Annotated in this window: 52 protein-coding genes and 1 pseudogene (1 of these 53 running past the window's edge); 10 read left to right on the forward strand and 43 right to left on the reverse strand. The window is 41.1% G+C overall.

Annotated elements, in window-relative coordinates; translation table 11 throughout:
• The 19 genes and pseudogenes from AC27FN_RS05735 to AC27FN_RS05825 all read right to left on the reverse strand — a co-directional run.
• Positions 1-166, reverse strand: a 166-nt coding sequence (locus AC27FN_RS05735) for a KUP/HAK/KT family potassium transporter (protein ID WP_487167303.1), incomplete at its 3' end; no start/stop codon positions are given.
• 165 nt (positions 167-331) lie between these two features.
• The gene (locus tag AC27FN_RS05740; RefSeq protein WP_487167065.1) at positions 332-1033 is read right to left on the reverse strand and encodes a response regulator transcription factor; all 702 of its coding nucleotides are present in this window, start codon (positions 1031-1033) and stop codon (positions 332-334) included.
• Entirely contained in the window at positions 1023-3707 is a 2685-nt protein-coding gene (locus tag AC27FN_RS05745) for a sensor histidine kinase (protein WP_153629968.1), read from the reverse strand. Before AC27FN_RS05745 ends, AC27FN_RS05740 begins: the two co-directional genes overlap by 11 nt.
• Before the next feature lie 216 nt (positions 3708-3923).
• Positions 3924-4523 (reverse strand): potassium-transporting ATPase subunit KdpC, encoded by a 600-nt coding sequence (gene kdpC, locus AC27FN_RS05750; RefSeq protein WP_033098912.1) that lies wholly within the window; start codon positions 4521-4523, stop codon positions 3924-3926.
• 18 nt (positions 4524-4541) lie between these two features.
• The gene (kdpB, locus tag AC27FN_RS05755) at positions 4542-6623 is read right to left on the reverse strand and encodes a potassium-transporting ATPase subunit KdpB (protein ID WP_072557539.1); all 2082 of its coding nucleotides are present in this window, start codon (positions 6621-6623) and stop codon (positions 4542-4544) included.
• 48 nt (positions 6624-6671) lie between these two features.
• Positions 6672-8444, reverse strand: coding sequence for a potassium-transporting ATPase subunit KdpA (kdpA, locus tag AC27FN_RS05760; protein ID WP_260252465.1), 1773 nt, complete (start codon positions 8442-8444; stop codon positions 6672-6674).
• Between the two features lie 114 nt (positions 8445-8558).
• Complete coding sequence (locus AC27FN_RS05765) at positions 8559-8822, reverse strand: hypothetical protein (protein WP_016511100.1); 264 nt, start codon at positions 8820-8822, stop codon at positions 8559-8561.
• Between the two features lie 776 nt (positions 8823-9598).
• Positions 9599-10315: a nitroreductase family protein gene (locus AC27FN_RS05770; protein ID WP_003572070.1), complete on the reverse strand. Its 717-nt coding sequence runs from the start codon at positions 10313-10315 to the stop codon at positions 9599-9601.
• Positions 10316-10523: 208 nt separating this feature from the next.
• The gene (locus AC27FN_RS05775) at positions 10524-11408 is read right to left on the reverse strand and encodes an IS3 family transposase (protein ID WP_487167304.1); all 885 of its coding nucleotides are present in this window, start codon (positions 11406-11408) and stop codon (positions 10524-10526) included.
• Between the two features lie 5 nt (positions 11409-11413).
• Positions 11414-11665 carry an IS3 family transposase gene (locus tag AC27FN_RS05780; RefSeq protein ID WP_002816285.1) on the reverse strand — a complete coding sequence of 84 codons (252 nt, stop codon included), beginning with the start codon at positions 11663-11665 and terminating at the stop codon, positions 11414-11416.
• A gap of 95 nt (positions 11666-11760) precedes the next feature.
• Positions 11761-12156, reverse strand: coding sequence for a recombinase family protein (locus tag AC27FN_RS05785; RefSeq protein WP_487167066.1), 396 nt, complete (start codon positions 12154-12156; stop codon positions 11761-11763).
• 311 nt (positions 12157-12467) lie between these two features.
• Entirely contained in the window at positions 12468-12896 is a 429-nt protein-coding gene (locus AC27FN_RS05790) for a hypothetical protein (RefSeq protein WP_487167067.1), read from the reverse strand.
• A gap of 9 nt (positions 12897-12905) precedes the next feature.
• A pseudogene (locus AC27FN_RS05795) lies at positions 12906-13385 on the reverse strand (FRG domain-containing protein); the annotation flags it as partial.
• Positions 13386-13771: 386 nt separating this feature from the next.
• Positions 13772-14638, reverse strand: a complete 867-nt coding sequence (locus AC27FN_RS05800) for a hypothetical protein (protein WP_487167068.1) — start codon at positions 14636-14638, stop codon at positions 13772-13774.
• Positions 14639-14718: 80 nt separating this feature from the next.
• Positions 14719-15708 (reverse strand): hypothetical protein, encoded by a 990-nt coding sequence (locus tag AC27FN_RS05805; protein ID WP_487167069.1) that lies wholly within the window; start codon positions 15706-15708, stop codon positions 14719-14721.
• Positions 15709-16568: 860 nt separating this feature from the next.
• Positions 16569-17891, reverse strand: a complete 1323-nt coding sequence (locus AC27FN_RS05810; RefSeq protein WP_487167070.1) for a tyrosine-type recombinase/integrase — start codon at positions 17889-17891, stop codon at positions 16569-16571.
• Positions 17892-18253: 362 nt separating this feature from the next.
• Positions 18254-18679, reverse strand: a complete 426-nt coding sequence (locus AC27FN_RS05815; RefSeq protein ID WP_487167071.1) for a hypothetical protein — start codon at positions 18677-18679, stop codon at positions 18254-18256.
• 129 nt (positions 18680-18808) lie between these two features.
• Positions 18809-19003 (reverse strand): hypothetical protein, encoded by a 195-nt coding sequence (locus tag AC27FN_RS05820; protein WP_487167072.1) that lies wholly within the window; start codon positions 19001-19003, stop codon positions 18809-18811.
• 213 nt (positions 19004-19216) lie between these two features.
• Positions 19217-19813 carry a recombinase family protein gene (locus AC27FN_RS05825; protein WP_487167073.1) on the reverse strand — a complete coding sequence of 199 codons (597 nt, stop codon included), beginning with the start codon at positions 19811-19813 and terminating at the stop codon, positions 19217-19219.
• Positions 19814-21868: 2055 nt separating this feature from the next.
• Here AC27FN_RS05825 and AC27FN_RS05830 point away from each other — a divergent pair.
• The 6 genes from AC27FN_RS05830 (at position 21869) to AC27FN_RS05855 (ending at position 26527) form a co-directional block, all read left to right on the forward strand.
• The gene (locus AC27FN_RS05830; protein WP_487167074.1) at positions 21869-22636 is read left to right on the forward strand and encodes a hypothetical protein; all 768 of its coding nucleotides are present in this window, start codon (positions 21869-21871) and stop codon (positions 22634-22636) included.
• Between the two features lie 221 nt (positions 22637-22857).
• Complete coding sequence (locus tag AC27FN_RS05835; protein WP_487167075.1) at positions 22858-23430, forward strand: stage II sporulation protein M; 573 nt, start codon at positions 22858-22860, stop codon at positions 23428-23430.
• A 34-nt stretch (positions 23431-23464) separates the two neighbouring features.
• Complete coding sequence (locus tag AC27FN_RS05840; protein ID WP_487167076.1) at positions 23465-24232, forward strand: CPBP family glutamic-type intramembrane protease; 768 nt, start codon at positions 23465-23467, stop codon at positions 24230-24232.
• A 119-nt stretch (positions 24233-24351) separates the two neighbouring features.
• Positions 24352-24735, forward strand: a complete 384-nt coding sequence (locus tag AC27FN_RS05845) for a DUF805 domain-containing protein (protein WP_487167077.1) — start codon at positions 24352-24354, stop codon at positions 24733-24735.
• A 455-nt stretch (positions 24736-25190) separates the two neighbouring features.
• Positions 25191-25724 (forward strand): stage II sporulation protein M, encoded by a 534-nt coding sequence (locus tag AC27FN_RS05850; protein ID WP_487167078.1) that lies wholly within the window; start codon positions 25191-25193, stop codon positions 25722-25724.
• 35 nt (positions 25725-25759) lie between these two features.
• Positions 25760-26527 carry a CPBP family glutamic-type intramembrane protease gene (locus tag AC27FN_RS05855; RefSeq protein ID WP_487167079.1) on the forward strand — a complete coding sequence of 256 codons (768 nt, stop codon included), beginning with the start codon at positions 25760-25762 and terminating at the stop codon, positions 26525-26527.
• Positions 26528-26989: 462 nt separating this feature from the next.
• Here AC27FN_RS05855 and AC27FN_RS05860 read toward each other — a convergent pair whose 3' ends face one another.
• Positions 26990-27196 (reverse strand): hypothetical protein, encoded by a 207-nt coding sequence (locus AC27FN_RS05860; RefSeq protein ID WP_487167080.1) that lies wholly within the window; start codon positions 27194-27196, stop codon positions 26990-26992.
• Between the two features lie 1466 nt (positions 27197-28662).
• Positions 28663-30165 carry a nicotinate phosphoribosyltransferase gene (locus AC27FN_RS05865; protein WP_487167081.1) on the reverse strand — a complete coding sequence of 501 codons (1503 nt, stop codon included), beginning with the start codon at positions 30163-30165 and terminating at the stop codon, positions 28663-28665.
• An 863-nt stretch (positions 30166-31028) separates the two neighbouring features.
• Between AC27FN_RS05865 and AC27FN_RS05870 the strand changes: the two genes are divergently transcribed.
• Complete coding sequence (locus AC27FN_RS05870; protein WP_487167082.1) at positions 31029-33302, forward strand: ATP-binding cassette domain-containing protein; 2274 nt, start codon at positions 31029-31031, stop codon at positions 33300-33302.
• A gap of 266 nt (positions 33303-33568) precedes the next feature.
• On the opposite strand, the gene AC27FN_RS05875 is transcribed toward AC27FN_RS05870, so the two are convergent.
• From AC27FN_RS05875 to AC27FN_RS05885, 3 genes are all read right to left on the reverse strand, one after another.
• On the reverse strand, positions 33569-34000 hold the full coding sequence (locus AC27FN_RS05875) for a VOC family protein (protein WP_487167083.1): 432 nt from the start codon (positions 33998-34000) through the stop codon (positions 33569-33571).
• Positions 34001-34244: 244 nt separating this feature from the next.
• Complete coding sequence (locus tag AC27FN_RS05880; protein ID WP_487167084.1) at positions 34245-36815, reverse strand: KxYKxGKxW signal peptide domain-containing protein; 2571 nt, start codon at positions 36813-36815, stop codon at positions 34245-34247.
• A 163-nt stretch (positions 36816-36978) separates the two neighbouring features.
• Positions 36979-37569, reverse strand: a complete 591-nt coding sequence (locus tag AC27FN_RS05885) for a hypothetical protein (RefSeq protein ID WP_487167085.1) — start codon at positions 37567-37569, stop codon at positions 36979-36981.
• Between the two features lie 216 nt (positions 37570-37785).
• Between AC27FN_RS05885 and AC27FN_RS05890 the strand changes: the two genes are divergently transcribed.
• Positions 37786-38694: a LysR family transcriptional regulator gene (locus tag AC27FN_RS05890; protein WP_487167086.1), complete on the forward strand. Its 909-nt coding sequence runs from the start codon at positions 37786-37788 to the stop codon at positions 38692-38694.
• A gap of 86 nt (positions 38695-38780) precedes the next feature.
• Here the strand turns inward: AC27FN_RS05890 and ccpA are convergent, their stop codons facing one another.
• Positions 38781-39782, reverse strand: coding sequence for a catabolite control protein A (ccpA, locus tag AC27FN_RS05895; protein ID WP_487167087.1), 1002 nt, complete (start codon positions 39780-39782; stop codon positions 38781-38783).
• Between the two features lie 201 nt (positions 39783-39983).
• Here ccpA and AC27FN_RS05900 point away from each other — a divergent pair, with 201 nt between their 5' ends.
• Positions 39984-41090, forward strand: a complete 1107-nt coding sequence (locus AC27FN_RS05900; RefSeq protein WP_487167088.1) for a M24 family metallopeptidase — start codon at positions 39984-39986, stop codon at positions 41088-41090.
• A gap of 123 nt (positions 41091-41213) precedes the next feature.
• Here AC27FN_RS05900 and AC27FN_RS05905 read toward each other — a convergent pair whose 3' ends face one another.
• The 6 genes from AC27FN_RS05905 to racE form a co-directional block, all read right to left on the reverse strand.
• Entirely contained in the window at positions 41214-41747 is a 534-nt protein-coding gene (locus AC27FN_RS05905) for a hypothetical protein (protein ID WP_487167089.1), read from the reverse strand.
• 48 nt (positions 41748-41795) lie between these two features.
• Entirely contained in the window at positions 41796-42218 is a 423-nt protein-coding gene (locus AC27FN_RS05910; protein WP_487167090.1) for a DUF948 domain-containing protein, read from the reverse strand.
• A 103-nt stretch (positions 42219-42321) separates the two neighbouring features.
• Positions 42322-43173 carry an aldo/keto reductase gene (locus AC27FN_RS05915; RefSeq protein ID WP_487167091.1) on the reverse strand — a complete coding sequence of 284 codons (852 nt, stop codon included), beginning with the start codon at positions 43171-43173 and terminating at the stop codon, positions 42322-42324.
• Positions 43170-43700, reverse strand: a complete 531-nt coding sequence (locus tag AC27FN_RS05920) for a metallophosphoesterase (protein WP_487167092.1) — start codon at positions 43698-43700, stop codon at positions 43170-43172. The genes AC27FN_RS05915 and AC27FN_RS05920 overlap by 4 nt, the downstream gene beginning before the upstream one ends.
• Positions 43700-44302, reverse strand: coding sequence for an XTP/dITP diphosphatase (locus tag AC27FN_RS05925; RefSeq protein WP_487167093.1), 603 nt, complete (start codon positions 44300-44302; stop codon positions 43700-43702). The genes AC27FN_RS05920 and AC27FN_RS05925 overlap by 1 nt, the downstream gene beginning before the upstream one ends.
• Before the next feature lie 93 nt (positions 44303-44395).
• Entirely contained in the window at positions 44396-45220 is an 825-nt protein-coding gene (gene racE / locus AC27FN_RS05930) for a glutamate racemase (RefSeq protein WP_487167094.1), read from the reverse strand.
• Between the two features lie 214 nt (positions 45221-45434).
• Here racE and AC27FN_RS05935 point away from each other — a divergent pair, with 214 nt between their 5' ends.
• Positions 45435-45947: a DUF2507 domain-containing protein gene (locus tag AC27FN_RS05935; RefSeq protein WP_487167095.1), complete on the forward strand. Its 513-nt coding sequence runs from the start codon at positions 45435-45437 to the stop codon at positions 45945-45947.
• A 66-nt stretch (positions 45948-46013) separates the two neighbouring features.
• Here the strand turns inward: AC27FN_RS05935 and dltD are convergent, their stop codons facing one another.
• The 12 genes from dltD to alaS all read right to left on the reverse strand — a co-directional run.
• Positions 46014-47288 (reverse strand): D-alanyl-lipoteichoic acid biosynthesis protein DltD, encoded by a 1275-nt coding sequence (gene dltD / locus AC27FN_RS05940; protein ID WP_487167096.1) that lies wholly within the window; start codon positions 47286-47288, stop codon positions 46014-46016.
• Between the two features lie 2 nt (positions 47289-47290).
• Positions 47291-47527 carry a D-alanine--poly(phosphoribitol) ligase subunit DltC gene (dltC, locus tag AC27FN_RS05945; RefSeq protein WP_407883568.1) on the reverse strand — a complete coding sequence of 79 codons (237 nt, stop codon included), beginning with the start codon at positions 47525-47527 and terminating at the stop codon, positions 47291-47293.
• Between the two features lie 37 nt (positions 47528-47564).
• Complete coding sequence (gene dltB, locus AC27FN_RS05950; protein WP_487167097.1) at positions 47565-48767, reverse strand: D-alanyl-lipoteichoic acid biosynthesis protein DltB; 1203 nt, start codon at positions 48765-48767, stop codon at positions 47565-47567.
• Positions 48764-50293 (reverse strand): D-alanine--poly(phosphoribitol) ligase subunit DltA, encoded by a 1530-nt coding sequence (dltA, locus tag AC27FN_RS05955; protein WP_487167098.1) that lies wholly within the window; start codon positions 50291-50293, stop codon positions 48764-48766. The genes dltB and dltA overlap by 4 nt, the downstream gene beginning before the upstream one ends.
• Before the next feature lie 24 nt (positions 50294-50317).
• Complete coding sequence (locus tag AC27FN_RS05960; protein WP_487167099.1) at positions 50318-50464, reverse strand: teichoic acid D-Ala incorporation-associated protein DltX; 147 nt, start codon at positions 50462-50464, stop codon at positions 50318-50320.
• 190 nt (positions 50465-50654) lie between these two features.
• The gene (trxA, locus tag AC27FN_RS05965) at positions 50655-50972 is read right to left on the reverse strand and encodes a thioredoxin (protein ID WP_487167100.1); all 318 of its coding nucleotides are present in this window, start codon (positions 50970-50972) and stop codon (positions 50655-50657) included.
• A 155-nt stretch (positions 50973-51127) separates the two neighbouring features.
• Complete coding sequence (locus tag AC27FN_RS05970) at positions 51128-53497, reverse strand: endonuclease MutS2 (RefSeq protein WP_487167101.1); 2370 nt, start codon at positions 53495-53497, stop codon at positions 51128-51130.
• A gap of 22 nt (positions 53498-53519) precedes the next feature.
• The gene (locus tag AC27FN_RS05975; protein WP_487167102.1) at positions 53520-54092 is read right to left on the reverse strand and encodes a CvpA family protein; all 573 of its coding nucleotides are present in this window, start codon (positions 54090-54092) and stop codon (positions 53520-53522) included.
• A gap of 53 nt (positions 54093-54145) precedes the next feature.
• Positions 54146-54445, reverse strand: coding sequence for a DUF1292 domain-containing protein (locus AC27FN_RS05980; protein WP_487167103.1), 300 nt, complete (start codon positions 54443-54445; stop codon positions 54146-54148).
• A 32-nt stretch (positions 54446-54477) separates the two neighbouring features.
• Positions 54478-54915 carry a Holliday junction resolvase RuvX gene (gene ruvX, locus AC27FN_RS05985; protein WP_487167104.1) on the reverse strand — a complete coding sequence of 146 codons (438 nt, stop codon included), beginning with the start codon at positions 54913-54915 and terminating at the stop codon, positions 54478-54480.
• The gene (locus tag AC27FN_RS05990; protein WP_487167105.1) at positions 54912-55178 is read right to left on the reverse strand and encodes an IreB family regulatory phosphoprotein; all 267 of its coding nucleotides are present in this window, start codon (positions 55176-55178) and stop codon (positions 54912-54914) included. Before AC27FN_RS05990 ends, ruvX begins: the two co-directional genes overlap by 4 nt.
• 457 nt (positions 55179-55635) lie before the next feature.
• Positions 55636-57671, reverse strand: partial view of an alanine--tRNA ligase gene (alaS, locus tag AC27FN_RS05995; RefSeq protein WP_487167106.1) — the 3' portion only. It continues 619 nt past the right edge of the window; the window shows 2036 of its 2655 coding nt (coding positions 620-2655); its start codon lies beyond the right edge, outside the window — the gene reads right to left on this strand; the stop codon is at positions 55636-55638.

Genomic DNA, 57671 nt, shown 5'->3' on the forward strand with positions numbered 1-57671 from the left:
GATTTATTTGAGCTGTGGAAGGTAAACGCGGTTCTGAATGTCTCTTAAAATCTGTCTCAAATATTGACTTCAATCCATACAATGGTGAAGTGCCAATATCACCGTACACAATTCCTAAAGTAACAAGTGCCCCCGCAAAAGAAACACGTTCTAGTTGCTTATTCATATTTGCTTGCCCCCAACGCTAATTATTGAAATATAGCACTGCAAAATAGTAAGCCTAAACACGAAGAAAAGCAACTATGCCATATACATCATAATGAAATCACTTTAAAGAAGCTCATAATTTACGATATACTGATTGAAACCATAAATTATGGGCCTTCTATTCTTAACTATCTAGTTGAACCATCTGATAACCGACTCCAATATGTGTTTTAATATACTGATTTTGAGTATTAACTTCAATCTTTTTTCGCAAAGTTGCAATGGTCACTCGAAGAGAAGATGTATCTTCAACCGATTCTGTCCCCCAGACCTCTTTCAACAGATAGCGATGTGTCAACACGCGGGAAGTGTTTTCAGCAAGAATAATCAAAACCTTATATTCGATTGGTGTTAAATGGATTTCATTTTGGTTTACTTTGACCGTTTGTGAATCAAAGTTGATAGTCAATTCTCCATTACAATAATTATTAATATTGGTTTTTCCGTTGTTATATATTATGTTAGTCCTTCTCAAGGAAACACGAATTCTAGCCAGTAATTCATCAATAGAAAAGGGTTTTGTTAAATAATCATCAGCACCCAAATCTAGAGCCTGCACTTTGTCGGCGTCCTCATCACGTGCTGAAATAACAATAATAGGTATATTATTGTTGGCAGCTCGTATTTGCTTAATAATGTCCATCCCATCCATATCGGGTAACATTAAATCAAGTAAAAGTACATCTGGTTGAAAAATTGGAATAAATTGGAGCGTTTTATTGCCATTTCTAGCTATGCCATACTTATAATCTGCGGATCTTAATGTCATTTGTATTAATCGAGCTACTTCTGGATCATCTTCGACAATAAAAATTCTATTTTTCATTTTTTTTGCTCCAAATAGGTAAAGTAAAGTAAAAACATACGCCGTTATTTAAATTTTTAGCCCAAATATTACCATCATAAGCTTCAATAATAGATTTACACAATGATAAGCCAATTCCAAGCCCTCTTTGAGCCCTTAATGGTTGCTTTTGTTTGCCAGTGTAAAACAGTCCAAATAGGTGAGCCAGATCACCATTAGTTAATTTTGGTCCGTTATTTGAAATCTCAAATTGGACTTGATTGGTATTCTTTTGAAAAATTCTAATCGAAATTTTGGTTTTTTCCGGTGTGTGTTGAATAGCATTGTTAACTATATTAATAATGACTTGGGTAATTAAGTGTGCGTCAGCCATGACCATTAATAATGGATCAGACAAGTTAACGGTAATCTTATGATCTTCAAATCCTGGGCTAAGATGTTGCAAAGATTCTTGAATAATATCATCAATTAACTCTGGAGAATGACGTACTTGAAGACTACTCTCTAAACGAGTCATTGCCAATAGATTCTCCACTAGACTAATTAACCATGAAGAGTCATTAAATATTGATTCATATAATGTATACTTCTCAACATCACTAAGCTTATTTCCTTCTCGTTTCAATATATCTGCACTACCAGAAATATTTGTTAACGGTGTTCGTAAATCATGGGAGATTCCTCGTAGCAAGTTAGCCCTGAGTTTTTCCTGATGCGATTTAATTTCAGCTTTTCTTTTTTCATTTAGGATTCTCATCCTTGATAAGGCTTGACCACATTCATCCAATATCGAAATAATTAAATTACGATCAAATATTTCCAAAGATCGTTTTGAATTTATTGCTAAGCCTATAACCGCAACAACTGATGAAGGGGAATTTCCAAAAATAGGTAAATATAAACACTTTGCTTGTGGTAAAGTATTAGTAGTTAATCCAGCTTCTTGACCATTCTTGAATGCCCAGGTTGCAATGGCTTTCTCGTTATCACTGGAAAACTCATAAAAAGAGCTCTGGCTTTGGTTTAACAGATAAATTTTAGGTTGCAGTAACTTAGAATCCTGGCATTCATAAAAGACCATTGTAGCACTATAAATTTTTTGTAGTTGTTGAACAGTCGTGTCAATAATATCGGTTGATAATTTGGCTTGTTGCAATTTACGAATAGTTTCCAACAGCACCTCTGTTTGGTAGACACGGTTAGAGTTATATTGAACTTGGTGCTTCAATTTTAGTGTCCAATAATTACTGATTATTGAAACTAGTAGCATTAAAAAAAATGTCAACAAGTAAACTGGACTACTACTAAGAGAAAAATAGGGTTTGGTAAAAAATAAATTGAAACTAATTACTGCTAAAAAAGCTGATAAGAATCCATATACTTGATCTTTTAGGTTAATTGCGCAGAGCATGATCCCTAACATATAAACCAAAACGACATTTACCAATGGTACTTGTGCAAATATTAATAGTTCTCCAACCACTGTGCTTCCCAAAATAATACTTGAAATCATTAGCATATTTTTAGCCATGCGCTTAGAGCCAGACTTACTAAGTGAACCTTTAAAATGGGTTAAAAATGTACCATTTAAATGTTGGACTTGATTCAAATTAGTTTTAGCACTATTAATTACATACTCATCAACTTCTGGTAACAGATATCCTATTTGATACACAAGTGTAGATCGTGTTTGCCATATTTTTTTATAAGGACTAGCCCCAAGTACAATTTTGGTTACGCTGCTTTCTTTGGCATACTCTGTAATTTGCAGAGCTGGGTTCTCACCCTGCAATTTAATAACCTTTGCACCTAGTTGATGGGCAAGGCTAATGTTATTATTTAAGTTTTCCTCCCATTTATTAAACTGATTGTTCTTAACATAAACCGCAATGAAGTCACTATTAAAAGCTTGAGCCATTTGTGCAGCAGAACGAATGACACGTTCATTACTCTTAGATCCGGATAAACAGACTAGTAGCCGATCAGTACCTACCTTTGAGTTGGTAGCCAATCTTAAAGTCATTTTCCTCAATGCAAGTTCTCTTAACGTAGTAAGATTTTCAGATTTAAAAAAATTAGCTAATGCTTGCCTTATATGATTTCTAGCATATATTTTTCCAATTTTAAGTCTATTGATCAGATCATTGGGTTCGATATCAATTAACTTGACCTGATTTGCCATATCAAATATATAATCTGGTACTCGTTCTTGAATATCAACGTTTAATTGTTCAAAAATTATATCGTGCAGGCTTTCTAGATGTTGAACATTTAGCGTTGTATAAACATTGATACCAGCAGTAAGTAATTCCTGAATGTCTTGATAACGTTTCAAATGGCGACTTTTTTTCGTATTTGTATGTGCTAACTCATCAACTAAAATTGTCTGTGGATGTCGTTCCAGTGCACCATCGAGATTGAATTCTTGAAGATACATTCCCTTATAGGATTCTTTTTTTACAGGGATTGATTCTAACCCCCTAGCAAGATTGCGTGTATCTGCCCTGCCATGATCCTCAAGGTATCCAATAATGACATCCTGGCCCTCCTGCTTCAAGTCCTGTGCTTCTGCTAGCATAGAATAAGTTTTGCCAACACCAGCGGCATAACCAAAGAAAATCTTTAATTTCCCCCTGCCTGAAGTTTCAAGATTTGCATCTTTTAAGTACCTACTTGCACGTTCATTTTGATTCATCTAGTTATCCCTCCAAATAGAATACAAGAATATCCTTGGTAAGTATACTATCGTTCTAACTAAATTTACCCAAAAATAAAGTCTTGTCTTTTATAATCTTCAAATCAAGATCTTTATAGGCTCTATTACATATGACACAAAACCCCTAAATGATTATCACATATGGTAATCATTTAGGGGCTTAACCCGCGACTTATCTCAGCTAAGCTTCAAAAGTTATTTTGATAGTTTATCCAAGGCCAGATTAGTTTCTAGCACGTTAACCCGAGGTTCACCAAGAATTCCCAGAGTGCGAGTTTTGGTATTTTGGTCAATCACTCGTTGAATTTTTTGAACACTGACATGCCGAGCCTTAGCAATTCTCTTAACCTGATATTTAGCAGCAGTTGGTGATATTTCCGGATCTAAGCCACTTCCTGAATTAGTTACTAGGTCAATGGGAACATGTCGATAAGTGGCATTGGGATTCAATCTTTTTATTGTCTTTTCTTTATCAATAATCTCCTTTTGATAACTTTTATCGTTAGGGCTCATTTGTGAGGCCACAGAGTACATAATATTTTTATTGTTTTTTTGTCCTGTTATATCGCCAACAGTAATATCCATCTGTCTACCCCACAGGTATTTTTTGCTTGTGAATGGTTGTGCAATTAGTGCTGATCCCCTTACTGTTTGATCAGATCTAACTAAACTGCCATTTGCTTGTGAGGTAAAAAAGGTTTGCCCAATTGCACTAACAATTAAGGTATAGATACCACAAATAATCGTTATGACAATTACTGCCAAAATTGACTTACCTAATGTCTTAACTACCATTATTGTCTTTCTCCCTTCTCATAGAATCTGTAGTATGAGTGCAATGATCAAGTCGATCAACTTAATTCCAATGAATGGAACAACTATCCCACCAAGCCCATAAACTAGCAAATTATGCCGCAGTAACTGACTAGCTGGAACTTCTCGGTAACGTACTCCCTTGAGTGCCAGGGGAATTAAGGCGACAATAATTAGTGCGTTAAAAATCAATGCTGACAGGATTGCACTTGTTGGACTATACAAATGCATAATGTTAAGCACATTTAACTTGGGATATAATCCTACAAACATAGCCGGAATGATAGCAAAATACTTAGCAATGTCGTTTGCAATTGAAAAAGTGGTTAAGCTTCCTCGAGTCATTAATAATTGTTTACCAATTTGGACAATTTTAATTAATTTAGTTGGTGAAGAATCTAGATCAACCATATTACCAGCCTCTTTTGCAGCCTGTGTACCCGTGTTCATAGCTACAGCAACGTCGGCCTGAGCCAAGGCAGGAGCGTCATTAGTTCCATCGCCAGTCATGGCAACTAAATGTCCCTTATTTTGATATTCGCGAATGGTTTTCATTTTACTTTCTGGAGTAGCCTGAGATAGAAAACTATCAACCCCAGCTTCAGCAGCAATGGCAGCAGCGGTTACTGGATTATCGCCAGTAATCATGATTGTCTTTATGCCCATCTTCCTTAGATCAGCAAATTTTTCCTTAACGCCGGGTTTTATGATATCTTTCAAGTAGATAACACCAAGAATAACACCATTCTTGCATACTACTAAAGGTGTCCCTCCCTGTTCAGCAATTCTCTTAACTGCTATTTGGCATTCTTCGCTGTATTTATTTTTTTTTGTCAGGACATATTGTTTGATATTCTCCGAAGCACCTTTACGAATTTCATCTCCAGCAAAATTAACACCACTCATTTTAGTTTGTGCTGAAAATGGAATAAACTTAGCCTGATTTGCTTCTAAGTTCTGTTCTCTAAGGCTATATTTTTCTTTTGCTAATACAACAATTGATCTTCCTTCCGGCGTCTCATCAGCTAAGGATGAAAGCTGTGCCGCAATTGCTAATTCTTTTTCTGAATGGCCATCGACTGGAATAAATGCTGAGGCACGTCGATTGCCTAATGTTATTGTCCCAGTTTTGTCCAGGAGTAATACATCGGTATCGCCAGCAGCCTCAATGGCCCGACCACTCATTGCTAAAACATTAGCTTGATTCAATCTACTCATGCCAGCAATACCGATAGCTGAAAGAAGTGCTCCAATGGTTGTCGGGGCTAAACAAACCAGTAATGCAATTAACCATACAATAGACATTGGATTTCTCATATCAAGTATCTGAGATGATAACTGAGAATACGTGTATAATGCCGCCACTACCAACACAAATATGATAGACAATGCAACTAAAAAAATTTCTAGTGCAATTTCATTAGGCGTTTTTTTACGGTTAGCACCTTCTACCATTCCAATCATTTTGTCCAAAAAACTAGCACCTTGTTCTTGTGTTACCTTGATGACCAAATGATCTGATAAAACAGTAGTACCACCGGTAACAGCAGAGCGATCTCCGCCAGCTTCTCGTATTACCGGCGCAGATTCACCGGTAATTGCACTCTCGTCAACAGAAGCAGCTCCTTCGACAACTTCACCATCTGCTGCAATGGTTTCCCCAGCTTCAGCAAGGAATAGATCACCTTTATTTAAGTTTTCTCCACTAACTTTTTCAATATTTGATAAATCGCCAACTTTATTTAACCTTTTTGCCATTACTGCACGTTTTGATTTTTTCAACTCTGCCGCTTGAGCTTTACCGCGCCCTTCAGCGACAGCCTCTGAAAAGTTTGCAAACAGGCAAGTAATCCAAAGAATTACAGCTACTGTAAAGATAAAACCACTACTTACAATTCTGTCTGAGATGCCCAAAAACGATAAAATAAATAAGATAGTCGTTGCAATTGCTGATACATAAACTAGAAACATCACTGGATTTTTAATTTGTAGGTTAGGCTTTAACTTAAGAAAAGTTTCTTTAAGTGCCGCTCCTAACATTTTTCGGTTAAACATTTGATTTTTCTCTATTTTTTCATTCATAGTCAGACCCACCTTACTAATTTTAGAAACGCATAATGTAAAATCATATTAATGTGTCAAGAAGTCCGCTATTGGTCCTAATGATAGTGCTGGAAAGAAACTAAGCACGCCAATGATTAATACAACGATTATTAACATAAAAACAAAGGTTGGACTTGTAGTTGATAATGTTCCCGAACTACTAGCAACAATTTTATGCTGTCCCATTTTACCAGCAATTGCCATTATAGCGATAATAGGGAGAAAACGAGAAATGATCATCGCAACAGCTAATAAAACATTGAAAATAATGGTATTACCATTGAACCCTCCAAAGCTGGAACCATTATTTGCCCCTGCTGATGAAAAAGCATATAAAAATTCAGAGAATCCATGTGCTCCACTATTATTAAGACTAGTTAAAGTACTCTTTAACATTGCTGGAATAGCACTGCAAGTTAAAATTGCAATTGGCGTTGATAGGCAAGCGATAACAGCCATACGCATTTCGTAAGGCCCAATTTTTTTACCTAAATATTCTGGTGTACGTCCTACCATTAGCCCAGCAATAAAAACTGTTAGGATGATAAATCCAAGCATGCCGTACAATCCAGATCCTACACCACCAAAAACAACCTCGCCTAATTGCATTAAAGCCATGGGCATTAATCCGCCCAGAGAACTAAAACTATCTAATGTTGCATTCGTTGCGCCTGTAGATGTTGCAGTAGTAACAATACTCCAGACAGCTGATCCAGGAATACCAATTCTAGTTTCTTTGCCTTCCATAGCCAAATTACCAATATGAGCTAAAGTGGACCCATGTTGTTCAACAATTCCTTCAAATATTAACGCAACTACAAACATAATTGCCATAGCTGAGAAGATTGCCCAACCTTCCTTACGCCGCTTTAAAGATTCACCAAAGCTAAAACATAGCGCCATGGGCAGAAGAAGCATTGCCGTTGTTTCAATAAAGTTTGTAAAAGGTGTTGGATTTTCATATGGATGGGCAGAGTTAGCACCTAAGACCCCCCCACCATTAGTCCCCAATAACTTAATTGATACCTGGGAAGCTTGTGGGAATAACGGTAAGGTTTCTTTAGTTATAATTTTTGCCCCATCAATTTTATGATTTTTAATCCTAACTGTATTTTTTTTGACGTTAATTTCAGCCCCATAAATCGCCTGGTTATGTTTATCAACGGCAACAGGTTGTACCAAGGTAGCAGTTTTATAACCACCAGTTGTTTGAGGAACACCACCTGCCATGAGCATAATAGACATAAACAAACTAAGCGGGATTAAAAGATATAGAAAGATCCTGGTCAAGTCTCGCCAAAAGTTTCCAATTGCTTTTGCTTCTGTACGTTGGATACCTCTAATTAATGCAAAAAGAACCGCAATTCCAACAGCCGCAGAGGAAAAGTTTTGAACAGTTAAACCAATCGTCTGAGAAAAATTAGAAAGAGCCATTTCCCCAGAATATGATTGCCAATTAGTGTTGGTTACAAAACTAACAGCAGTATTAAACGCTAATGACCAAGAAAGCCCCGAAAAATGTTCTGGATTCCCAGGTAAATAATTTTGGAATTTCAAAATACTAAACAAAACTAAAAAACTAACTAAAGAAAACATTAAAATACTTAGTAAGTAAGTTTTCCAACTCATCTCGCGATTAGACACACGAAAAAATTTATATATTTTGTTTTCAATTGGTCGGATAATTCTGCTCATAAAATTGTTCTGATCATTAATAATATGGCTGATATACTTGCCTAATGGAATGGCTAATAATAATGGAACAATGATATATGGTAAATATTGAGCCCATGTTGGCATACTATGATTCTCCTTTCACTAGAACATAAATTAGATAAGCTAATAAAAAGATTGTTAAGATCGTTCCTAAGACCAAAACCATTTGTCTCACTTCCAATTAATTTTTTAATTTAATCAAGGGTGCTCCATCACGTTAATGCGTTGTTTCCAAAATTTTCTAACACTAATAGGAACTTTGTCTGAGAATCCGTAGTCAAATTTAAGATGCTGAGCAGTATCGAAAAAATAAAAAATTGTAACATCTGCTATGAAAAGGTCTCCTGAAGTACTTTTAATGTAGCCTCCCATCTTTTTTTTAATATCATTATCAATTAAACAAATTATTTTTTCTCGACTATACTGGTCCGAATAATCTTTGTAATAATAATTATCAATCATTTTGAACATCTCCAAAACATATTCAAATCAACCAAAGATATAGTATCTGAAAAGGTGTTAAAATGGTGTTAATATTTAAAATTTCATGTTAATGTTTTGTTAAAAGCATATATTTAATTTGTCTAATCTCATAATAAAAATTTTGACCGATAGTAAATCAATGGTTAATCAGACTAGCAGCAATAAAAAAGGTAGGAAAGAATTATGCGCCATTCTTTCCTACCTTCTATTAGCTTTATACTGTTATGATAATGATTGCGGTCTACACAATTAAACCACTGTCATTCATAAGTATATTTCCACCTTATGTTGCTTAACCTATCCATAATAGTTTATCGAAGAATTTCACTGCCAATCTAAACGTTGCTCTTGGGAAATCAAGAGAGCGTTACGAATCTAGTCTCAACGTTTCCTTTTCTAACAGTCCTAATGCACGTCTATAACTCCTAGTGTAGTGTAAAAGTGCAAATGAATATTAGGGTATACCCTAGTGGCTAAAAGCAAATAAACTTGGCATTATGAAAGAAGGTCCCCTATGCAACCCACAATCGGTAGTATCCTCAAACAGCAACGGCAGTCGCAAAAGTTGTCGCAAGTCCAGCCAACGTTTGATCAACTCAATGATAACCCCGACCACCACAGGCCGACAACGACTGTGAATAGATCCTTCAACAAAGACAACACCCCCTTTGGAGGCAGCTGCCTAGAGATGATTGTCGCATGACACTTGACAAGACACAAATTAAAATTAAAAGATGAATCGATTTATTATCCTGTTATTTCAAACAGAACCCTTGTTGATGCAAGGCATCGAGTAGTTCGCTGCGCTTTTTCGGCGTATGGGCGGCACCGTTAGCTAACAAATGGGAGAAGGTTTCTTCGCGCTGATTGGTATCGCGGGTCGCATAGTAATGCTGAATCACGTGGTCGTAATCTGTTAGTTGTGTTTTCCAGTCGTCAGGTAAGTGATAAGTATTGTCGAAGCTCATTAAGCTTTGCGGCATGCGCGGCTTGAAGTTTGGTTTTTGATCGGGATAGCCGACAATCACGCCACAAATCGGGAAGGTGAGGTTCGGTAGGTGAAGCAGGGAGATCAATTGTTTTGGATCATTGAGGATACTGCCTAAAATCACGGTTCCTAACCCTTGATTTTCAGCGGCATCGACGAGGTTTTCTGCCGCCAATAAAGTATCCGATGCGGCTTGGATAAATTTATCCGTTGAGCTGAGTTGGTTAGGGTGGTCGGCGCATAGGTCTGCGCGGTATTGATCCGCCACGAAAATCAATAATTCACCATTGCCATCGACATAAGTTTGGTGGCTGATGGCGGCGATTTGTGAACGCAGTGCGGAATCGGTGATATGAATAATGCTAAAAGATTGCAAGAAATGTGAGGTTGCAGTATGTTGGGCCACAGTGATCAGGCGGTTCAAGCATTGCGGGTCAACTTGTTGCGTGGAAAATTTGCGAATGGTTCGATGATCTAAAAACATGTAATCGCCTCCAAAATAATTATAGTCGAAGTTTTAGCTAATGTAAGGAAAGAATTCGTGGTCTTGCAATACCGTCGTCAGCAAGGTGGATTGAAGTCAATATTTGAGACAGGTTTTAAGAGACATTCAGAACCGCGTTTACCTTCCACAGCTCAAATAAATCATTAATCGTGATTAATAACTTATTTGAACCATAGAAAGCATTAAATCAGGCGGCCATTTGGCTCGTAAGTGTTGCGATTTCAACTTGTAAGGGGGTCTGGTAGCCCAGTGAACTATGAATTCTCTTCCTATTGTAGAAAGCATGCACATATTCAAAAAGGACAGCAGCGGCAGTTTCATAATTCTCAAAGACCGGCACTGGATAAACACATTCCTTTTTGAGGGAAGCATGAAAAGATTCCATTGGTGCATTATCGTATGGACACCCCTTACGGCTGTAAGAATGGCGGATATGTAGTTCTGTTAACCGTTGGTTGTAATCATCGCTGGTGTACTGTGATCCTAAGTCTGTGTGGATAATCAGGTCCCCAGTAATGGTTCGATTTTTAACCGCGCTTTCCAGGGTCTTTAAGACTAAATCAGTAGCCATCTTTTTTGAGAATGAATAGCCGATAATTCGTCGTGAGTGCAGATCCATGATGGTTGATAAGTAACACCAGCCATTACGCTTCGTTTGAATATAGGTCATATCAGCGGTCCATTTTTGATTTAAACCAGTGGTCGAGAAATCCTGCTTAAGCAAGTTGGGACGCTGTTCAACCTTGGTTTTGGAAGCCGCTTTCCATTTATTGACGGTAACGGAGTGGATATCCAGTTCCTTCATGAGCCGGGAAATCCGTCTTGGGCTGCACCGACGCTGCAGTGGTTGAAGTTCCAGATTCAATTCATGGTGGATCTTCATAACGCCGTATCGCTGCTTGAATTCCGCAAAGATCCGCAGAATCCGTTGTTTTAAGTCCACATCTTCGGCCCGGCGTTTTGAAGGCTTTGGGGATCGATAACGATAATACTGAGCTCTGGAAACACCGAGGATTCGGCACATCTTAGTTACCTGGTGGTGATGGCTTTCTTGGTGAATGTAATCAAAAATATTGGTTACTTCTGCGCAAGGAAGCCCAGGGCTTTTTTTAGGATTTCGTTCTCCTCAGACAGGGAAGCCAGCCGCTTTTCCATCGCTTTAATTTCGTCTGGCGATTTACCGGATTGAGTTTTGGCTTGGCCCTGGATCCACTTATGAACGGTTGAATAGCCAATGCCATATTCTCTGGCCAGTTGGGCGGCTGATTCGCCTTGTTTATATAGGTTGATGATGTTTTGTTTGAATTCTTTGTCGTAACGAGTTGGCATGTAAAAATTCCTTCCTTTTGAGAGACGATTTATTCATTATACGCTCTCTTAAAAGTTGTCTCAGGAATCAGCTTACATCCACTTAGCCAGCTTAACTACTGGCATTTTAGACGTGTGGTCTCATTTTGGTCTCTCACTTTTACCATTTTAAAGTTTCGATCAATCAACTCGCCTACTGCCCCAAAAATGTACCAAGCTTTTCGAGCGTGCTCATTTTGGTCTCTCTTTGCTAAACAAAGTACAAAAATCCCGATAATTCTAGTTTTTAGCCAAAAAACAAAAACTGCCACCAACTTAATGGTAGCAGCACTTTTCGCGATTTTTAATGGAATTAATTTACCTCGGAGCCCCTCTTCTTTGCGACCTGAAATCTGTTCCTGATACACTTTTGCAGGATGGTATTCCTCAGCAGCTTTCAATTGAAACTCAAGCCCTAAATCCTGTCTGTTTGTACTAGTCCGGATGTATGCTATTACCTTGTTAAACATCATCTATTCTCTTCTGTAGTTGATAGTACTGAGTTTAATAGTTTGTCAGTATCATTGGCTTTCATGCGTAACGTTTCTCATCAAACTTTATACAAGTTAGTTTGTCGTCAATGTCATCAAGTTCGGCGGTCATGAGTCAATGATGAAAACGTTATACATCTGAAGGCCACCGTTATAGTATGTCCCGTCGCTTTTGGTTACATCATCCTTATTATCATCTAAAAACTACTTCTCTATTGTTCATAACCCCAATTACCTATGCACTTAAAAAGCATTCCACAAAAAAAGACTGCTAGACAGCAGCCCTTTAAAAATCAGTTTATTTCGCTGTACATATTATTCACATTTTTTGCCTGACTATTAATATCTGGGTAAATAGTAGACGCATTTATTCCTAGAAGATTAAGCTCTTCTAACATCTGTCGCTTAAATTCATTAGCTATCTTTATTCGAACCGGTCTTTTATTCCATGAAAGCCGGCTCATCCTAATTTGCTTAGAGCTCTCCATTCTAATGTTTTCAATAAGACTTTTCTGGGGAGCCTTCAAGTTAACCTGATAACCATCAAGTCCGAATAAAATAAATGCCCCACTTTGCCGAATAATACGCTCATCAAGTTGAGAAGCTCTAACAAAAGTAGCCCCAAAAAGATCATCACTTTTTATTATTTCAGCAAAATCGGTAACTTGAAGACTAATCAGGTGATATAGTCTGCCAATCGCGTCATCCGTTTCCGGGTCCAAACCGCCATACTATATCAAACATTGTCTATTATCATGATTTAAAACAAGGCCTTTAGGTATTTGGGATAATAGAACTTTATCATGAAACCTCATCTGTGCTAATGCAGATTTAATTAAGACAGTATCACTATCCATATACTTAATATCCGTACTTTTTTCGCTATCCTCTTCATTACTTTTGTGAATCGGCGTATAGACATATACATATCCGTCATCACTTGATCCTTGAGTAGTATCTTGCTGAGAAGAATCCACATCCGTTAAGGAAAAATAAAGTGCAACCAACGCATTTGTTGAAATATTCATTACCCGTGTGTGTAACCCATGATGCTGCATTATTGCCAACTGATTAATTGGTTCCTTTACATTCGAAAGCTTTTCGCCAACAACACTCAGAATACGCTTATACATTTTATCCTTGTTAATCACGTTTTGTTCCACTCTGAATAACGATGGAATCGCCAACTTGTGAAACTTAGATTCTCCACGAAAAAAACACCGTTTTGAATTAACTCCGTATAGAAATCGTTATCGCCACCTAAAGTTTTGTATTCCGGAGCTTCTAAATATGGAGAATTTAACTCACTCAATGAAGAGCCTAACGAGTAATAATTATTCAGTAACAAAGTAACTGCCTGAATATAATCAGAGACACTTTGTATTGGTCTAGTAAAACTTTTTTTGTTTTCAAACTCAAATTCATAATTGCCACGAAGACCATATCACACTTGTGCCAATATGTTTTCACCTGTGTCATCAGTTTCTTTAAATAATTTCGTCATTTACATAAAGCCCTCATTTTCAGCGTTTAAAATGTGTCGATTCTTTATCCTAGTTTGCAAAAGTAAAATGTCCTTGGTTAAAAATCCCCCGTTTTATAAACTTTCAAAGCGAAATGAACCATTTTTAAGCAAATATAAATTCGGATATTCTCTATTGCTTGAAAATTTAACCCTACAAATAAATACAGCAATGTAATCGTCTTGAACATCCCTGACCTTTACGTCTTGACTACTCATAATCGGAAAATTCAAATCGGCAAACACCGGCTCATTCTTTTCTGATGTACTAAATTCCTTAAACCATTTAACACCTGAAAGTCCAGCCTGAATTGATTGATAAAATAGAACAGGCTTTTCATTTTTTTTAGGACTATACGGACGAACTTTTGATAAAGACAATGAACATGTACCATAGAAAACTACAATTTGGCCGTCTAATTCTTTGAAATCTTTTTTGTTAATAAAAGTCCGTAATGACAGCTTTCTGACAGTTTTTCTTTCACGATGGTTTACCGTAATGATTTCAGCTGGTTCATCGTCTTCCCTTGTTTCAGCATCGTCGTTGGAAACCAGGGTTGGTTGTTGGTCCGCAAACCCCTTTCTAAGCTGTCGTATACTTGATTCTAATTTGCTCTCAATCTGTTTGTCATTCAGGTTTGAATAATAACTTGTTGATTCCTCGCCAGTAGCCTTCGGTAGATTATAATAGCAACCCTCCGCATGCGGACTATTCTTATTTCGTGAAAAGAAAACAAGATCATTTACGCTGTGCTTCAAAGCCAGCCTTGCAACACTACATCCGGGGCACATGAATTTATCACTAAAACAAGACAACTCTTTTTTATGGTTCTTAAAATATGCTGCTATGTCCACAGTAGCAGCAGTACCATCTAGCAGTTGATGACACTCGTTTGGCAAATCAACTTCACAATATACAAAATCATACTTAGTTTCACTCATTATCTTCTCCTGTCAATGTTTTTAAACAATTTATTCAAGCAGTTTCATAGGAACCTAGGGTGATTTTATTTATGCGGCGCTCATACTCGAATAACTGGGCTAACTGCCGCCAACACATCCGACCCATAAAGTTTCTCGTAATCAGATTCATGCTCAATAGCAATCTGTCCTAGGATTTCAGCATTTTCGGCATTTCCTGCCCATAAACCATAAATATCAGCAAATCCTGACACCTCTGAAAAAGGTTGATTAAGTTTATCCTTAAGCTTAACCAAGTCTTCTCGCGTATTTCCAAATATAAACTGGTTAGCAACCATAGCAAGTGAGTTGTTAGTACGTTCAACATTCTGCTTTGTATCATGAATAACGTTAATGCTCACTGAACCTTTTAACGGATCATATTTTCTACGCTTTAATAGTGAGTTCCGCTCATAATCTTCTTCACGAGTTAGAAAATTAAATACCAAAAGCATGCTATTAGAAATCGGGATTAGTACTCCTTGCGGTTTTCCATTTGGACCAGTAATGGTAAACCCATGGTTGTTATTTACATACTCAGTACCTTGTGGAGCATGAACAATATGCATGTCAGAGTATAGCAACAATGGTCGTATGCGCTGGATTTCCATAAGCCTTGCCTCGTTTAAATTATCCTGGGTGTTATACGTTGAGTCTTTGCCAAGAATTCTCTCCATTCGCATACCAAAGTTTTTATCAAACGAGTCACTACGTACGAGTATTTGCGTACAAAGTTCAATACACATGCAAAAATCAATATAGGGTACCCGGGCTTTACCATTTGTGTTTCTAGTTTTGGTAAAACTTTGAAACCAGTTTACAAAACCATGCTCTGGGATTGTCCAAAGCTTATCGATTTCATACTTGTCTAACGTATCATTGGCCACATCAGTATCCTTACCTAAGGTAAAGTGGTCATTAGCATAGAAAAAAGATTCAGCGGTTTGACTCAGACAGTCTTCTGTACCTATTCTCAATACCTGAACTAACCGTTTTCTTGGACGTATTTCGGTACTCTGGGCAGAGAACTGCCCTATGATTTCTGCAGGCAAGATATGCTGCCTCTTGGTTGACGTATACTCCATAACTGCTATCGCTTCCTTAACAGCCTTTGATGGCCTAATTTATCATCAAAAGATAATTACGATTCTTACTATCCACCACTGGTTAGTTCCTAGGCTACTAGCATTTTATTAGCTTGTCACCACATTTTTATCCAATAATGGAACGCTCAAATAATTTCTTTAATTGTTACTGCAAATTTGCAACATTTTATTTCACGTGTCCAGACGTTTTTTAACCATCTGGGAGAAAATAAGGTTTAACTTAATCTCCCAACTCCTTAGCCACAATGTACTGATAGTCCTTTCAAAGGGACCTTTAAAAAGCGCTCTTATGCTCGTTTAGGTCTCTACTCAGACTAGTTATCAGAATTCACTTTCGAGTCAGACTTACTGCAGAACCCTATAACAACACTACGTATGGTGCTCTACCTGCGCTCACTGCCCTCTTTTAAGGTACTGTTCAAAAACATTTACAAAAATGGTCAAAAAAAGAGGGCTGCCACTCACTTACAGTGACAACCCTTTACATAGATTCATCTATGTATCTAACAAAGTCTGTACATGCCAATTCACATTTTGGCATGCTCTTTGATTAATTAGTTTTTTATTGGTCAAAATAGCCTTAGCGACTATACCACCAGTAGCGCGTAGCTTCAATTATTTCACATGGTTTTTGAAACTCACTAGAACATGATTGGTCGATTACTTGGTTCAATTTTAAAAACTCGATTTGGTCTCACTCAGCTTAACCTTATAAGATAGCTTAGCATCAGTTAATTATGTTCCTAAAGCCGGCTTATCTTTGAATCAAAAAAAATAGCGGCACAATGTGCACCGCTACCTTACTACTATGAAGCTTGATCATCTTCTAAATCCACATCTTCAGTTTCTAAGTTATCAATAAGTTGAGTCATTTTACTGCTTAAAGATCGAACATGTTTGTCGTCACTAGACAAATAATACCGCTTAGTTACAGAAATATTTTTGTGGCCAGCCAAGGTGGCAACGTCAAAAATCGATAGTCCAACTTCGTTAGCCCATAGTGAGATCCCAGTCGACCGCAATTTTTGAATTGGATAACTCTTTTTTAAACGCCCAGCTTTTACCAATTGATCGTTTACCAAATTCCACCAACGCCAAAATGTCTTACCCTCGTACGGCTTACCTTTTTTATCACAAAAAATAATGTCAAAGTCTTTTCCACCGGAATGCCATAGTTTATGACAAGCGGTCTTTTTAAAATCACATAATTGCTCACTTAATCCTTTACCCAACGGCACCTTTCTCCACGTTCCATTTTTAGTCATAGGGTTAACGGTTAAAAATGAAGTGCCGGCATCCGTTTCGTCCGAGATGATAGTTCGGCGAATCCAAAGATACCAATTACCATCTTCATCTTGTTTAAGGTCGTCCCATACAAGTCCTTGAAGTTCTGCTCGCCTTAGTCCGCCCATTATAGCGACCTTCAATGGTAATTCCATTTTCCTACAAATTTTATCAGAGCTAAGGTACTTCCAGATTATTTTAACTTCGTCCGTCGCAAAAGTTTTTTTAGTTTGCTTGTTAAGCCGGTTACGATGTTCTAGTTTGGTCTCAAGCCAGCAATGTGAACTGACTGTATTATCTACGTACCCTTGTTCCTTGGCATAGCTAAGCACTGACGACATCGATTCTTTATATCTGACCAGTTGATTAAAACTCTGCTTTTTTTGAGTCCTCAAGTAATTTAGAATCCCTTGGCAATTCGCCTGCGTAAGAGAACTAACCGGTTTTTTAGTCCACTTCGCCAACGTCTTATCCTTATTTAGGATCGTTACCATGGACCGAACTTTATGGAAGGTGCTTACGCTAAGTGTTGCGCGGGCGTAGGTCTCCCATTTACTATTTACCTGTCCTAACTCGGAGAAACTAGGCGTCGGTCTTTCAGATGGCCGATCTTGTTGTCCAGCCCGTGTGGCTAAGCACCACTCGTCCCATTGTTCCTTAGCCTGGCGTTTGCTTAAGTGATCATAAACGGCTTGTTCAAATTGTGTTGCCTTACCGTTAATATTAAATTTGAGCCTGAACAACAGACCTCCGTCATCCCGTTGTAGCACTCCAGTCGTCGTACCACCAATCCATACCTTACCCTTACCTTTAACCACTTTACCTACTGAATTTTGCTTCGCCATAACTACAATCAACCTTTCTGTTGTTTGATATATCTAAATTAATGAGTTTTCAGTTCGTTTACTGACCATTCTTATCCATCAACTTTTTTGATGAATAAGCTAGTCAGTCCAACGTTTCACGTCATTTAATCGCCTTAACCACATTACTTATTCGCCATGCTTCTGCCCTTTCCTAACTCAATACATTAAGCGTACACACTTTTCTGTTTGTTGACAGGAAGTTCTTATCCATCAACACATTTTGATGTGTTATAACTCTCAAAAGGTTGAAATCCCAGTCATTTAGTCAAATTTGGGCACAAAAAAGCCGCTCAAAAAAATGAGCGGTCATCACTTTCTACTATATTATTAGCGTTTATCGGCTACTTAAAACCAACCGTCTCGTCAGCAAGCTTCTGTAATCTGCCAATCTCTTCTTTGTAACTTTCGTACCACTTAACCATAGTACTCGTCATCTTTTGCGGTTTGGCAAGGTTGCCAGCCGTCTTCAAAAAGTTCTCTAATTGCCTTACCAATGGCGCCATTGGCCGATCGTCAGCCATAATCAAACTCCGTCCGTCGGTTGCCTTAACCTGAACTAGCCCAGGGATCTTGCCATCTTTAACTCGATGGATAATACCTAACAACAAACCACCTCGTGGATCACCCTCGGCGTTGTACATCACTTTGGCGAAGTCCTTATCCTCGGTTAACTTCTGCCAAATCTCTTGGCGGGTTAGACCTTTCTGATTCTTTGGGTCATTTAAGATATTCTGAACCCTAGTTAACATTTCTGACGTTGTGGACATAACAATCACACTCCTTATTTATTAAGTGATGTGATTGCAACTCTGTTGTACTTTTAAGTCAAATCTTGTAATAAAACGCTCAATTCTAGGTCAGAACTACAGACGGATTGAGTTCTTTTGCCACTTAATTCATTTCTTCCGGCCAGAATTATACTCCCCATGATTAGCAATCACTTTATCAAGTAAGGCCGGTTTAATCAGGCAAACCTCTTTAGCGATTTGTTCACGTAACGCCACCTCTACGTCATCAGAAAACACCTGCTTACTATGCTTAACCACTAACAAGTCCCCTGATTCGTCTTCATGTTGGCGAAGATACTTCAATCGGCTATTCTTAGCTTCCTTATATAGATAGAACCAGTACTGATAAAGGCTTCATTTTTTGGACGGTGTAAAAATAGTAAAATACATAACCCTTAAAGGCTGATATAACTGACTTTTCAAGTTGGTCATATCGGCTTTTTTCTGTTGACTGAAAAATGAACGTTATCAGAACCATTGGTGCATTTAATTACTTAACTTATAGTAGCAACAGTGTTACCAATGTGCAACATCTAATTGTGCTGTATTCCTTGTCGTACCAGTCTCTTTCACAAGGGAGTATACATAAGACCGACTTACCCCATAGCGCTTTGCAAGCGTATTCACGGGCACTTTGGCCGATTGGTATGCTTTCAACAAGTCAGCTTTTTGCTTATCAGAAAGTTTTGTTGGACGGCCTAATTTTTTATCGGTCATTTTAAGGGCGTCCTTAGTTCTTTCACTGATCAAACCGGCCTCTAACTCAGCTACTGCACTCATAATCGTGAACATAAACCGTCCATTAATGCTAGTCGTGTCAATATTGTCATGAATTGATTTAAAGAAAGCACCGCGTTCTTCTAGCTCTGCCACAATATTAACTAGTTGCTTAACACTCCTCCCAAGTCGGTCAAGCTTGTACACGAGCAACGTATCTCCTGCTTCCAACGCAGCTAAAGCGTTAATTAACTCTGGACGATCTTCCTTTCGTCCACTGGCTTGTTCTTTATAAATTCGATCAGGCTTAAATTTTGAAACTTCCGAAAGCTGAAACTCTAAACCTAAGTCCTGCCGATTGGTGCTTGTTCTAATATATGCCACTATCTTACCCATCACAATTCACTCCTATGCTTGATATATAAGAGTTTAGGTGACTTTCAAGTACACTTTTATTTCATTAATTACTTCTTGGTAGTAAATCAACATTCGTCCCGTTTTAGAAGCAAAATTAAATCAGTTGTCTCAAATGCCAATTCTAGGTTAATAAATTGGCTAGAAAACAGTCATAAGGTATTCTTGCCACGATCGTCTCAAAATATGAGATTGTCGTCTCTGTGCCATAGTCCTCTTTGCAAAATCGATAAAATTCGCTGGCGTGGTATTCCTTAACCAATCGTCTCAGTGATGAAATAGCATTCGCTTGTTCGAAACTGCTGCCTTCATTGGCTGAAATACGGTCCGGCAGTATTGTTCAAAGAATCGTCATCAAATAGGAAAAACAAGATCAATTAGCTAAATAATGGGCATACCGTATTCTTGATCCATTCGTCCTATATCAAGTCTGAACTTTGCCACATTCATGATGGTTACGGCAATAATGATTAACTCAAATACTTTGATGAAGTATTGTTCAAGGAATCTACTAACCGCCTGGCAGTGTATCGTCTCTGGTGAATGCATAAATCTTAGTTTTGAGCTGGAACGCAGTGATGAAGTATTCTTGAACGGATCGTCTCTCGGCACAGGATTGGTCGTCTCTGGCAGGTTGCTAACTTAACCTAATGGCTATAATTCACTTGTGCAGTATTCATCGGCAAGATCGTCTCAAATTAAAGATTGCCATTTGGACCAAGTTTATAATTTGGGCAAAACAAAAGACCGGCAGAGCCGGTCATCACTACATACATATAATGAAGCAACTTTTAGAATACATTCCCAGTAATTAGGAAAGTCAGGCGATTTTAGTGATTGAATCAGATTAAACAACTTGCCATTTTAAATCAATCCACTTAACCTTGATGCGATCACCTTTAGAGGTCTTCATATCCCATAATCAACCCTTGTGTGCCAACATGTGAGCTTGTGTGCCATCTTGATTGCTGTTTGGTATGAATATTGGTCTTCAACCTTGGATGGCTGTGTGGCGATCTGTGCGATAAGATTGCCTCGCTGGCGATTAAATACTTGGCTGTTAGATCAATTTGGCACCAAGGCTCGTTCTTTGATTCATAGCTTTTAACTTGATCAGTGGCCATCAACTATTGAGGTCGTCTTGTTCTAATTTGCCTTAACAAAATGCTAATTCAATTTAGAATAATCACTTAATTCTGCTGATTTGAACCAACTTAACATAGTCTTCATTGTTGTATAATGCCTGCTGCAATGATTAATCACTTGATGAATCTTCTTCATGGTTATAATCATTGTTGGCTTAATAGAAAAAGCTCGGTGGCTGTTTTTGCTTTGATCGGTTAAGCATTTTTCAACAAGATCATTGTACGATCTAGCAAGTGGTTAATCTGATCAAAGTTATCTCTTCGTTCAAATTCTTTCAAAACGCCGATCTAACAAGCAATGTGACCAAAAGTGGCCTTCATGATTAACGATAATCAGAATGGTTTAATCTACTTTGTGAAGCTTAATCCTCACTGGGGATTGTTCCTTAACCTAGTCAAATTATCGCCTAATTTTGGTTCAAAAAAGCAGACGTTTCAGTACTTCCGGCGAAAGCGATTAAGGAAATTTCGCCGATAATAAGGAGCGCTAATCAAAGTAATCAACTTAACCATGCTCCACTCTTCAATCAGAGTAAATACATGTCCAAAGTAAAAGCCGGCTAGCCGCCGGTCCTCGTGTGATTAAGCCTCGTCTAATTTATATTCATTAGCAAGCCATCTCTTTCAGATCAGAGTTTGCTTATAAGTCCTGAGCTTGCCAGTAGAATTGTCTACATAAATTACTTATTCCGTTGATTTTTGGTTTGTTTGCTCAGCTATTCAATACGAGCAGGCCATGACGTTTTTCAATCTTTAGCTCGTCATGGTCGCCATCTTTCCCAATGTTCTGAGATCACTATTTAATTAACTAAAAAACACAAAAATTTTCCCAAGCGCTGTCCGACTGCTATTCTAGATACATCGTATTTATCTTTTAGAGGGGGACACACAAATGAAAAATAATTTTTTTGAACGACGTGGCGATACTCGTTCATTTCCACTGGTTGGAGACCAGATTAATCCCACTCGGCTCTGGTTACTGTTTATTTATCCAATCATCTTAATGGTCAGCGTTATTTTAATTTCTGAACACATATCCAATGCGGGATCGTGGTCATCCTTTTTCATTCTTTCACTAATACCAACGGGACTATTCCTTGGTGGATATCGGCTGATCACTGGTCAAACCCCTTGGCATCTTTTCCGTCATGTTACTTTTAGAGAATGGTTGTATGCTGCACTATTATTGATTTTCCAGTATATTTACGCGACTATTGCTCAAAGAATTCTATTATTAGTTGGCACAAAATCTGTAAACAATCCTAATTTTACAGCTCTCGGTGGTGCACATAAATGGGCCCTATTTTTAAATAGCTCATTTAATAGCCTTTTCCAATTAATGAATGAAGAATTTTTAGGGATTTTCATTTTCTTAGCGATGACCGCTATCTTGATTCAACAATTTAAACTCACTCGAAATGCAGCCATCTGGGGATCACTAATTGTTTCCTTGTTTGTCTTTGGTATGGTTCACTTCGCTGTCTACAATTGGAATATCCCACAAATGTTACTAATAATTGGCGTAGAAAGAATCATTATGACGGGCGCGTATATTCATTCCAAGAGTATCTGGACTTCATTTGCTATGCATTACCTATTCGATACATCTGGCTTTTTACTGGCAACACTCACGAGTGCATTTATGTTGTATCTACATTAACCCAATCATATTCAAGCCTTAAAGAAGCGCTACTTTGATCCAATAAAGTAGCGTTTTTATTTACGCATGAATGTTTTTCAATCTTTTGCTCGTCATGGTTCCACTTTTTGCCAAGGTTCTGAATTTACTATTTAACTAACTTAAAATTACAAAAATTTCCCCAAGCCCTGGTCTGCTGCTACCCTAGAAACATCATATTTATTCTTTAGGGGGTAATCGGAATGCTTAGTGACTCATTTAACCGTTTCAAGAAAGACTACTTACATCGTGCCTTACAATATCTGGTGATAATGATTATAACTTGGATCATTGTCACCCTAGTTATCAGATACAGTAATGTTCATCAAGTAATATGGCACTTGATAGACAAGACAAGCCCCAAAGGGGGTAATGAGAGCTTCTTAGGATTATATGGACATAATCTTTCTTCTGGCCTCGGTATTATTATAGTTGGGTTAATTCCCATCCCATTATATTATTTGTGGATAACCTATAATGCGATAACCATTGGGGCGTTACTAGGTCTGTCACCGAATCCATTTGCAATGTTTCTTGCAGGTGTATTGCCACATGGCATATTCGAAATTTCTTCCCAACTCTTTGCAGCTGCCATTAGCGCAACATTAGTTCATTACGTCTATCAGCGCCTTCGACACCGAACAGAGGAAAAATTTAGTAACACCATGAAGAATATCGCTATCGATACTATTTTATACGTTGCCATTCCATTATTCTTTGCTGCATTAATAGAGACCTATATCACACCATTGATCTTGCAGTCAGTTCTCGGTTAACCAGACTTAGATTTTTTCCGGAAGGAACACAAAAATGAAAAAAAACTTTTTTGAACGGCGTGGCGATACTCGGCCTTTTCCACTGGTTGGAGACCAGATTAATCCCACTCGACTCTGGTTATTGTTTATTTATCCAATTGTCTTAATGGTCAGTGTCATTTTAATTTCTGAACATGTATCAAATGCAGGATCGTGGTCATCCTTCTTCATACTTTCACTAATACCAACTTGTTTATTTCTTGGCGGATATCGGCTGATTACTGGTCAAACACCTTGGCATCTTTTCCACCATGTTACTTTCAAAGAGTGGTTATTCGCTGCGCTATTGTTAATTTCCCAGTACATTTACGGAACCATTTCACAAAAAATTCTATTATTAGTTGGCATAAAATCTGTAAACAATCCTAATTTTACAGCTCTCGGTGGTGCACATAAATGGACCCTGTTCTTAAACAAGGCATTTAATAGCCTTTTTCAATTAATGAATGAAGAATTTTTAGGGATTTTCATTTTCTTAGCAATGACCGCCATCTTGATGCAGCAATTTAAACTCACTCGAAATGCAGCCATCTGGGGATCACTAATTGTTTCCTTGTTTGTCTTTGGTATGGTTCACTTTGCTGTCTACAATTGGAATATCCCACAAATGTTACTAATAATTGGCGTGGAACGAATTATTATGACGGGTGCGTACATTCATTCCAAGAGTATCTGGACTTCGTTTGCTATGCATTACCTATTTGATACATCTGGCTTTTTGCTGGCAACGCTCACCAGTGCATTTATGTTGTATCTACATTAATCCAGACATGTCCAGCCAAATTCAATGTTTTTACGAAATCCTAGTCAACTCACAAGTACCACTTTTTGAACAACTATTTTGCATGATTTACACTCAAAGAAAATGAGGGGGAGATTATCATGAATGCTTATAAAGAATTTTGGACAAAAATGTTCAAATGGGATGCTACTGCAACGCGTCGCCAGTATTGGGTACCAATTATTATTAATTTCATTATCGCTTTAATCATCGAATTATTATTGGGTACCCCTGCAAGAGCCTTCACTGCGTCAAATCCATTTGAGGTTTTCGCAACGGACACCAGCATCTGGGTGATTTCATTAATTTTTTGGATCGCTAATTTCACGATCCGCGCCCGTCGATTACACGATACAGGCCGAAGTAACTGGTGGATTTTAATTGAGGTTATTCCACTTATTGGGGGCATTTGGTTTTTAGTTCTGATGCTGTTACCTTCAAAGCTCAATGAACAATGGCCTGACAACCAATCTGATATAGAATGAGAGCCGTCCAATTAAAATAACAGAACTTAATCAGCAACATTTAGCAATGAAATTATGATTTGCAATTATTGAACTACATTTAAGCAGAAACCGACTTTGATGAAGCTATTGAAGTCGGTTTCTTTATCGACTATGACCAATTTACTAAAACTCGAACTTGATTGCCTCCCCTTGCTCTTAATTCAAATAAAGTTAAGATGCCGTCGATTTAGTAATGGCTGAAAATAACTAGTTTTTTTTAAGCCCAAATAAGCGAAGCTTTGCTTACCCATCCTGCCAATCTTATAAAGATTTGAGCGCCTCTTACATTTGTGTTCCATATCTTTTTCAAATTCAAAACACAAAAAGTTTTCTGCTGCTCTACCACTTGCTATCCTTAATTCATTAAATTGAACATTTAGGGGGAGAAAAATAAAATGATTAATGACTCATTTAACCGTTTCAAGAAGGACTAATTGCATCGCGACTTACAATATTTGGTGGTAATGATTATAACTTGGGTAATAGTCGCGTTAATCGTTCGCTACAGTGGTTTAAAGAAAGAAATATTTGGTTTAGTGCATCAAACCAAAATCAAAGGTGGCAGTGAAGGTTTCCTCGGAATATATATTAATAAAATTATGGCTAGTCTAGCAATAATTTTAGCCGGACTAATCCTGCTATCTTTCTCTTACTTGTGGGTTATTTACAATGCGGCAATTATAGGTGCTCTATTGGGCCTGGCACAATGCCCTCCACTTATCTTATTAGTTGGCGTATTGCCCCATGGCATAATTGAATTCTCAAGTCAGTTCCTAGCCGCTGCTATCGGTGCATCTTTGGGTCACTATGTTTATCAACGATTCCGTCATCGAACCCAAACTCCATTTAGCAATGTTTTAAAAAATGCTGCTGTAGATAGCATCTTACAGGCTGTTATTCCACTATTTTTTGCCGCACTGATCGAATACTACATCACACCAATCCTTATGAAATCATTTCTTCATTAATCGAGGTAAGGAAAACTACTTTGGGGGATATACAAATGAAAAATAATTTTTTTGAACGTCGTGGCGATACTCGACCTTTACCACTTGTAGATGACCATATTAAAAACAATCGTCTCTGGCTGTTATTCATTTATTCAATCGTTCTGATTGTAGGCGCTATTATGGCCTCTGAAAAAATCCCGCGTATTCATGCGTGGATCGCTTTCTTAATCCTATCGTTAACGCCAGTATGCTTATTTATAATTGGTTACCGACTAATAACCGGCAGACCACTTTCGGACCTGTTCCACCATGTGACTTTTAAAGAATGGCTATATACAGCAGCCCTACTTATCTTCCAGTATATCTATGCAGGTGTTTCACAAGTAATACTTTCGTTGCTTGGTGTTAAATTCATCGCAAATTCCAATACTACCGTGTTAAGCGGGTCACACAGATGGGCGATCTTTTTTAGCCAAGCCTTCAACAGCCTTTTCCAATTGATGATGGAAGAATTTTTCGGGATATTTATTTTCCTGGCGATGACCGCCATCTTGATGCAACAATTTAAGCTCAATCGAAACACCGCCATTTGGGGATCACTCATTGTTTCCATGTTTGTCTTTGGTTTGGCTCATTTTGCCGTTTACGATTGGAATCTACCACAAATGTTATTTGTAATTGGTGTCGAAAGAATTCTTATGACAGGTGCTTATCTTCATTCAAAGAGCATTTGGGCCTCTTTTGCCATGCATTATCTGTTTGATACATCCGGCTTTTTGGTGGCAACACTAACGAGCGCATTTATGTTGTATCCACATTAATCCAAGCATTTTCAAGCATTAAAAAAACGCTACTTTGATCCATAAAGTAGCGTTTTTATTTACGTAGGTTGGAGTAAACCTCCCATTTCAATTCAACGGCTTCACATTAATCTTAACCATGCTGATTCTCCGCCAACTTATATTCATTGGCGATCGGCCTCTTCTGGATCGGAGTCTGAGCATATGGCCAGTGTTTGCCCATAAAGCCGGCATAATAAATGGTCAATTGAGTCTTCTGTCTAATCTGCTTAATTACTTGTTCTAAATAAGCAAGCTCATAACGTTCTATGGTATGTAGTGGCGTGGAATGTGGTCTCTTTCCTTTAGGATGAACCTCAAAGAAAAAATTATAGGTTCGATCGAATCGATCATTCACACACTCAATCTTATATATAGTTCTGGGTGCCCGTTTAAAGAGCTTATCGATCCGCTCAGTAATGATCTGAGAATCAGTCTTCATGATTAAACCTTTAGATAATCACTAGCACCACGGCTCACAAATTGTTCGTTAGTGGATTTGATCCAATCTTCGAACTCCCGTTGAAATTCAACCAACTTTCGTGGATCATCCTTAAACACCGGATAAATTGGTAGGTCCATTAAATGGAATCTTGTGCCATGGGGTATGTTCATCAATTGCACTTGCCATCTTTGATCTGTAATGCTCATAATTCAGCCTTCTTTCAAAGAAGATTATAGAACATACGTTCCCGCTATAACAAGTCCTTATTTTCAACTCACCTTAATCAAGGTTAGCTAACTACTATCTCTATTCAATGGATTGCTGTTTGCTTTGAATCAATACAGAGTTTTGGCTTTGATTTTGAACAACAGCAACAACAGTTTTAGCTTTCAAGCATTTCTTAACTGAAACTAGTGTACGATCTGTTCAAGTCAGTTGCGCATGAAAGTTATCTCTTTCTTTGACCAAAATTTTTGAATACTAGCGAGGTCAAGCGTTTTGACTACTATATGCAACCGTTAATCCACTCTTCATTATGCTTCTCATTGGCCAGCGGTTAATCAGTAATCCGTTCTAAAGTTTGACCATAATTCATTTGAATTTTAGGTCAACAATGCAGACGTTTTTACGAGTTTAGCCGCAAAATTTCAGTTCAGGAATACAGACGTTTTTAAGAATTTTCCTCTAATCTAGGTTCTCAAAAATCAAAAAATCACTTCTTCTTAATGAATTAGTACACCGAATAAGCGGCCAAATTTTCGATTTCTCCCTCGGTTTACCCTCTCTACTCATCCCTATTGCGAGTTCCTTGGGGATCTTGAGGCCGTGTGTCCGATTTGACTCGAGGATTGGTATAAATATATATTACTCATATAGATACTCTGTGTGGACGCGTGAAAACCCGATTTTGCGATGGCACCTTAGTCCAACAGCCACAAGCACTTTGCTTCAAAACATGCCTACTTTTTTCTTCTTAACCTTACGAAGTAGCTATACCACCGGTTAATCAGTGGCCTAAAAATGGCTTACTTCGTCATAGAATATCCAACTATCTTTCAAAGCATTCATAACCAGCTAGCTCAGGCAGTTGGTCTCGTTTTGATCTCTGCTTTGCCACATAACGATGTTTCACACAATCAACTGTCTTAGTGTCCCAAAAACCTTGCCCTACAAAACTGCGTGCTCATTTTGATCTCTCTTTTGCCAAAAGCAGGGAAAAGTCCTTATATTTCACTTTTTTGGGTAAAAATAAAAAGCTGCCACCAAGTCAATGGTAGCAGCACTTTTCGCGATTTTTAATGGAGCAAATTTGCCTCAGGAATCCATTTACTGTGTCCTGACATATTTAGGCCACTTCTTATTAAAATAATTATTATTTTGGGCAAAATAACCTTACCATCTGTATCGCCAGTGGCACGTGACTTCAATTGCCTCACGTAGTTTTTGAAACATACTAGAACGTACTCGTCTTCATTCGAAAGATAATGACCTTGTATAACTGACATATCACGATGCACTGCCAAGGTTGCCACAACCAAGATAGATAGATTACTCTTGTTTGCCTACTCGTGATACGAATGAAACACGGTTTGTGCAAAGATAAGCGCCGGTTTAGCTTGCCAACCTTAACTAAATGGTCATATTCAAAATGCGGCCATCTTAGTTAACGAATTCACTGGACAGTTTTGTTAGATGAAATGTCCTGATCATTGAACCTCAAGGAGCTTACATAAGCATGCACTTCATCAATGACATGGTGTTTGTGATCCCACAACCTCTGTGATAAATCCACTGGATAAATTTGCGGATTTAAAACTCGTTTATATTCACTCCATAACGAGCCTAATTGTTCAGCTGCAAATTTTTTTATCTCCATCAACGTAGGTATTTCATAAACCTGCTGTCCCTGATTAAATATATCAATCAAGACGGGACGAGCGTTAAAATCGGATACATTTTTATTAATATAGGTATAGGTTGGATGAAACATGTGCAACTTATCGACTTGGTCAGGTCGTTCATCCGCTAAAGCCACGTAATCACCTTCCGATTTTCCATCAACTCGCTTAGTAATCCGCCAAATTTGCTTTTTCCCAGGGGTGGTTACTTTTTCGGCGTTGCTTGACAATTTAATGGTGTCTACCATCTTACCTCGTTCATCTTCGATCGAAACTAATTTGTATACAACACCTAAAGCGGGTTGATCATATGCCGTGATCAATTTTGTCCCCACGCCCCAGACATCGATTTTTGCGTGTTGCATCTTTAAGTTAGTAATTGTCTGTTCATCAAGGTCATTAGAAGCGTAAACCTTCGCATTTGGGAAACCAGCTTCATCTAATTGTTTCCGGACTTGCTTAGAGATATACGCCATATCTCCTGAATCAATCCGCACACCCAAAAAGTTAATTTGGTTGCCCATTTCACGAGCAACGCGAATTGCGCTTGGAACTCCTGATCGGAGCGTATCATACGTATCAACTAAAAAAATGCAATCCTTATGGGAACGCGCATAGGCCAAAAAGGCATCGTAATCATTCCGATACGTTTGTACCAAACTATGAGCATGCGTGCCACTCACAGGAATACCGAAAATTTTTCCAGCTCGCATATTACTCGTTGAATCAAAGCCACCGATATACGCAGCGCGCGTTCCCCAAATAGCTGCGTCCATTTCTTGCGCACGTCTGCTACCGGATTCCATTATGCCATCACTGCCAGCGGCGGAGCGAATTCGTGCCGCTTTCGTCGCGACCAGTGTTTGATAGTTAACAATGTTGAGCAACGCAGTTTCAACTAGTTGACAGTCCGCAAGCGTACCTTCAACTTGAACGACAGGTTCATTATTAAAAACCAGGTCGCCTTCGCGGGCAGCACGTATGGTTCCAGTAAACCGGAAGTTACGTAAATATTCTAAAAACCCGACTGAATACTGATTTAAACTCGCTAGATACTCAAGATCTGCTTCACTAAAACGAAGTTGGTTAATGTAACCGATCAAACGTTCTACACCTGCAAACACCGCGTAGCCATTGTGAAAAGGTAAATCACGAAAGTACAGTTCAAAGACAGCGTGCCGATCAGCCACCCCTTCCTCAAAATACGTCTGTAACATACTAATCTCATAAGTATCAGTGTGAAGCGTCAAACTATCATCAAGGTAACGTGTTGCCATCAGAATCACGATCCTTCCCGATTGAATTTTATTTGGCGCCAACATTCTATCATAGCCCCACTTATTTGAGTGATTTGTTCCAGAAATATTTATAATTTTTTTCGCATGATTATCATCAGCATTTCGTTAAACAAACAGATGAAATCCATATCACAAATAAAGATGATGGGCAGTCAAAATTGCCTAACAAATCACTTTTTTCAACAATCTCAGAGTGTATACAAATACTATGACAAGTAAAACCCAGGTTAACCTCCTAGGTCTTCCTAAATTGTTCATTTTTAAACTAGCTCTATTTTCTAAATGCCTACTACAACAATACGCCACCCCATCATTAACTACCCCTGTATTCGAAATGGCTGCATTACTAAGGATTCTCATCTATTATCAATAGCTATTGTTTAATTTACCCAATCATCCAGATGGTAAGCATTGCTCTAATCTCAGAATACATTCAAAATCTTGTACGTAATCGCTGCAGAGCGAATTATTATGTTGGATATCTATCTCCATTTAAAAAGTAATTAAACTTTTTTCCACACATTATCTTTCCGATACATCTGACTTTTATTAGTCACTCTCCCGCCACGGGTACTTTTAATTTATCTTATTTAAACTAACTATATCCAAATCTAAAAATAAACATGCTAAATAGAATGCCAATGTTTATAAGAAGTCTAATCCCAGCCCCTTTATTTTTTCGACATCCACGAATCTGAATTTATGGTCATTCATTTAAGTTTTAAAGTAAACGAAGACTGTCAACAGCAGGTCCTTCTTCATTGCTTTGATTTAGCCCAAAAACTTCCGGAAAAATTTTCTTCGTGCTATGCTGAAAAAAGATGTAAAGGAGGGATCGACAAATGAAGGATTTATTTGCCCGGGGATCGATTGACGTGACCGACGCCACGCAAAATAATTTAAAGCACGTAAGTTTGAAGATTCCAAAATACCAAACCACCGTATTCGTGGGTTTATCTGGCTCTGGTAAATCTTCATTGGTTTTTGATACCATCGCTGCCGCCTCAAGACGGGAACTCAATGAAACATTTCCCAGTTTTACGCAACAGTACTTGCCCAAATTCGGTCAACCTCACGTCGATAGCATTGACCATCTACCTGTTGCCATTGTAATTGAACAACAACGAATTGGAAAAAATGCACGCTCAACGCTGGCAACTTATACAGGCGCTTATTCATTGCTCCGACTGCTTTTTTCACGAATTGGAAAACCTTTTGTTGGTTATTCGGACTCTTTTTCATTCAATCTCCCTCAAGGGATGTGTCCGCACTGTCAGGGACTAGGTTATGTGGACGACATCGACGAATCAAAACTGATTGATCCAGAGAAATCATTGAACCAAGGTGCACTGACGTTTGTAAGCTTTGGCGTCAATACGTGGCGCTGGAAACGGTACGTCAATACAGGATTATTCGACAACGACAAACCATTGAAAGACTATACGTCTAAGGAATTCGAGCTGCTCATGCACGCACCACAGCAAAAGTTACAGAATCCGCCAGCCAATTGGTACAAATCTGCCCTTTATGAAGGTTTAGTTCCACGGATTCGCCGCTCAATCTTGGGTAAAGCTGAAGCCAAACATCATCAAGCCGCGATTGCTGCCATTGTCACCCGGCAACCTTGCCCTGTTTGTCATGGAGCACGGTTAAACCCAAAAGTACTTACTAATCATATTAACGATATGAATATTGCAGAGGTCAGCGAACTTGATTTAATCCATGTTATACGTTTTCTGAACGCAATCAAGGTGCCCCTTGCCACTGATGTCATTCGAGAATTAAAGACAAAGATCCAGTCCTTGATCGATATCGGGTTAGGCTATCTCACCTTAAATCGGAGTACAAATACACTTTCAGGTGGCGAGGCCCAACGAATTAAGATCGCTAAATTCTTGACCAGCGCGCTATCCGATATGGTTTATATACTGGATGAACCTAGCGTAGGTTTGCATCCCCACGATATTCAACTAATTAAACGTGCGCTGACAAGGCTTAAAGAAAAAGGCAACACTATTTTGATCGTGGAGCATAATCCTAGTATGATCGACTTCGCTGATTACGTAGTTGAAATTGGGCCGCAAGCGGGGCAAGCTGGTGGAAAAGTGACTTTTACCGGTAGCTACCCTGAACTTTTAAAATCAAAAACACTTACCGCTGACTGGCTACGGCGCCCTATTTTGTTTGGCAAAAATCGGCCAATGACGGGTTCCTTAGCGTTACGTGACATTTCGATACACAATTTAAAAAACGTTTCAGTCGACATCCCATTGGGCGTCCTCACGGTGATCTCTGGAGTTGCAGGGTCTGGAAAGAGCTCCCTAGTATCAGCGCTCAAACAACAACTGACAGATGACTATGTCGATTTAAGTCAAGACCCGGTTGGCATTACAATTCGGTCAACACCGATCACGTACTTAGAAATTCTGGATTCGGTCAGAAAATTGTTTGCTAAAAACAATAACGTATCAACACAACTATTCAGTTATAACGGTAAAGGGGGCTGCCCACGTTGTCATGGCAAAGGCGTGACGATCACCAACATGGCATTCATGGATCCGGTAATTCAAGTCTGTGAACTGTGTGGCGGCAAACGCTATAATAAAGAAGCACTAAACTACCAGTATCACCAGCAAACCATCGCTGATGTTCTAGCGATGACAGTGACAGATGCACTGGCTTTTTTCTCTGATCAACCCAAGATTGCAGAAAAGTTAGGCCATTTAGATCAAGTGGGTCTTGGTTACCTCACATTGGACCAGCCCCTCACCACCTTGTCAGGCGGCGAACGGCAACGACTCAAGTTGGCATTAGAACTCAGTCATTCTGGTGAGATCTATTTACTAGATGAGCCCACAGCCGGTCTCCATTTGAAAGACACCGATCGTTTGATGAGGTTGTTCAATCAGTTAGTCGATCAAGGTAATTCTTTAATTCTCATTGAACATAACCTGGCTGTTATCAGTCAGGCTGATTGGCTCATTGATATTGGGCCTGATGCAGGCCGGTATGGAGGACAGTTGATGTTTAGTGGTCGGCCAAAAGATGCCGTAAACCACGACGATTCAAGGACCGGCGTCGCTCTGAGAGAATTATTAAACTCACGTCAACAATGAAACTTCAATCAAACTTTTTAACCGGATAATCTAAAATATGAAAGTTTTTGTTTTATCATCTGTGATGAATATGGTTAGATAATTAGTCAGGCCGAGACAAAATCAAAATTTTGTCTCGGCCTGATCGCTTACCAATATAAAAATAGTTCATTTGAAACTAAAACAGGTTCCAATCAGCAGTATCAACACACCCTCCCTTTGCTAAGCTTTTAACTGCATACCATGCAGTTCTGTTGGCAAAGTTTCTCGTAACAACCACTCATTTTTTAATCGATCTCGTCGACGCGTTGTCCGTAATTAATTTGCCATTCAATCCCAAATTTATCCGTAAAATTAGCATACAGCTTTGCCCAAAATTGCGGTGCTAATGCCATCTTGATCTCACCATCTGCAGACAGTCCGTCGTATAATTCTTGGGCTTCTGCTTCAGTCTTGGCCTGGATAACTAGCGAAATATTATTACCCTTGACCAGCTTTGGGGCTAGGCCAACAGGTGCATCGGAAAACATGACCCGGGTCCCGTTTAACTTCATACTTGCATTCATAATTAAAGATTTTACCGCCTCAGGTACCGGATGATTGGGATCATCTGGCATGTCACTAAAATGCATCACATCACTTGGTTTCGTCTTGAAGACAGTCCCATAAAAGGCCATGGCTTCGGCTGCCTGATCTTCAAAATTTAAATAAATCTCCATCGGTAGCTAACTCCTTTATTGAACCTTGATTTTTGGCTCGCGCTGACAACAGCATGCCAAATTTTGGCGTGATGTGCAAAGATTGTCCCTTGCCAATAATTCATTTTAAGCACAAAAAAGATCGTGCCCCATTTGAGACACAATCTTTTAAAAATTTTTGTGTATGCTTTGAGATGCTCAATCTACCTGAGCAAACGGAGATCGTTTACTTTTGGAAGTTAATCACCACAACTACATCGCTTGATTAAGCGTGTTTGCGCTTAAGACCGAAGCTCAGTAAACCTGCACCCAAAGTAGCAATCAAAGTCAATCCAAGAACAGCGCCGGCGTTTTCGTCAGCAGCAGTTGCAGGTAATGCAGCGGCCTTGTTAGCAGTAGCTGACTTAGCTTCCGTCTTGCTACCTGCGACAGCAGTTGGCATTACTTTGGCACCATTTTGACCAGCAACTTCAGACCCATTTGTGGCCTTGTTACCAGCCGCTTCACTACCCTTGGTATCAGTCGTCGAACCGTCGCCTTCACCCTTGCTCTCATTGTTGTCACTAGGTTTGTTGGTATCCCCGCCATTACCCTTAGCAGCATCATCTTTAGCTTTTTGACGGTCAGCATCAAGTTGTGATTGATCAGGTTCAGTTGCCTTACCCTGACCAGCTTCAGCCAACTTTTCAGCAGTCAAATGGCCGTATTGCTTGTTGTAAGCATCACGGAAGGCTGGGTCTTGAGCAGCTAATTCTTGTTCGCTCATTTGTTTACCAGCAGCGAAGTCTTTAGTAGCTTGATCGATACCTGCAGCAGTTGACTTCAAGATGTTTTGACTAGTCTTAGTGAATGCATTCTTGTAAGCGGTGCGGTATGCAGGACTCTTACTTGCCAACTCTTGTTCAGATAAAACTTGGTTCTTTTCAGCAGCAAGAATCCCATCAGTAGCGCCTTTGTAAGCATCATTATATGCATTGACGAACGCTTCACTCTTGCCTGAAAGAATATCACTGCCAAGGTGCGTGTGGTTCAATGCATCAGACGTAGCTTCGTCAGTTGCTGCATCGCGATCAATCGTAGCTTGGCTGTTTTGCGTTGCTTGGCCTTGGCCAGCATTTGCTAACTTTTCAGCAGTCAACTTACCATACTGCTTGTTGTAAGCAGCGCGATAAGCTGGGTCTTGAGTAGCTAACTCTTGTTCGCTTGCTTGTTTACCAGCAGCAAAATCTTTCGTTGCTTGATCAATACCCTTAGCACTAGATGCTAAGATATTTGAACTAGTTTTGGCAAAAGCAGTCTTGTAAGCTGTCCGGTATGCAGGCGTTTTAGCAGCTAATTCTGCTTCTGACAGAACTTTGTTTGCTTCAGCGGCAGCAATGCCATCTTGAGCACCTTTGTAAGCATCGTTGTAAGCACTAACAAAGGCTTCACTCTTACCTGAAAGGACATCTCCACCAAGGTGAGTGTTATTTAACGCATCACTAGTAGCTTCATCAGTTGCTGCGTCGCGATCAATCGTAGCTTGACTACTTTGTGTTGCTTGTCCTTGGCCCTTTGATGCAAGTTGATCAGCCTGAGCTACTTCAGCCAAGTGTGGCTTCATGATCTTATTGTATCCATCACGGAAACCAGGTGTCTTAGCAGCTAACTGGGCATCGGTCATTGGTGCGATTCCAGCAGTGATATCGTTAGAGGCTTGTTGAATTCCTTCAGCAGTTTGTGCCAAAATGGCTGTACTCGTTTGACGGAAAGCATCTTGGTAAGCAGTCCGATAAGATGGTGCTTTAGTTGCCAACTCCTGAGTAGTTAATGGTGAAACACCCTTTTCAGCGGCCAAAGTGCCGTCAGCCTTACCCATATCAGCGTAAGTCTTTTCTAAGGCTGCTTGATAAGCAGGCTTGAATGCAGGACCACCAGCCATAATTGTTGCATCTGAAGCAGCAGTATTTGTCTTAGCAGCCTGTACACCTGCATTGGCGCCGGCAACGGCTTCATTGTAAGCTAAGACAAACTTGTCTGATTTACCAGCCAATACGTTGCTGCCTAATTGGTTGCCGTTTAAAACAGCGTCAATTCCAGCCGCTTGACCATCTGCAGCACCTTGGACGTCATTGGAAGCGTTCGTCAAGGTTGTTTGTGCATCAGCCACACCCTGATCAGCTGTGGCGTTATTAGCGTTAAGTAATTTTTGGAAATTAGCAGATTGCGTGTTGGCAGTCTGTGTAGCTGTATCAAGCGCTGCCTTATCCTTAGCAATAGTTTGTGCGTCATTAGCTGATGTATCTGCCATTAACTGTTGCATAGCAGTGTTGACCGCTGCTAGATATGGCGCCATAGATGCTTTGTAGCTTGTCAAGGCGTTAGCTTTTAATGTAGTAGCTCCCTGTTGAGCTTGTGCTAATGCCGCTTTAGCTGCAATGACAGCCTGATTAACAGTTTGATTGCTATCACTTTCAGCAACGTTGCCTTGACTAGCAGACCCTTGGCCCTTAGCCATGTTCGTATTGCTTTGGTCCTTAGCTGATTGATCAGCAATCGTAGATGCTGAAGGTGTACCAGCATTACCTTGACCATTAGCAATGTTAGTCGCATTTTGATCCTGAGCGGATTGTCCGGCTTGAACGCCAGGTGCTGGCTGAGTCGCTGTACCAGGCTGGTTATTCTTCATCTGATTAACAACTTCAGTGCTTGTTTGACCAGCAGCGCCTTGTTCATTGCTACTATCGGCATGAACACCACCGGCAAATGCACCTAACGACAAGAAAGTGATCGGCACGATCAACCATTGTTTACCAGCCTTGACCATCTTGAAACGTTTCTTTGTATCTCGTGACATATTTTCCTACCTCCAAAAGTAAAAAAAGAAATTTAAGACAGACTCGCGATTATTGAATCGTAAGAATATCTTAATAACAACTACCGTAAGTTTACGATATTTCTATTTCATAACCAATGGGATTTGCAAAGGTTTCCATAATAATATAAGACTGACGTTATAATTAGATCAGCATGTAGCCCTGCTGTTGTAGAAAATCTATGTCCCAATTTTTACGCATCGGAAAGTAATCTGTCAGAACATGTAGTTTAGAACGTGGTTCTTTTCGTTCAAGATTCCTTGAATACACCTTTAACATGCTTAAAAAACCGTCTAGATCTTCATACACGTAAGACAAAACTGGCCGAATTGCAACATAACTTTGCATCAAAAGGTAAGTCAACATCTCTTGATCCAGATCTTGATGTTTCTGGATATACTCAAAGCCTAAATCCAAGATCACGTAATGGTTCGGTAGATAAAAAGCATGTTCCCCTCGTTCAAGTGCTTCTAAAACAACTCCACAGCTATCAATAAACTGAATCCTGGCCGCACACCCAATTGCTTGGTCAATTTGATGATGTTCATCAAAAATCGTTAACCCCATCACTAAATCAGCGCGAAAGGCTTTCATCATTTTGGGCTCTTGCAGAACTTGCTGAAGATGGCGATCAAGCCGGCTAGTAACGGCCTCCTCTAGGCTAGCCCCATCGGCAAATAATCGTTTGTCAACCGGTGACATGGTCTTAAAAAAAGTCTCTTCTGCTTGTGACATATAGCTCCCCCACATGACAATATCAATAAATTTTTAATCATGATTTTGATTAGTTTACATCTTACAGCTTGCTTGTAGAATCAAACAATACTCCTTTTATAACTGTTTAGTTATACGTAAATAATTATTATAGCATAAGAGTTTTGTACTTTCTGCTTTGAGAGTGTTCTAAACTTATGGCATACAACTAACTCTTTCCAGCAAGGAGCAAGTGCCATGGATAACACTTTACTAACATTTCTTCAAGCAATTGAGGAGGCAGGCAGCATCTCAAGTGCAGCTAGAAAACTATTTGTTACACAACCTTACGTGAGTCGCATTATTCGCCAAGCCGAAGATCGCTTCCACGTTCAATTGATTAATCATAAAAATCGACCAATCACCCTTACTTTGGCAGGCACTCGCTTGTTAAACTACCTACAAAGATCGCAACAATTGGCCCAAGAAATGGATTCTGAAATGAGCCACTTTGCTCACCAGCAGGCACAAAGCCACCAATTAAAGCTCGCAGTTGATCCGTCGATCACACATCATTGGCTCAGCTTGATCGTTCAAGACTTAATTAGGCAAAATCCCGACTTGCACATTAGTGTGACTGCTTTAGCCGGTAAGGCGGCTGAAAATAGTTTGCTCAACGGTAATATCGATGCCTTGCTTGGTTCCCCTTTGTCGAATAGCGAAGCACAATTTACCTTAATTACCAACCAGCCCGCAACACTCATCATGCCGGCACCAATTCGTGCTTCTGATCAACCATCAGACTTATCTCAATTAGAGTTCAGCCACTTAGATGGACTGCGGCTCATTTCAACTGCAGACCAATCATTCAGCAATGGTTTAATTATGGCTTGGTTAACCAAACATGGCACCCACATGTCAGATGCAATTAAATTACCAACTTTTGAAAGCGCGATTAACTTAGCAGTTAACGGAGTTGGCGTAACGGTTGCGCCAGACATCCTCATCAAACATCAGTTCAAGCATATCGATGCCATCACACTACCCATTCCTCTCAAAGAGCTTTCTTTCCAAGTTGGGATTTCTTGCTTACCTAGGGCGATGGAGCGAACCAAACCACTCCTACCTGCGATCCAATCCTCAGCAAAGGAACTGTTCGATATTTAATCTATTTTTATTAGAGAAAAAAACGATGTCCCCTAATCAAAATTAAAGGACATCGTTTCTTTACATGCTTATTTGCCGCGCCTTATCTATTTAGTCGATTGGCGTTTCTTTAGGCCATAAGGTAAGACCACGGTCCGTTCGCCAATTTCTTCATTATTCATGAGTTTCGTCAACAGGCGCATCGATACGGCACCGATGTCATAAAGCGGCTGCGTAATTGAACTCATCCGCGGACGGGTAATTTCTGTGAACCGTGTGTCATTACTGGTGATGACTTCAAAGTCCTCTGGTACCTTAACCCCTGCATCAGTTAAACCATTTAAGACACCGGCGGCTAATTCGTCATCACCAACATAGGCCGCGGTCGCTTTCACATCCTGTAATGCTTGTGCCAGTGCATAACCAGCACGATACGAATAATCGGTCTGGAAGACGAGCCCCGCATCATAGTTTAACCGCGCACTACTCAAAGCCTGCTGATACCCCTTCAAGCGGTAATCATGATTGATGCTTTCTTCCATTGATCCCGTTACAAATGCAATGCGTTTGTTCCCACGTTGAATTAATCGATTCATCGCATCGGTCACAGCGGCAACATAATCAATATTCACCGATGGTAACTGTCGTTGTTCATCGACAGATCCGGCTAATACAATCGGTGCATGTGCTCGATCAAGACTTTCACGTAATTCATCACTAATTTGATTACCCATGAAAATGATGCCATCAACTTGCTTAGCCGTTAAGTTATCAACGACCTGCAGTTCTTTATCATGGTTTTCATCTGAGGAAGCTAAAATAATGTTGTACTTATACATCAGCGCCACATCATCAATTCCTCGGGCTAATTCAGAAAAATAGGAGTTAGTTAAATCTGGAATCACAACGCCGATGGTTGTTGTTTTCTTCGATGCTAATCCTCGGGCCACCGCATTTGGTCGATAATCGAGCTGGTCGATCACATCGAGCACCTTTTGCCGGGTAGCAGGTTTCACGTTGGGATTTCCATTAACGACACGCGAAACGGTCGCCATAGAAACGGCCGCTTCACGAGCGACGTCATAAATTGTAACGGTTTGTTTATCCATATGTTATACCCTTTCATCATTGATTTAATTTGTTTTCATTCGTTTTCACAGCCACTCAAATATAACAAAATACGCCTATGAAAGCAATTTTGTAACCGCTTTCTTTAAATATAAAGCAAACCCCGGTCTTCTGCAAGAAGCCACACCTGTTGTGCTATACTAAATTTGTTTATCGAAAATCTTATTATTAAGGAGCGCATAATGGCAGATTATACACAGCTTAACCGCGTACGCCAATGGGCCAACGATCAAGGCGTTGACGTCGCATACTTTAGCAACTTTCAGACGATTCAGTACTTAACTAGTTTTGGGTCAGACCCCATTGAACGAGTATTGGCCTTAGTCGTATTCCCTGACCAAGATCCTTTCTTATTTTGTCCAGCGCTAGAAGTCGAAGCCGTGAAAGACACTGGTTGGCCATTTGGGGTATATGGTTACTTAGATCACGAAAATGCTTATGCCATGATCGCTGATCAAATCAAACATCGAACCACTAAAACCGCCAAGTGGTCAATCGAAATGGGCAATTTGACCATTGAACGTTTTAATCAATTACATGAACAATTTCCAACAGCCATGTTTGATACAGATGCCACCGACTTCATTGCTTCATTACGGGTGATTAAAACACCGCACGAAATTGAGTTACTTAATGCAGCAGGTGCGGAGGCGGACTACGCTTTCGAAATTGGGTTCAAGGCTGTCGCGGCTGGTGTTCCTGAACAACGGGTGGCCGCTGAATTACAATATGCATTGATGAAACGTGGCGTCATGAACATGAGTTTTGAAACGCTGATTCAAGCTGGCGCTCACGCGGCTGAACCACATGGCGCAACCAGCGATCGTAAGATTGAAAATAACGAGCTCGTCTTATTTGACCTCGGTACTGTTCACGACGGCTACATTTCCGATGCATCGCGGACCGTGGCACTGGGCACGTTAAATGAAAAACAAGCCGACATTTATAAGGTTTGTTTAGAAGCTCAGTTGGCTGCGATGGACGCTGCTAAACCAGGCATCACCGCCGCCGAACTTGACAAAGTCGCCCGCGATATTATTGACCACGCCGGTTATGGTGAATACTTTATTCACCGTCTCGGACACGGGATGGGCCAATCCGAACATGAATATCCAAGCATCATGGAGGGTAACGATCTCGTCTTAACCGAAGGAATGTGCTTCTCAATTGAACCAGGCATTTATATTCCGGATGTCGCTGGTGTCCGAATCGAAGATTGTGTTCATATCACAGCGGATGGTTGTGAACCGTTTACCCATACCAGTAAAGAATTGACTTATGTCGGTTAATCTTTGATTGTCGAGCCATACAAAAAGGAACTCACTTTGTGAGTTCCTTTTTGTATGGCTCGATTCAACAACTAATCCCGACCGTCAATTAGCAATTAATCAACAGTTGTAGTAGCAGACACGTTAAGCTTGCGCGCTGGAGCTGCTTTCCGTCGCTGATGAATCGTTATCGCCAGTGGCCGAAGTGGCACGATCATCAGTCGCGGAAGTAGCTGCACTGTGTGAATCTTCATCAGCGCTACTGTCTGCGGCCGATTCAACTGAGTCACTAGCTGTCAGTACAATATCGTCCTCATCGTCGTCGCCATCTTCATCATCAGCGTTTAGCTGTGCGCGCAGTGATTCAGTTTCGGCATCAAAGTCATCGTGATCGGCAGCGAACCGATCCCGAAACGACGCACGATGATCACCGAGATTGTCCGCAAAATCACGTGCCGAGGCGGTTGCTGAATCAGAATAATCTCGCAACGAATCCTTCATATCATCCACTGCATCGGCTGCATAAAACGCGTAGTCAACTGCGCGGTCCCGTAAGGCTTGATAACGTTCTAACCCTTCTTCGCGTAAATGTTCCCGTTGTTCACTCGTCAATGATCGATAACCGGCATATGCCGCAGCGCCACCTAACACTAAACCTAACCAAAATCCTTTTGCCATAAGAGTTCCCCGCTTTCATCGAATCAAAGTGTCGATTTTACACTAAAACTAATTTTCGTTGATATCTGTCCGTTTAGCATTATGTTTAGCGACCATGTGGTAAACCGACGTTGCCGTTCTTGCCAACGAACCAAAGCGTCCCGCTCGCTGACCAGAGTTAGTCACCCGTTCTGTTAAATCACGCGTCGCTTGGTTTAGATCTGAAACACTTTCACCAAGATCCCCTGCGGCCTTGAAAACTGGATCAATCGTGGCTACTTTATGATTCACATCATCTAATAACTCGTTAGCGTTGCCCATAATATCTTCAACTTGTTTCGATAAAACGTCCACATCACTGGTAATCACAACCATGCTTCGGTTAATTTCACCAAATGTTTTGGTTAATCGCATTAGAAAGATACCGATAAAACAAACCAACAGTAAAAAGGCGATCGCTGCAATTAAACCAGCTACTTGTCCACCTGTCATATTTTGCCTCCACCTACATTTAATTTAATGAAGCCTGTCACTTGTTACTTTTCACCAGCATACCATAAAAATGGCCGCTGGAAAAACCGTTTTCAATAAGTGATTAATCGGCAGAAAGGTCGGTCAATGCCGTCATTTCTGCCTCGCTAAGCGTAATATTTGCGGCAGCCGCATTGCTGAAGAAATGAGCAGCGTTAGCGGTGCCAGGGATTGGCAAAATGACGTCGGCGCGTTGCAATAACCAGGCTAATGAAATCTGAGCCGGCGTTGCATGATGGATCGCCGCAATGTTGGCTAACACGCCACCAGCTTCAGCTAATTCACCAGTCGCTAATGGGAACCAAGGAATGAACGCCAAATGGTTTTCCTGAGCATACGCTAACACATCTTCATCACTACGATCAATCAAGTTATAGCGATTCTGCACGGATACAATTGGAACAATCTGTCTAGCGGCCTCTAATTGAGCCACACTGACTTGGCTGAGGCCAATGTGCTTAATTTTCCCTTCATGTTGCAAATCTGCTAGAACGCCTAACTGATCGGCCAGTGGATAATCTGGGTCAATGCGATGTAGCTGGACTAGGTCTAACTGCTCTAACCCGAGAGAAAAGAGATTTAATTCTACTTGTTGTCGCAAATAGGCAGGATCACCCAGAACCGTCCACTGATTGGGCCCTTGTCTGGTAAAACCAACCTTAGTGGCAATCATCTTGTGCGCACCTTGGTAATGCTGCAACGCTTGTTTTAAATACAGGTTAGCAAACCAAGGCCCGTAAGCATCCGCTGTGTCGATGAAATTCACATCGCTGTTTAGCACCGCATCGACAACAGCGACGGCATTCTTTGGATCTGGATTTGGACCCCAGACCCCCTTGCCGGGAAGTTGCATGGTTCCGTAGCCCAATCGGTTAACCACTAAGTCATCATCAAATTCAAATACTTTCTTCGTCATTTTATGTCCCCCATTGTCAAGGTTGTCGTTAACTCAGATACAATTTGACCATCACGCGTATGAAAGTCCACCTGACACTGTTGCCCGCTGACGGAAACAATTGCAAATGTACCGCCTAATTTGGCAAATTCACCACGTGGCTGACTGATGCTGCCTGGATTCAAAAAGAGCGCGCCATTATTTTGCGCTAATCCTAATTCATGCGAATGGCCGAAAAAGACCATGGTCGCTCGCTCTTGCTTGGCAGCCAGCGCTAAGGCGGTGAGATCTAATTTAATTTGATAGCGATGTCCGTGCGTCAAGAAGATCCGCTGCTGCGCCATTGGGATCAATAATTGTTCAGGATATTGTGGGTCAAAATCCATATTCCCACCAACCACATGAAAGATTTGCCATAGTGGATCATCGGCAGGTAGTTCTGAATCGCCACAGTGAAACCAACCATCAATCTGACCGGAAAATTGGTCGACCAGTTGCTCAAGAATGGCTCGATCACCATGGCTATCACTAACAACTAGTAATTTCATCAATCTTCCGCCCACCAAGTTGGAAATTGTTCTAAGAGTGCGGCCATTGCTTGACCACGATGACTAACTTCGTTTTTTTCCGCTGTCGACATTTCGGCAAACGTCTTCTTCATGGATGGGACGTAGAACAGCGGATCATAGCCAAAGCCATCACTGCCACGAGCTTCCCGCAGAATCCGGCCGCGAACATCGCCACTGACAACTAAGCGCTTGCCATTCGGTTTGACGGCCACAATCGTGGTATGAAAATTGGCGGTCCGTTCATCATCAGGAACATCAGCTAACGCCTTTAGCAGCTTTTCATTATTGGCCGCATCATCGTGGTTGCCCGCATAACGAGCAGAATGAATTCCCGGTGCCCCATTTAAGGTATCAACTTGTAAGCCAGAATCGTCGGCAATAATGGCCATCTCCACGCTCTTCGCTAAAGCGTCCGCCTTAATTTGCGCGTTTTCGGCAAATGAACTCCCGTCCTCCGGTGGTACAGTAACTCCAGGAAAGTCAGCCAACGTTAAAACCTGAATCCCCAATGGTTCTAGACGAGCTTTGTACTCAGCTGCCTTACCCGCATTTTCTGTCGCAATTACAATTGTGTCCGCCATGATTAACCTCCAAAATTGACGAGTGATAGTGATCGATAACATCGCTTAAGATGATGTTCGTTACATTAATAATGACTATTTTAGCCATAAAATTCAATCAATCACGACTTTTGATACATCCATTCCAGCTAACTCCAGCCATGATTGTGCGATCGTCTTAAACATTGCCGGTGATCCGGTCGTAAAATAGCGATCTTGCCCCACTTTTTGTGGCGCAGCCATCTGATAAATGTCGAGGAGTTGAGCCACCCCATTGATCGTCTCGGCGCCAGAATTGATTAGCGTCACCTGATCACCCATCACATTTTGAATAAACGGCGCCAATAAGGGGTAATGCGTACATCCTAAAACAAGCGTGTCAATCTGCTGATTCAGTAAGGGTTGCAGCGTTTCAGCAACAATCTTTTTAGCGATTGGTGCTTGATACTCATTACTTTCGACCAGTGGTACAAACTTAGGACAAGCCAGGCTGGTTACCTGAATGTGCTTATTTTGTGCATGAATCGTCTTGGCGTAACTATCTGCTCGAACAGTACCTTCTGTGGCGATCACACCAATATGACCCGTCTTGGTTGCCTGAATGGCCGCTTTAGCACCTGGCTTAATGACACCAATCACCGGAATCGTTAAGGCCGCTTGTAAATCGGGTAGCGCCGCTGCTGTCGCCGTGTTGCAGGCAATGACTAATAACTTAATTGGCTGAGCCTCCAGAAAATGAACCATCTGCCAGGTAAAGGCCCGCACTTGGCTGGCTGGCCGTGGTCCATAAGGGAGCCGTGCCTGATCACCAATAAAACGAATCGTCTCGTTGGGTAATTGTCTTAGCGCCTGTTTAACAACCGTTAAGCCACCAACACCTGAATCCATCAACCCAATCGGCAATTGGGGATCTAAACGTGAGCGATCAATTTCTACCATAGTGCTTACTCCTTCTTACGTTCCGCAAAATTCTTGAAACTAAATCATGAGCCTTTTACGGATCAATTTCAAGTTTGAACCACTTAACGAGCTGACTAACTCGCTAACAAGTCGAACCACTTTCAGATTAATTAATTTACCAAGCAAAGCAGATGAAAGTTCCAGATTAGAACGCTATACTGAATATAAGACATTCGCTGAGGTGAGGATTAAGATGGATCAATCAACCTATGAAAAATTACGGCAGCAACCTGATGTTTCCGCGCTAGGAGCCGCTTTTATGCGGGATGAAGTACTGCCAACCATCCTGGGTACTGACCAAATGAATATTCTCTATTGGATTGGCCGCCAAGTTGCCCGTCAAAATCCATTGGCTGATGAAGTCGCTATCATGAATTTTTTTGACCAAGTCGGCTTTGGTACTCTAACGCGGATCAAGCAAAACCGTCGACAACAGCAGTTTACCCTGACCGGTACTACTGTTATGAACCGTTTAGCTGCCAATCCCACTGCTGATTTTGATTTAGAAGCCGGCTTTTTGGCGCAACAGTTTGAGCTTATCACCGGCGCCGCAACTGAAGGAACAGTCAACGAAATTCACCGCGATGGTGTCTCCTTGATGATTCAATCAGATCCAAACGACCTAGTTGGTGATTTGGCCGCTAATGTGCCGACATTATCAATTAAACCAAAATCGACGCCGCCAACAGACGGAGATCATATTTAGAAACATAAAAAATCGTCGGAAAAAAAACTCCGACGATTTTTTATGTGATCAAATTTCCAGTTACCATTATTTGAATTGTTCAAGATTAGTTGTCGTCGGATCTAACTGTTGCCAGTCCGTCGAATAATACCGTGAATTGATATGGTACTTTGTCGTGGCATGCTGATTTGCTAAAAATGGTCGAACGCCCTGATCGACAGCTAGCCACCCACGCCAGCCTAAGTGAATCGTGTCCTCCATAAAGTAGGGCTCGCCTCCATCGTGACTCAAATCTAACACATGATTAAAGCCTTGAGTCGCCAACTGATGTTTAATTTTGGCGTTAGTTTGATCAATCATGTCCATGTTAAGTCCCGTGTAATCAGCCCATTTTTGATTAATGGGTGGTAAAACAAACAGCACTTCAGTATGGGTTTGGGCAAACTGATTCAAGACCAACTCAAAGTCACTATATTCTGGTGATTGTCGGTAATCCAAGTGACGCTGGGCACCCTTTAACTGCTTGATATGTCCTCGCAATCGCGTCGCATAAAAATGATTACTAATGCCCAAATCATTGTTAGTTGTGCCAGCCTGACCTAAGCGATCGGCCGTTTGTTCCAAGGCACTAGTGCTTTGAGAAGCGGGCAATTGCTTGACGCCCCGGTCAATTTTGGCAATATTATTATCTAATCCGATATCAGAGAATAACTGATCTTCATGGGTCAACATGAGGGCTTGAATGGATAACTGCAGCCGATCGTAATTAGACAATGCACGCCCACCAGCGACTTTTTTCAACATCCGCGTGATCGCCCGATCAGAACGCCCTGAAGGCATCGCTAGCAGCCGCTTAGCCGCATAACGATCCATTGAATTATTCTGTTCTTGCTGCAACCAATCAACGGTTTGCAATTTTGAGTAGTAAAAGGTAAACGCATCTGGACGAGCACCTTTTTTAACGAACCATTGTGGCGAGATAATAAAGACAGCTTTTTTGTGCTGCATTTGGGTACTAATGGTTTGCATCATATAATACTGGGTTAAGGATTGCGTCCCTGCTGCACCTAGTAAAAACGGACGATAATTTCGATGATATTTTTCCGCTAACACGGAGGGATGTAGCGGATCCATTCGCGCTAATTCGCTTGAACCAAAAAACGGCACGTAATGACCAGCCAAGGCCGTCTTTTTAATCTGTCGTCCTTTAAAAACCTGAGGCGACAGCGAAACTGCCGCCCGTCGCTGTGTTGCCGACGAAGGTTTACTAAAATTAAGTGGCGATAACAACAAGGCCACAAGAATGACAAATGCAAGAATCACCGGCCCAATAATCAGCCACAGTCGTTTAGACGAATTCATAATTATCCGACAAGTCCTTCCACCTTGGTCACAATCTTAGCTGGAGTATCCCATTCCGTCCGTTCAAATTCGGACACTGGCACATTGATCCCCAATTGGTTTTGCAATTCAAGCAATAATTGAACTGAACCCATTGAGTCTAAGAGTCCCTCATCGAATAAATTGGTGTCCATTGCGTCAGACACATCACTACCTGTTAAATCGTTTAAAATATCAATCACTGTTGCTTTTACATCCATGATAAAGCGCTCCTTTATTTGCTCTTATGCAATCGATTTATTTGAACCAGAGTTTGTCGAGAAAACCTGAGAATAATAAGAAACTCACACAAACTGTATTGAATGTTAGAAAAATTGCGAAGGCTTCCGTCAGTTTGTTATGTGGAATTGCCTCCTGATGTTTCTTCTTAAATCGTAACCACCAGTCATTGATCACCAAACCTAATCCTTGGTAGATCCCATAAGCAATATAATACCATGTAACACCGTGCCAAAAACCCATGATCAGCATGTTTAAAACATAGGCCACATTACTGGTGGTGACGCGGCTCTTAAAGATCTTTTTCTTCATCATCATGAAGACGAGGCGCATAAAGATAAAATCGCGGAACCAAAAAGACAGCGTCATATGCCAGCGATTCCAGAAATCCTTCAAGTTCTTAGACCGAAATGGTTGGTTAAAGTTCATTGGCGTTTCAATCCCCATCAGGTAGGATATCCCAACGGCGAAGAGTGAATAGCCGGCAAAGTCAAAGAACAGATCCATCGAGTAGGTGTACATATACCCGACTAATGGCCAAGAGAAGCCCTGTCCGCCATAACGCATCGTCATTAAATCCATTCGTGGTAACAAAACGCTGCCGAACAGATAAGCGAGTAAAAACTTGTATAAGAAACCCAGAAATAGATAATGTACGGCCTTTTCGATCATGCCGAGATATTTCTGCCGATCCGGCACAACTTGATAATCATCTAGCCACCGCCGATAACGATCAATCGGCCCAGAAGAAATTGTTGGCATAAAGAGCAAAAATTCAATAAACAACAGCGGATGAAAATCCTTAATCAACCCGTCACGCATCTCCATGATCATACCAACGGTTTTAAAGGTCAGATAACTAATCCCTAAAAAACCAAACAGCGATGATTGACCAGCCGCGACAGCCGGTGTGATCTTGACAAAAGATAATGGGATGATGCTCAACACCACCGCCAGATAAAAGACCCAGCCCTGGTTAAACCGTTTACGATAGGCCATGTAGCCGCCAACCATCAACCATTCCCAGAGCACGAAGCCAATCAACGCGATCCCTTGCTGCCATTTAGCCCCGTCAAACATCAAAAAGATGAAAACCAAGGACACGAGACTTTGATACCAACGCCAGCGGTGTCCATGGTACAAACCAATCATGAGTGGAATTAAACCAATAATCAAGTAAACAAAATATTGGGGATTCCCATATGGTTCTAGATTAATCATGCTGGGTTCACCTCAGCAATAATGGACTTGATATCAACTTTGCCGTTAGCTGTTAATGGCAAACTTTCCTGATAAATAAAGCGATTCGGAATCATATATTCCATCATGACATCCTTGAGTTCCCGCTTGATGGCGGTTGTTCGTTGCAAATCGCTGGCAAATTCGTCAGTTGGTTCTGGTACCACGTAAGCCCACAGTTGATTAACTTTATGATTGGCATCATATTTTGGCACGGCAACTGCTTGCTTAATCAACCGGTTCGCATCCAAGTAGTGATTAACCTCTTCTAGTTCAATCCGATAACCATGCAACTTAATTTGAAAATCGATACGGCCAAGATAATGCAGCATCCCAGCATCATCGAGAAAACCTAGATCACCGGAATGATAAGCTGGTCGACCATCTTCTTTGAAGAAGGCCCGTTGCGTTTTAGCTGGATTATTTAAATAGCCAGTGGAGACACTTGGTCCACTGATGACAATCTCACCTTGTTGCCCAGCCGGGAGCTGTTGCCCATCCTCACCAATAATGCGAATCCGAGTGTCAGCTTTAACCGTCCCAATTGGTAGCCGCCCTTTTTCAATCAAGGCGTCAGTAATTTCTACACCTGTCACCGCGACGGTTGTTTCCGTTGGACCATAGGTGTTAAAAATGTGAGCATGTGGGAACCGTTGCCGTAAGTTTGTCGCCGTTGAGACAGTCAATTCTTCCCCACAAAACAGAAAATGAGTTAGATCTGGTAAATGTGCCTCATCAAAGGTCGGTTCTAACAAACAAATATCAGCGAATGACGGGGTCGCCACAAATACATTCATCGCTAATTTAGGCAGTGTCGAAAACAGCTGACGGAAATCATCGGTAATTCGTTTTGGCAAGGCGGCTAGCGTGCCACCCAATGCTAACGTTGGCGCCCAGTCCATCACGGATAAATCAAACGAAAACGGCGGCTGGGCCATTGTAACTGGGTTTACTGGCAGTTTGAAGTCCTCGCCAATCATCCAATTGACAAAACTCAATAAATTATTGTGGCTAATTTGAACCCCTTTGGGCATGCCTGTCGTACCAGACGTAAAGATGATGTAATAGTTGTCATCTCCACTCACCGCATGCGTCAATTCATAGGCCACATTCGTCGTCGCCAACAGTTGATCCAGACGTGCGCCGGTTAAAATTGGGACTTTATCTAACTCAACTGGCAAGGCATCCACGGCGATAATCGCTGCCGGTTTAGCAATCTCATTGATCATCGTCAAACGATCATTAGGTGAATGCGTATCAACTGGGATGTAAGCGTGCCCCGCTTTGACCACACCTAAGAAACTGGCAATCATGGCAAACTGTTGCCCACCAAAAACGATGATGGGTGCCCCATCTGGCAACTGCATGTCGTCCAATGTTTGGGCGATTGCATCTGAAGCCTGCTTCAATTCCAAATAAGTATGAGTCGTTCCCAACTCGTTATAAACCACCGCGTCTGGACTGGTGGCGGCCCAGTTGTCAATGGTGGTAATCATATTATCAATCATAAGAAATCCTCCGTTTATCAAACACTAAAATTCGTTATAGATGAATTTGCTTTGATTAACTCCCGAATAACTGTACAGATATAACAGGAGAAAAAAGACTACAAAGTAAAACGTCGTTCGTAAGATAAACGTCACCCATGGTTGTGCTAACCACAGCTTAATCTTTGCCATGCAATATACGCCTCCACTTATGCCAATACAGTCAGTATAGAAGCTTTTTCTGATCGGATTGGTAAAAAAAACCTTAAGAGTTGATTGATGTCAATCAAAGGTTCTCTAATAGCATACCAGAAAGTTCACAAAAAAACTCCTAACCCTTCCCGAGAAGGATTAGGAGTCGCCAACTACCAAAACTAGTTGGTTAGGCCGTGTATTGAGCCAATGTCTTTTCAATTTGTTCTTTACTGTGATAACCCACTAAGGTGTCTACCACGGCGCCGTCCTTTTTTACAATCAGAGTTGGAATACCCATGATTCCAAATTTAGCCGGCGTGTTTTGATTCTCGTCCACATCCATCTTGCTAAATGAAACCTTATCGCCCATTTCATCAGCTAGCTGTTCAACAACTGGCGATTGCATCTTACATGGGCCACACCAAGTCGCCCAGAAATCGGTAACACTAACACCGGTATTTGTATCGGCTTCAAAAGTCTGATCCGTGGTTTCTTTAACTGTCATATCGACGACCTCCATATTTACTAACTTTTTGTTCGTAATCAAAGTGTACGCTTTTTTATAAATGTTGCAACGAATTTGCCCACGCGTGAGAGCAAGATCGATTTGGCGCGGTACTACTCGTGGCTAAACCTAACGTGCAGGTTTAGCATAACCAATTAACGTAACTTAACCACTGTGGCGCCATCCCCACCCGCGTTAGCTGGTGCAAAGCCAAAGCTTGCGACCCGTGGATTACTCTGGAGATATTGAGTGACGCCTTGACGTAAGGCCCCAGTTCCTTTGCCATGAACAATCGTCACCTCGCCGAGGTTGGCTAACAACGCTGAGTCGATGAAACGATCCACTTCAGCCATTGCCGCATCATAACGTTTTCCACGCAAGTCCAACTGCGCTTGAGCCCGGGCACCAATGTTGCTGTGTACCGCCGTACGAGCGGTGCGTTGTTGCCGTTCATTAACCGTTGGCGCACTGGACTTTTCTAAGTCGCGGTCATCAACCTTCATCTTCAGTGCCCCTAACTGAACTTCCCATTCATGAGCACTAGTCTGCCGATTTAAGACGCCATGTTGGCCATAAGATTTAACAACAACGTTATCGCCAGGATGAAAATCGTGTTTTTTTCGTTCTCGCGCTAACACTTTATTATTAGCCAAAGCCGGATCTTGTCGCAATGCGTTAAGGCGTCCTTGAGCATCAATCAATTCATTTTCTTTGACGCCGGCACCTTGTTTAACTTCCAGCTGTCGCAAATGATGAATGATCTTATCGGACTGTTTTTTAGCATCCGCGACAATGTGATTTGCCTCTTGTTTTGCCACATCTAGTTGATGGGCCTTTTGCTCTGTAAACCGATCAAACTGCTGGGCAAGCTCTTCGTGCAAGGTTGTCGCAGCCGCCAATTGTTGATCCAGTTCTTCGGCAGTTTCGGTCACCCGCCGGCGTTGTTCCACCAAATCGCCAATCATCGCGTTAAGATCTTGACTATTCTGACTGGTCAATGAACGCGCTGCTGCGATGATGTCGGAGCGCAAGCCTAATCGTTGGGAAATCTCTAAGGCATTCGAGCGACCTGGAATCCCCAATAAAAGTCGATAGGTGGGTTGCAACGTTTCTGCGTCAAACTCCATGCTAGCATTCGTCGTTCTCGAACGATCATAACCGTATGCCTTTAATTCAGGATAGTGGGTCGTGGCCACGATGTCAGTTCCAATGGCACCAAAAGCATCTAAGATGGCAATTGCCAGCGCGGCACCTTCTTTAGGATCCGTCCCAGCACCAATTTCATCAACCAAGACCAGACTGGTCGCCGTTGCCTGATCTAAAATCGTAATTAAATTATCCATGTGGGAGCTAAAAGTACTTAACGACTGTTCAATCGACTGTTCATCCCCAATATCTGCGAAAACGTTGTCGAACACGGCAACTGTACTATCTTCAAAAGCAGGAATGAATAGACCAGATTGGGCCATCAGTTGCGTTAAACCTAATGTTTTTAAGGTGATCGTTTTTCCGCCAGTGTTAGGTCCGGTGATAATGATCGCATCATAATCTGCACCTAGGCTGATATCATTGGCAACCGCCGTTTTTGGATCTAACAAGGGATGCCGTGCCTGGCGGAGATTCACTTGCCCTGCTTGACTCAATAACGGTTCACTGGCATTGAGTTGTTTAGCATAAGTAGCCTTGGCATTAACGAAATCGAGATGTCCCAATACTTGTGCGTTGGCCATAATCTCTTCACGATGGGGCGCCAAAATAGCCGACAACTCTTGTAAAATACGGGCTTCTTCATTGCGTTCTTGAACCTGACTTTGGCGTAAACGATTATTTAAATCAACCACATCCTCAGGTTCTACATACAGTGTCTGTCCCGATTGACTTTCATCGTGAACAACACCGCCAAAACGACTGCGATACTCCGTTTTAACGGGGACAACATAGCGATCATTACGCATCGTAATAATCGGTTCACTCAAATATTTAGCTTGCTTACCACGAACATAGTTTTGCATCCGCGAACGGATCAAATCTTCGGTGCTCTTAATCCGGGAGCGAATTGCGGCCAATGCTTCACTTGCCGCGTCACTCACGCGTCCATCCGGTTCAATTGCCGTATTTAAGCGTCTAGTTAACTCAGGCAAGGTCACGATCTGTTGTGCCACGTGATCTAATCGTCGTAAAGTTAACTTATCTTCAGCTAGTTGATTAAAAAAGTCTCGGGTAGCGGCAGCCGTTTGCAAAACCTTGCCCACCGCCGCTAATTCCGTTCCGTTTAACGCAGCATCAATCGCCAAACGTTTCATATGCGGCGTTAAATCAGCTAATTCGGGTAACGGGATCCCGCCTTTTAATCGCAGCAGATCTGCGCCGTCTTTCGTTTCGTCTAGCCAAGTTTGAATGACTTGGGCGTCAGTAGCTGGCTGTAACTCCGCCAATTCCTGCCGGCCGCCTGGCGACGTCAACATGCCCGTTAATTTCGCCTTCACTTTATCAAATTCGAGGGTTTTTAACCCACGTTTATTCATCAATTTTCTTCATTCCTTTAATTTAACGAGTTAACCACCACTGGTAAATCTGTTCTGATAACAGTGGGGTTTGGTGTAAAATCCACTGGCAAATGGGTGCGGTAGCGAGCTGTTGATGTAGCCAAACTGACGGCCATACAGATGCAATCGCGAGACCAAAAAAAATCAACCCATACATCAAACAACCGGCAATAATGGCTCCGGCAATCGCATTGATCCCGTGGATGACCGGCAAATGGGTAAACAGGTTTAAGGATCGCATCACAAAATGCAACAGGATAAACCCAACAATCAGCAACCCCCAAAAGGCAATGCCGCTGGCCCAAAAATGATTGACTTGGGTATTCAGCAGCTGATCGTTAACACTAGGCTGATGGTTTGCCGGCAGCCAGCTCTGAATCATCGTCGACACACTTGGTGTTAAGATCTTAGCCGCTATTAAAACGACCAGATAGCCAATCGTGGATACTAGCTCGGCCACAAAACCGCGTCGATACCCGTGTCCCACGGCACTTAATAATAGAAAAATAACAATCAGCGATAAAATCATAGTTTCATTCCCAACTTGCTTACCATAAATACTTGCATCACTCAAACGGCGCTGTACCCCAAAATGGAATACAGCGCCGTTGACATCATTGTTAACCACTAGGACAGGTTGGAATCTTCATCCAAAAATGTATTTAACATTTCTTCAACCATATCCCATTCAGCGTCATCTTCAATTGGTGAAAGTTCGCCTTCCGTTGAACCTTCCTCCTCTGGATCAAAAGCATACGCCTGGATATCAACTTCTTCATCTTCCGCTGCGCCGGCCGGATATAGCAAGATATATGACTTACCGTAATCTTCCGAAGTGAAGGTAAACAAGACATTGTATAACGTTTCGTTGCCTTGGTTATCCACCAACGTAATTTGTTGTTCCGCTTGGTTATTTGCGTCTGCCATGTTTTGCCTACTTTCTTAATCAATCGAGTGATTTATGTTAATTGGGTTAATTTACCATGTGCATCCAGGTAATTTTGTAAAATCAGCGCCGCTGCAATTTTATCGATGACTTGCTTACGTTTACGTCGTGAAGTGTCGGCCTGTTCAATCAACATTCGTTCTGCCTCAACCGTGGTTAAACGTTCATCGATGAAATCAACAGGTAACTTAAACCGCTCGGTCAATAATTCACCATAGTGTTGGGCGGCCTCAGCACGTGGACCTAACGAATTGTTCATATTTTTAGGTAATCCGAGAACAAACCCGCCTGCCTGTAAACTCGTGACTAACTCGCCAATTCGATCTAAGCCAAATTCTCCGGCCGTCTCATCAATTCTGACGATTTCAACGCCTTGGGCAGTCCACCCGAAAGCATCACTAATCGCCACGCCAACCGTCTTTGAACCCACATCAAGTCCCATTAATTTCATTTAGCTGCTGGCCCCGCATTCAAGTATGCTCGAACCAGTTCTTCAATGATCTCATCACGTTCATGCTTGCGAATTAAATTTCGTGCATCATTTAAACGTGGAATGTAGGCTGGATCCCCGGACAATAAATACCCAACAATTTGATTAATTGGATTATAGCCCTTTTCTTCTAGTGCTTGATAAACCGTTGCGAGGGTCTCACGCACATCTTTTTGTTGTTGATTGTCAAAATCAAAAAACATGGTCTTGTCTGTGGTCCCCATCTGCATTCCCTCCATGATTGGTTTTTCAGCTTGTTTCTGCTAATAAATCCTAGTTAATTTTGATCGATAACACACTCCGGCTGTTACCTATTCTACTGAATCGAGCGTCAAATAACAATTATCTTGAGCGTTGTAACGATTTTGAAAGATTCCAAAGTTCATATTAGACTTGCCGAAGCTCACGAACGAATGAGTTTGGCCCATAACTTGTAAAAGGTGTTGGGCTGCTTTTTTTGTGCACCCCGTCGCCATGGTCAAAATGTGCGACAAACGCCTGCAAGCTGTGCCGGGCAAAAAAAGTGGGCATCTTACGGAAGATACCCACTTTTCGCTAGTGCTCGCGCTCAATTCGGCGTTATGTCTCACTCTCACATTTTTTAGCTATTTAGTTGGCATTTGGTTTTATTCCAAACGCTCTCCTAGGATTAGTTAACATGCAAATCTAGTTACTGCTCATTTACTTAATCGTGTCAGCCAACCAATCCTTAGCTTGAATTAAGGCTGTATCGATTCCTGCTGGATTCTTACCGCCGGCTTGAGCCATGTCCGGACGACCACCACCACCGCCGTTAATGGCTGGTGCGATCGCTTTAATTAAATCGCCAGCTTTGATCCCAGCCTTCACTAAATCTGGTGAGACCGCGGCCAATAAGTTAGCTTTGCCATCTGCTGCGGTCGCTAAGACTAACACGTCAGACGGTAAGGATTGCTTCCAATCATCCGCCAGTTGACGTAATTGCCCCATACCAGCGACCTGAACGGCTTGGGCAATGACTTTAGCGCCATTAATTTCCTCAATGTTAGTAAAAGCATTGGTTGCTTGTTGAGCTGCCATCTTCGCTTGCAAAGCCGTTTGCTCATTTTCCAACTGTTTAATATCTGCCTGCAACGCAGCCACTTTGTGGGGTACCTCTTTGACTTGTTGTGATTTCACTAAATCAGCCGTTTGCTGCAAAAGTGCTTCTTCATTATTCAAGAAATCGAAGGCCTCTGCTGCCGTAACCGCTTCAATTCGGCGAACGCCAGCGCCCACCCCGGTTTCAGAAACAATCTTGAACAGACCAATTTCGCTGGTGTTAGATACATGATCACCACCACAAAATTCAATGTTGAAATCACCCATAGACACAACGCGAACGGTTTTCCCGTATTTTTCCGAGAACATCGCGATGGCGCCCATTTTTTTCGCGGTTGCTAAATCCGTCTCCACTGTCTTCACAGTCAATTCGGCAAAGATTTGGTCATTAACCATCTGTTCAACTTTGCTCAGGTCAGCCTGAGTGACCTGACCGAAGTGCGTGAAGTCAAAGCGCAAATAGTTAGGTTCCACTAATGAGCCAGCCTGGCTCGTGTGATCGCCCAATACGTTGCGTAAAGATTGGTCCAGTAAATGTGTCGCCGAATGATTCTTCTCAATCTTACGGTGGCGCATCTGATTCACCGTCAACTTATATGTGGCATTTTTCTTCAGTGTACCAGTCAATTTAACCGTATGCAGGTTTTGACCATTCGGTGCATGTTGCACATCGGTCACTTCAGCGACTTCATTGCCATCTTCATCAAGAATTGTTCCAGTATCAGCAACTTGACCACCCATTTCCGCATAGAATGGTGTTTGATCAAAAATCAATTCGGCCGTTTCATTCTTCTCTTTGGCGTCGTTCACAAGTGCTTCATCAACGATGATATCCATTAATTTAGCGTGATCAACTGTCAATTGCGTGTAACCCACATACTGACTTGGCGTCTTGATATCAGTCAATAATGCACGTTGAACACCCATTGATTTCGCTGAAGATCGTGCGTTCCGAGCCCGCTGACGTTGTTCTTCCATAGCTGCCTTAAAGCCTGCTTGATCAACGCCTAAGCCCTCATCACTCGCGTACTCAGTTGTCAGCTCAATTGGAAACCCATACGTATCGAACAACTTAAATGCGTCTGGGCCCGCTAGTTGCGTGTGCCCCGCCGCCTTCGTTGCTGCGATTGTCTCATTTAACAAGGACAAGCCAGTGTCCAAAGTCACGTTAAAGCGGTCTTCTTCTGAATGAATCACCCCAGCAATGTAATCGGCCTGTTCCAAAACCTCTGGATAATGGCTTTGCATAATTTTGCCGACCACTGGTACCAATTGATACAAGAACGCTTCGTTAATGCCGAGTTTTTTACCATTCAAAATTGCCCGCCGAATCAGACGTCGAATGACGTACCCACGACCTTCGTTGGAAGGTAACGCCCCGTCGCCAATCGCAAACGTCACTGCCCGGGCATGATCGGCAATGATTTTAAAGGATACGTCATCCGCCGCATTATCGCCATAATGTTTGCCGTCAGATAACTGCTCCGTGGCGTGAATGATCGGTAAAAAAAGATCTGTTTCAAAATTAGTTTTGGCGTGCTGGAAGACGGACACCAAGCGTTCCAATCCTAAGCCAGTATCAATGTTTTTATGTGGCAGCGGCTCATAAGTGCCTTCAGGTGTGTGATTAAATTGTG

The sequence above is a fragment of the Furfurilactobacillus sp. W61-4 genome (assembly GCF_057545565.1).

Excerpts from the sequence above, each read along its gene's own strand:
- AC27FN_RS05785 (WP_487167066.1), bottom strand. The coding sequence starts at position 12,156 with ATGATGTTTAACAAGGTAATAGCATACATCCGGACTAGTACAAACAGA.
- AC27FN_RS05910 (WP_487167090.1), bottom strand. The coding sequence starts at position 42,218 with ATGACAGGTGGACAAGTAGCTGGTTTAATTGCAGCGATCGCCTTTTTA.
- AC27FN_RS05960 (WP_487167099.1), bottom strand. The coding sequence starts at position 50,464 with ATGGCAAAGATTAAGCTGTGGTTAGCACAACCATGGGTGACGTTTATC.
- AC27FN_RS05855 (WP_487167079.1), top strand. The coding sequence starts at position 25,760 with ATGAAAAATAATTTTTTTGAACGTCGTGGCGATACTCGACCTTTACCA.
- AC27FN_RS05920 (WP_487167092.1), bottom strand. The coding sequence starts at position 43,700 with ATGAAATTACTAGTTGTTAGTGATAGCCATGGTGATCGAGCCATTCTT.
- AC27FN_RS05815 (WP_487167071.1), bottom strand. The coding sequence starts at position 18,679 with ATGTCCACAACGTCAGAAATGTTAACTAGGGTTCAGAATATCTTAAAT.
- AC27FN_RS05765 (WP_016511100.1), bottom strand. The coding sequence starts at position 8,822 with ATGATTGATAATTATTATTACAAAGATTATTCGGACCAGTATAGTCGA.
- AC27FN_RS05925 (WP_487167093.1), bottom strand. The coding sequence starts at position 44,302 with ATGGCGGACACAATTGTAATTGCGACAGAAAATGCGGGTAAGGCAGCT.
- AC27FN_RS05935 (WP_487167095.1), top strand. The coding sequence starts at position 45,435 with ATGGATCAATCAACCTATGAAAAATTACGGCAGCAACCTGATGTTTCC.
- AC27FN_RS05740 (WP_487167065.1), bottom strand. The coding sequence starts at position 1,033 with ATGAAAAATAGAATTTTTATTGTCGAAGATGATCCAGAAGTAGCTCGA.
- AC27FN_RS05745 (WP_153629968.1), bottom strand. The coding sequence starts at position 3,707 with ATGAATCAAAATGAACGTGCAAGTAGGTACTTAAAAGATGCAAATCTT.
- kdpA (WP_260252465.1), bottom strand. The coding sequence starts at position 8,444 with ATGCCAACATGGGCTCAATATTTACCATATATCATTGTTCCATTATTA.
- AC27FN_RS05875 (WP_487167083.1), bottom strand. The coding sequence starts at position 34,000 with ATGGAGATTTATTTAAATTTTGAAGATCAGGCAGCCGAAGCCATGGCC.
- AC27FN_RS05885 (WP_487167085.1), bottom strand. The coding sequence starts at position 37,569 with ATGTCACAAGCAGAAGAGACTTTTTTTAAGACCATGTCACCGGTTGAC.
- AC27FN_RS05905 (WP_487167089.1), bottom strand. The coding sequence starts at position 41,747 with ATGGCAAAAGGATTTTGGTTAGGTTTAGTGTTAGGTGGCGCTGCGGCA.
- AC27FN_RS05865 (WP_487167081.1), bottom strand. The coding sequence starts at position 30,165 with ATGGCAACACGTTACCTTGATGATAGTTTGACGCTTCACACTGATACT.
- AC27FN_RS05770 (WP_003572070.1), bottom strand. The coding sequence starts at position 10,315 with ATGTTTTTAGATCATCGAACCATTCGCAAATTTTCCACGCAACAAGTT.
- dltA (WP_487167098.1), bottom strand. The coding sequence starts at position 50,293 with ATGATTGATAATATGATTACCACCATTGACAACTGGGCCGCCACCAGT.
- AC27FN_RS05825 (WP_487167073.1), bottom strand. The coding sequence starts at position 19,813 with ATGGGTAAGATAGTGGCATATATTAGAACAAGCACCAATCGGCAGGAC.
- AC27FN_RS05970 (WP_487167101.1), bottom strand. The coding sequence starts at position 53,497 with ATGAATAAACGTGGGTTAAAAACCCTCGAATTTGATAAAGTGAAGGCG.
- ruvX (WP_487167104.1), bottom strand. The coding sequence starts at position 54,915 with ATGAAATTAATGGGACTTGATGTGGGTTCAAAGACGGTTGGCGTGGCG.
- AC27FN_RS05845 (WP_487167077.1), top strand. The coding sequence starts at position 24,352 with ATGAATGCTTATAAAGAATTTTGGACAAAAATGTTCAAATGGGATGCT.
- racE (WP_487167094.1), bottom strand. The coding sequence starts at position 45,220 with ATGGTAGAAATTGATCGCTCACGTTTAGATCCCCAATTGCCGATTGGG.
- AC27FN_RS05810 (WP_487167070.1), bottom strand. The coding sequence starts at position 17,891 with ATGGCGAAGCAAAATTCAGTAGGTAAAGTGGTTAAAGGTAAGGGTAAG.
- AC27FN_RS05830 (WP_487167074.1), top strand. The coding sequence starts at position 21,869 with ATGAAAAATAATTTTTTTGAACGACGTGGCGATACTCGTTCATTTCCA.
- AC27FN_RS05860 (WP_487167080.1), bottom strand. The coding sequence starts at position 27,196 with ATGAGCATTACAGATCAAAGATGGCAAGTGCAATTGATGAACATACCC.
- AC27FN_RS05870 (WP_487167082.1), top strand. The coding sequence starts at position 31,029 with ATGAAGGATTTATTTGCCCGGGGATCGATTGACGTGACCGACGCCACG.
- ccpA (WP_487167087.1), bottom strand. The coding sequence starts at position 39,782 with ATGGATAAACAAACCGTTACAATTTATGACGTCGCTCGTGAAGCGGCC.
- AC27FN_RS05840 (WP_487167076.1), top strand. The coding sequence starts at position 23,465 with ATGAAAAAAAACTTTTTTGAACGGCGTGGCGATACTCGGCCTTTTCCA.
- AC27FN_RS05900 (WP_487167088.1), top strand. The coding sequence starts at position 39,984 with ATGGCAGATTATACACAGCTTAACCGCGTACGCCAATGGGCCAACGAT.
- AC27FN_RS05915 (WP_487167091.1), bottom strand. The coding sequence starts at position 43,173 with ATGACGAAGAAAGTATTTGAATTTGATGATGACTTAGTGGTTAACCGA.
- trxA (WP_487167100.1), bottom strand. The coding sequence starts at position 50,972 with ATGACAGTTAAAGAAACCACGGATCAGACTTTTGAAGCCGATACAAAT.
- dltC (WP_407883568.1), bottom strand. The coding sequence starts at position 47,527 with ATGGATGTAAAAGCAACAGTGATTGATATTTTAAACGATTTAACAGGT.
- AC27FN_RS05880 (WP_487167084.1), bottom strand. The coding sequence starts at position 36,815 with ATGTCACGAGATACAAAGAAACGTTTCAAGATGGTCAAGGCTGGTAAA.
- AC27FN_RS05780 (WP_002816285.1), bottom strand. The coding sequence starts at position 11,665 with ATGCCAACTCGTTACGACAAAGAATTCAAACAAAACATCATCAACCTA.
- dltB (WP_487167097.1), bottom strand. The coding sequence starts at position 48,767 with ATGATTAATCTAGAACCATATGGGAATCCCCAATATTTTGTTTACTTG.
- dltD (WP_487167096.1), bottom strand. The coding sequence starts at position 47,288 with ATGAATTCGTCTAAACGACTGTGGCTGATTATTGGGCCGGTGATTCTT.
- AC27FN_RS05980 (WP_487167103.1), bottom strand. The coding sequence starts at position 54,445 with ATGGCAGACGCAAATAACCAAGCGGAACAACAAATTACGTTGGTGGAT.
- kdpB (WP_072557539.1), bottom strand. The coding sequence starts at position 6,623 with ATGAATGAAAAAATAGAGAAAAATCAAATGTTTAACCGAAAAATGTTA.
- kdpC (WP_033098912.1), bottom strand. The coding sequence starts at position 4,523 with ATGGTAGTTAAGACATTAGGTAAGTCAATTTTGGCAGTAATTGTCATA.
- AC27FN_RS05890 (WP_487167086.1), top strand. The coding sequence starts at position 37,786 with ATGGATAACACTTTACTAACATTTCTTCAAGCAATTGAGGAGGCAGGC.
- AC27FN_RS05800 (WP_487167068.1), bottom strand. The coding sequence starts at position 14,638 with ATGAGTGAAACTAAGTATGATTTTGTATATTGTGAAGTTGATTTGCCA.
- AC27FN_RS05835 (WP_487167075.1), top strand. The coding sequence starts at position 22,858 with ATGCTTAGTGACTCATTTAACCGTTTCAAGAAAGACTACTTACATCGT.
- AC27FN_RS05990 (WP_487167105.1), bottom strand. The coding sequence starts at position 55,178 with ATGGGGACCACAGACAAGACCATGTTTTTTGATTTTGACAATCAACAA.